Origin of the sequence: Pseudomonas sp. GW456-12-10-14-LB2, assembly GCF_002884345.1 — a bacterium.
Classification (GTDB): domain Bacteria; phylum Pseudomonadota; class Gammaproteobacteria; order Pseudomonadales; family Pseudomonadaceae; genus Aquipseudomonas; species Aquipseudomonas paraglycinae.
The window spans coordinates 57672-115342 of record NZ_POHV01000020.1 but is presented as its reverse complement, the minus strand read 5'-3'; the positions used below and the strand labels follow the sequence as shown (position 1 = coordinate 115342).

General features: G+C 58.4%; 45 protein-coding genes and 1 other RNA gene (2 of these 46 cut by a window edge). 30 read left to right on the top strand and 16 right to left on the bottom strand.

Going from position 1 to position 57671, the window contains the following annotated elements; translation table 11 throughout:
* Nucleotides 1-1540, bottom strand: partial view of a methyl-accepting chemotaxis protein gene (locus C1X29_RS15990; protein WP_102717873.1) — the 5' portion only. Its footprint begins 380 nt before the window's first position; 1540 of the gene's 1920 nt are visible here — the first part of the coding sequence; its start codon is at nt 1538-1540; its stop codon lies off the left edge, out of view.
* Nucleotides 1541-1784: 244 nt separating this feature from the next.
* Between C1X29_RS15990 and C1X29_RS15985 the strand changes: the two genes are divergently transcribed.
* Both C1X29_RS15985 and C1X29_RS15980 read left to right on the top strand, forming a co-directional pair.
* Entirely contained in the window at nt 1785-2456 is a 672-nt protein-coding gene (locus C1X29_RS15985) for a histidine phosphatase family protein (protein ID WP_102687330.1), read from the top strand.
* Nucleotides 2453-3274, top strand: coding sequence for a phosphatase PAP2 family protein (locus C1X29_RS15980; RefSeq protein ID WP_102717872.1), 822 nt, complete (start codon nt 2453-2455; stop codon nt 3272-3274). The genes C1X29_RS15985 and C1X29_RS15980 overlap by 4 nt, the downstream gene beginning before the upstream one ends.
* Nucleotides 3275-3339: 65 nt before the next feature.
* Here the strand turns inward: C1X29_RS15980 and C1X29_RS15975 are convergent, their stop codons facing one another.
* Nucleotides 3340-4773, bottom strand: a complete 1434-nt coding sequence (locus C1X29_RS15975) for a glycosyltransferase family 39 protein (RefSeq protein ID WP_102717871.1) — start codon at nt 4771-4773, stop codon at nt 3340-3342.
* A gap of 68 nt (nt 4774-4841) precedes the next feature.
* The gene (gene rimJ, locus C1X29_RS15970) at nt 4842-5429 is read right to left on the bottom strand and encodes a ribosomal protein S5-alanine N-acetyltransferase (protein WP_102687333.1); all 588 of its coding nucleotides are present in this window, start codon (nt 5427-5429) and stop codon (nt 4842-4844) included.
* Nucleotides 5430-5572: 143 nt separating this feature from the next.
* Here rimJ and C1X29_RS15965 point away from each other — a divergent pair, with 143 nt between their 5' ends.
* The gene (locus C1X29_RS15965; RefSeq protein WP_102687334.1) at nt 5573-6151 is read left to right on the top strand and encodes a GNAT family N-acetyltransferase; all 579 of its coding nucleotides are present in this window, start codon (nt 5573-5575) and stop codon (nt 6149-6151) included.
* Nucleotides 6152-6246: 95 nt separating this feature from the next.
* Here the strand turns inward: C1X29_RS15965 and C1X29_RS15960 are convergent, their stop codons facing one another.
* A complete protein-coding gene (locus C1X29_RS15960) occupies nt 6247-6615 on the bottom strand; it encodes a DUF6124 family protein (RefSeq protein WP_102687335.1) in 369 nt (122 codons plus the stop codon).
* Nucleotides 6616-7383: 768 nt separating this feature from the next.
* On the opposite strand from C1X29_RS15960, the gene C1X29_RS15955 reads away from it, so the two are divergent.
* The 12 genes from C1X29_RS15955 (at nt 7384) to C1X29_RS15900 (ending at nt 28592) form a co-directional block, all read left to right on the top strand.
* Nucleotides 7384-7599 carry a helix-turn-helix domain-containing protein gene (locus tag C1X29_RS15955; RefSeq protein WP_039570240.1) on the top strand — a complete coding sequence of 72 codons (216 nt, stop codon included), beginning with the start codon at nt 7384-7386 and terminating at the stop codon, nt 7597-7599.
* Complete coding sequence (locus C1X29_RS15950; RefSeq protein ID WP_218275675.1) at nt 7592-9634, top strand: N-6 DNA methylase; 2043 nt, start codon at nt 7592-7594, stop codon at nt 9632-9634. The genes C1X29_RS15955 and C1X29_RS15950 overlap by 8 nt, the downstream gene beginning before the upstream one ends.
* On the top strand, nt 9631-10968 hold the full coding sequence (locus C1X29_RS15945) for an AAA family ATPase (protein ID WP_102717870.1): 1338 nt from the start codon (nt 9631-9633) through the stop codon (nt 10966-10968). Before C1X29_RS15950 ends, C1X29_RS15945 begins: the two co-directional genes overlap by 4 nt.
* On the top strand, nt 10965-11621 hold the full coding sequence (locus C1X29_RS15940; RefSeq protein ID WP_102717869.1) for a hypothetical protein: 657 nt from the start codon (nt 10965-10967) through the stop codon (nt 11619-11621). The genes C1X29_RS15945 and C1X29_RS15940 overlap by 4 nt, the downstream gene beginning before the upstream one ends.
* A complete protein-coding gene (locus tag C1X29_RS15935; protein WP_102717868.1) occupies nt 11618-13018 on the top strand; it encodes a restriction endonuclease subunit S in 1401 nt (466 codons plus the stop codon). Before C1X29_RS15940 ends, C1X29_RS15935 begins: the two co-directional genes overlap by 4 nt.
* A 3-nt stretch (nt 13019-13021) precedes the next feature.
* On the top strand, nt 13022-17179 hold the full coding sequence (locus C1X29_RS15930) for a protein kinase (protein WP_102717867.1): 4158 nt from the start codon (nt 13022-13024) through the stop codon (nt 17177-17179).
* Nucleotides 17179-18852, top strand: coding sequence for a hypothetical protein (locus C1X29_RS15925; RefSeq protein WP_102717866.1), 1674 nt, complete (start codon nt 17179-17181; stop codon nt 18850-18852). Before C1X29_RS15930 ends, C1X29_RS15925 begins: the two co-directional genes overlap by 1 nt.
* Nucleotides 18849-24407: an ATP-binding protein gene (locus C1X29_RS29700; protein ID WP_102717865.1), complete on the top strand. Its 5559-nt coding sequence runs from the start codon at nt 18849-18851 to the stop codon at nt 24405-24407. Before C1X29_RS15925 ends, C1X29_RS29700 begins: the two co-directional genes overlap by 4 nt.
* A 1205-nt stretch (nt 24408-25612) precedes the next feature.
* Complete coding sequence (locus tag C1X29_RS15915) at nt 25613-27019, top strand: YfjI family protein (protein ID WP_102717864.1); 1407 nt, start codon at nt 25613-25615, stop codon at nt 27017-27019.
* Nucleotides 27006-27359: a hypothetical protein gene (locus C1X29_RS15910; RefSeq protein WP_065909783.1), complete on the top strand. Its 354-nt coding sequence runs from the start codon at nt 27006-27008 to the stop codon at nt 27357-27359. The genes C1X29_RS15915 and C1X29_RS15910 overlap by 14 nt, the downstream gene beginning before the upstream one ends.
* On the top strand, nt 27343-28326 hold the full coding sequence (locus tag C1X29_RS15905; RefSeq protein ID WP_102717863.1) for an integrase domain-containing protein: 984 nt from the start codon (nt 27343-27345) through the stop codon (nt 28324-28326). The genes C1X29_RS15910 and C1X29_RS15905 overlap by 17 nt, the downstream gene beginning before the upstream one ends.
* On the top strand, nt 28323-28592 hold the full coding sequence (locus C1X29_RS15900; RefSeq protein WP_102717862.1) for a hypothetical protein: 270 nt from the start codon (nt 28323-28325) through the stop codon (nt 28590-28592). Before C1X29_RS15905 ends, C1X29_RS15900 begins: the two co-directional genes overlap by 4 nt.
* Before the next feature lie 148 nt (nt 28593-28740).
* Here C1X29_RS15900 and C1X29_RS15895 read toward each other — a convergent pair whose 3' ends face one another.
* From C1X29_RS15895 to C1X29_RS15860, 8 genes are all read right to left on the bottom strand, one after another.
* Nucleotides 28741-29997 (bottom strand): integrase domain-containing protein, encoded by a 1257-nt coding sequence (locus C1X29_RS15895; RefSeq protein WP_102717861.1) that lies wholly within the window; start codon nt 29995-29997, stop codon nt 28741-28743.
* Between the two features lie 187 nt (nt 29998-30184).
* Nucleotides 30185-30574: a transfer-messenger RNA gene (gene ssrA, locus C1X29_RS15890) on the bottom strand.
* Nucleotides 30575-30669: 95 nt separating this feature from the next.
* On the bottom strand, nt 30670-30948 hold the full coding sequence (locus C1X29_RS15885; protein ID WP_007953788.1) for a hypothetical protein: 279 nt from the start codon (nt 30946-30948) through the stop codon (nt 30670-30672).
* 130 nt (nt 30949-31078) lie between these two features.
* On the bottom strand, nt 31079-33901 hold the full coding sequence (locus C1X29_RS15880; RefSeq protein WP_102717860.1) for an FAD-binding and (Fe-S)-binding domain-containing protein: 2823 nt from the start codon (nt 33899-33901) through the stop codon (nt 31079-31081).
* Nucleotides 33898-34569 carry a lactate utilization protein C gene (locus C1X29_RS15875; protein WP_102717859.1) on the bottom strand — a complete coding sequence of 224 codons (672 nt, stop codon included), beginning with the start codon at nt 34567-34569 and terminating at the stop codon, nt 33898-33900. Before C1X29_RS15875 ends, C1X29_RS15880 begins: the two co-directional genes overlap by 4 nt.
* Complete coding sequence (locus tag C1X29_RS15870; protein ID WP_085647650.1) at nt 34569-36023, bottom strand: LutB/LldF family L-lactate oxidation iron-sulfur protein; 1455 nt, start codon at nt 36021-36023, stop codon at nt 34569-34571. The genes C1X29_RS15875 and C1X29_RS15870 overlap by 1 nt, the downstream gene beginning before the upstream one ends.
* On the bottom strand, nt 36020-36844 hold the full coding sequence (locus C1X29_RS15865; RefSeq protein WP_064593332.1) for a (Fe-S)-binding protein: 825 nt from the start codon (nt 36842-36844) through the stop codon (nt 36020-36022). Before C1X29_RS15865 ends, C1X29_RS15870 begins: the two co-directional genes overlap by 4 nt.
* A gap of 150 nt (nt 36845-36994) precedes the next feature.
* Nucleotides 36995-38689 carry a lactate permease LctP family transporter gene (locus C1X29_RS15860; RefSeq protein ID WP_085746875.1) on the bottom strand — a complete coding sequence of 565 codons (1695 nt, stop codon included), beginning with the start codon at nt 38687-38689 and terminating at the stop codon, nt 36995-36997.
* Nucleotides 38690-38951: 262 nt separating this feature from the next.
* Between C1X29_RS15860 and C1X29_RS15855 the strand changes: the two genes are divergently transcribed.
* Nucleotides 38952-39719, top strand: coding sequence for an FCD domain-containing protein (locus C1X29_RS15855; RefSeq protein WP_102717858.1), 768 nt, complete (start codon nt 38952-38954; stop codon nt 39717-39719).
* A 50-nt stretch (nt 39720-39769) separates the two neighbouring features.
* On the opposite strand, the gene smpB is transcribed toward C1X29_RS15855, so the two are convergent.
* Nucleotides 39770-40252 (bottom strand): SsrA-binding protein SmpB, encoded by a 483-nt coding sequence (gene smpB / locus C1X29_RS15850; protein ID WP_007953781.1) that lies wholly within the window; start codon nt 40250-40252, stop codon nt 39770-39772.
* 119 nt (nt 40253-40371) lie between these two features.
* On the opposite strand from smpB, the gene C1X29_RS15845 reads away from it, so the two are divergent.
* Genes C1X29_RS15845 through C1X29_RS15835 form a run of 3 tightly spaced genes read left to right on the top strand, consistent with a single transcriptional unit; the run spans nt 40372 to nt 42524 of the window.
* Complete coding sequence (locus tag C1X29_RS15845; RefSeq protein WP_085746876.1) at nt 40372-41775, top strand: sodium-dependent transporter; 1404 nt, start codon at nt 40372-40374, stop codon at nt 41773-41775.
* Nucleotides 41776-41782: 7 nt separating this feature from the next.
* Nucleotides 41783-42217 (top strand): type II toxin-antitoxin system RatA family toxin, encoded by a 435-nt coding sequence (locus C1X29_RS15840; RefSeq protein ID WP_003221509.1) that lies wholly within the window; start codon nt 41783-41785, stop codon nt 42215-42217.
* On the top strand, nt 42210-42524 hold the full coding sequence (locus C1X29_RS15835) for an RnfH family protein (protein ID WP_102717857.1): 315 nt from the start codon (nt 42210-42212) through the stop codon (nt 42522-42524). Before C1X29_RS15840 ends, C1X29_RS15835 begins: the two co-directional genes overlap by 8 nt.
* 60 nt (nt 42525-42584) lie before the next feature.
* Here C1X29_RS15835 and C1X29_RS15830 read toward each other — a convergent pair whose 3' ends face one another.
* Nucleotides 42585-43112 carry an outer membrane protein assembly factor BamE gene (locus C1X29_RS15830; RefSeq protein ID WP_102717856.1) on the bottom strand — a complete coding sequence of 176 codons (528 nt, stop codon included), beginning with the start codon at nt 43110-43112 and terminating at the stop codon, nt 42585-42587.
* Between the two features lie 97 nt (nt 43113-43209).
* Here C1X29_RS15830 and fur point away from each other — a divergent pair, with 97 nt between their 5' ends.
* Nucleotides 43210-43614: a ferric iron uptake transcriptional regulator gene (fur, locus tag C1X29_RS15825; RefSeq protein WP_039769149.1), complete on the top strand. Its 405-nt coding sequence runs from the start codon at nt 43210-43212 to the stop codon at nt 43612-43614.
* A gap of 75 nt (nt 43615-43689) precedes the next feature.
* Here fur and recN read toward each other — a convergent pair whose 3' ends face one another.
* Nucleotides 43690-45363, bottom strand: a complete 1674-nt coding sequence (recN, locus tag C1X29_RS15820) for a DNA repair protein RecN (protein ID WP_085608031.1) — start codon at nt 45361-45363, stop codon at nt 43690-43692.
* A gap of 240 nt (nt 45364-45603) precedes the next feature.
* On the opposite strand from recN, the gene grpE reads away from it, so the two are divergent.
* The 8 genes from grpE to C1X29_RS15780 all read left to right on the top strand — a co-directional run bounded on the left by grpE (nt 45604) and on the right by C1X29_RS15780 (nt 56077).
* Complete coding sequence (grpE, locus tag C1X29_RS15815; protein ID WP_085746879.1) at nt 45604-46173, top strand: nucleotide exchange factor GrpE; 570 nt, start codon at nt 45604-45606, stop codon at nt 46171-46173.
* 102 nt (nt 46174-46275) lie between these two features.
* Nucleotides 46276-48192 carry a molecular chaperone DnaK gene (gene dnaK, locus C1X29_RS15810; protein WP_085746880.1) on the top strand — a complete coding sequence of 639 codons (1917 nt, stop codon included), beginning with the start codon at nt 46276-46278 and terminating at the stop codon, nt 48190-48192.
* A gap of 297 nt (nt 48193-48489) precedes the next feature.
* On the top strand, nt 48490-49614 hold the full coding sequence (gene dnaJ, locus C1X29_RS15805) for a molecular chaperone DnaJ (RefSeq protein WP_102687344.1): 1125 nt from the start codon (nt 48490-48492) through the stop codon (nt 49612-49614).
* 9 nt (nt 49615-49623) lie between these two features.
* The gene (dapB, locus tag C1X29_RS15800) at nt 49624-50430 is read left to right on the top strand and encodes a 4-hydroxy-tetrahydrodipicolinate reductase (protein WP_102717855.1); all 807 of its coding nucleotides are present in this window, start codon (nt 49624-49626) and stop codon (nt 50428-50430) included.
* Between the two features lie 256 nt (nt 50431-50686).
* Nucleotides 50687-51823, top strand: coding sequence for a glutamine-hydrolyzing carbamoyl-phosphate synthase small subunit (gene carA, locus C1X29_RS15795; RefSeq protein ID WP_007953761.1), 1137 nt, complete (start codon nt 50687-50689; stop codon nt 51821-51823).
* 126 nt (nt 51824-51949) lie between these two features.
* The gene (gene carB, locus C1X29_RS15790) at nt 51950-55171 is read left to right on the top strand and encodes a carbamoyl-phosphate synthase large subunit (RefSeq protein ID WP_007953758.1); all 3222 of its coding nucleotides are present in this window, start codon (nt 51950-51952) and stop codon (nt 55169-55171) included.
* Entirely contained in the window at nt 55168-55644 is a 477-nt protein-coding gene (greA, locus tag C1X29_RS15785; RefSeq protein ID WP_007953757.1) for a transcription elongation factor GreA, read from the top strand. Before carB ends, greA begins: the two co-directional genes overlap by 4 nt.
* Before the next feature lie 28 nt (nt 55645-55672).
* Nucleotides 55673-56077, top strand: a complete 405-nt coding sequence (locus tag C1X29_RS15780; protein ID WP_085746882.1) for an MFS transporter — start codon at nt 55673-55675, stop codon at nt 56075-56077.
* A 9-nt stretch (nt 56078-56086) separates the two neighbouring features.
* Here the strand turns inward: C1X29_RS15780 and C1X29_RS15775 are convergent, their stop codons facing one another.
* Complete coding sequence (locus C1X29_RS15775) at nt 56087-56395, bottom strand: YhbY family RNA-binding protein (RefSeq protein ID WP_007953753.1); 309 nt, start codon at nt 56393-56395, stop codon at nt 56087-56089.
* 101 nt (nt 56396-56496) lie between these two features.
* Between C1X29_RS15775 and rlmE the strand changes: the two genes are divergently transcribed.
* Both rlmE and ftsH read left to right on the top strand, forming a co-directional pair.
* Complete coding sequence (rlmE, locus tag C1X29_RS15770; protein WP_007953751.1) at nt 56497-57126, top strand: 23S rRNA (uridine(2552)-2'-O)-methyltransferase RlmE; 630 nt, start codon at nt 56497-56499, stop codon at nt 57124-57126.
* 202 nt (nt 57127-57328) lie between these two features.
* Nucleotides 57329-57671, top strand: partial view of an ATP-dependent zinc metalloprotease FtsH gene (gene ftsH, locus C1X29_RS15765; protein ID WP_011332403.1) — the beginning only. It continues 1565 nt past the right edge of the window; the window shows 343 of its 1908 coding nt (coding positions 1-343); the start codon lies at nt 57329-57331; its stop codon lies off the right edge, out of view.

The window sequence follows — 57671 nt, the reverse complement described above, 5'->3', positions numbered from 1 at the left end:
GGCCACGGACTTCGTCGGCAACCACGGCAAAACCGCGACCGGCTTCACCGGCACGGGCGGCTTCGATGGCAGCGTTGAGGGCCAGCAGGTTGGTCTGTTCGGCCACAGCCTTGATCACGTCCATGACGCTGCCGATCTTGTCGCTTTCCTGTTGCAGCACGCTCATGGCTTCGGTGGAGCGCACCACTTCGCTGGCCAGACGCTCGATCTGGGCGATGGCTTCGTTCACCACTTTGTCGCCTTCGCGGGCTTCGCCGTCAGCGGCAGCTGCGGCTTGCGAGGCTTCTTCGGCGTTGCGCGCGACTTCCTGCACGGTGGCAGTCATCTCGTGCATCGCGGTGGCGACCTGATCGGTCTCGACCTTCTGGCTGTTCACGCCGGCGCTGGTCTGTTCGGTCACGGCCGACAGTTCTTCGGCGGCGCTGGCGATCTGGGTCACCCCGTCGCGGATGCCGCTGATCAGGTCGCGCAGGGTCACGCCCATGCGCGCGATGCCTTGTTGCAGCACGCCGAGTTCGTCGCGGCGGGTGACGATCACGTTCTGGCTCAGGTCGCCGCTGGCGATGCGGTCGACCACAGCCATGGTTTCCTGCAGCGGACGGGTGATCTGACGGGTGATGATGAAGGCAGCGATGATGCCGACCAGCAACGCCAGCAGGGTGCTGATCAGTTGCAGGGTGCGGGCCTGGGCGCTTTCTGCATCACGGCGATCGAGCTGGATCTGATACAGCTGCTCGCTCAGGGTCACGATGGTCGCGCCCTGATCGGTCATTTCCTTGCGCGCCTGCACCGCATCGGTGTTGGCGTTCTTGAAGGCCTGCAAGGCGCTGCGGTAGTTGGTCAGTGCGGTTTCCAGCTGACGCAGGGCGTCCTGTTGGGTGCTGGCGAAATGCATGTTCAGTGGCTTGAGGCTGGCGATGGCCACGTCCAGTTGGCCGACGGCTTTCTGCTCGGTCTCGGCGTTGGCGGTGGCGGTATAGCCACGCACTTCGTAGCGCGCCAGGATGAACGCTTCCTTGGCGGCGGTGACGGCCTGGAACTGCTCGAAACGCTCATCGCTCAGCGGCATTTGCTGGACGCGGTTGCTCAGCGCTTCGATCAGGCCGTAGGCCGTCGCGGCACTGGTGGCCATCGAGTCGCGCGCCGTGTTGCCGGTGCGGTAGGCGTTACGCATCTTGTTGAGCGAAGTCTGGTACTCGGCGATGGTCGCCGCCTGCTCCTTGAGCAGTTTGACGTTTTCCGGGCTCTTGAAGCTGCTGATCAGCTTCTGCTGTTGGGCGGCGAAACCGTCGAGGGTGGTCTGCACGTTCTGCGCGGCGGTTTCGTCGCCGTTGGTCAGCATGTATTGCAGGCGCACCACGCGCAGTTTGGTCAGGCCAGCGTTGAGCTGGGTGATGTCGCTCATCCAGTTGCTGCGGTCAATCAGGCCGCCCAGGCTGGTCCAGCCGGTGAGCGCCAGGATGCAGGTCAGGGCCAGGACGAGGCCGAATCCGAGCCCCAGTTTCAGGTTCACGCTGATGTTGCCGAACCAGCTATTCATCAAAAATCCTCCAGAAAAACGTTGTGCGTCTTGATCGTCGGTCAGGCTGGAAGATTGTTGTTTTTTTGCGCCAGCAAGGGTGTAAGCAGGACTGTATCGGCCGCAAATCCGAGAGCTGAAAGGTTTTTGTCCTACGGAATTTGTAACAGGCACTCACAAGACTTTTTTCACATGGGTTTCACTGCCTGCCCACGCCGTGCTCTCTAACCTCGCCGCATCGAATGACACCTGATGGCGGCTTTTTGTGGAATTGCGACTGAGTCTGTTCGGCGTCAAGCGCTCGATTGATCTGAGCGGTCTGACCCGTTTTCGAAACACCTGGGTGGTCTTGGCGGCCTCGGTGCTGGTCATTCCGCTGACCCTGTGGCTGCTCGCCCCGGCGGCGGTGCCGGACCTTGCCCACGGCAATGTGGCCGGCGCGCAGGCGCTGAAGGACGGTTGGAGCAAAGGCGACATCATCGTGCTGGTGCGTCACGTCGAGCGCTGCGACCACTCGAAAGCCCCGTGCCTGAGCGGCCACGATGGCATCACCGATCGCTCGCGCAGTGTCGCGGTGAGCGTCGGCGCGCAGTTCGAGCAGTTGGGTCTGGACAAGGCCGACGTCTACAACAGCCCGATGGTGCGTACGGTGCAGACCGCCGGCTACATGTTCAACAAGGCCGCGACCGGCGAAGACTGGTTGATCAGTTGCAAGGGCCGGATGTTGCAGGATGCGCTCGCGCACAAGGTCCCGGGACGCAACCTGATTCTGGTGACCCACAGCGAATGCATGGCGCAGCTGGAAAAAGACCTCAAGGTGCCGGCCTCGACCCTCGGGTACGGCGCATCGCTGTTTGTTTCCGCCGCCAGCCCGGCGGCCCCACAAATGCTCGGCTTCATTGAAGCCTCCGACTGGCGCACGGTGACCACCCGATGAAATCACGCTTTTATGCTTACAATTTCGGCATCCCGCTGCTCTGCGCAGCCGTGGTTTTTCTGATGTTCGACATGACCAACATCGACATCGCTTTCAGCAATTTGCTGTTCGATCCACTGACCCACACATTTCCGCTCGACAAGATTCACTTCTTTGAAAAACTGACCCACAAGTGGGCGCGGATCATTCCGAACTGGACCGCTGAAATCGCCTTGATCGGCGCCGTGTTGTCGTTGGTCTGGCCGCTGGTGAAACCGCAAAGGCATCCGCGTCTGGGCGGGTTTCTCGAGCGCAGTAAAGTCGCGCCGGTGCTGCGCTTTGCCGCCGAGCACCGTAGGGATTTTCTGTTTGTGGTGGTGGCTTTCGCGGTCTGCACCGGGGTGATCCATTTCCTCAAGTCGCACACCAGCGTTTACTGCCCGATCGAAACCACGCTGTACGGCGGAAAGATGCCGCACATCGAGTGGTACAACAATTTCCAGCTGTTCCACGAAGCGGGTGAAGGGCGTTGCTGGCCGGGCGGTCATGCTTCCGGTGGCTTCACCATGCTGGCGCTGTATTTCGTGGCGCGTCGTTACCAGTGGCGTTTCTCCAGCGCGTTGTTGTGGGGCTCGCTGCTGCTCGGTTTTGTCTACGGCACCACGCGGGTCCTACAGGGCTGGCACTACATGTCCCACACGTTCTGGGCCGGCATTTTCGTGTGGCTGGCGTGTTTGCTGGCGGCGCTGGCGTTTTACGGGCAGGCTCGTCTGGAGTTGCCGGTGTTGAGCAAGCGTGAGCGGAAGGTGTTCGCTGCACAGCCTGAGGTTTCTCTCTGAGTCCTCGCCGCTGAAATGAAAAACCCGCCATCACCGGCGGGTTTTTCGTTTGTGCTGTCGTGGTTTCAATAGCCCACGAAGTAATACGCCTGGCGCCCGACCATCATGGTCTTGTGGACTTTCAGCGGGGCGGCGGGTTCGCTGTCTCCCGACATCACGGCGATGTGCGAGGGAGATGCACTGAGAAACTCCCGGAGCTGCGCATCGGTATCCAGGCCCTTCAGGACGCTTTGGGTGTAGAACACGCTGGCACCGCCGACCCGTTCGTTGGCTTGAAACAACGCGACTTGATTGCCGCTCGCCTGCAGGGCCTGAATGTGTTCGGTCAGCGGCAGGAACGACAGGTGTTTATCGGCGTTTGGCAGTGCCCATTGCGCGGCGCCTAGGTAGCTGGCGATGACCACCGTCAGTATCCCCGCCACCACTGTCTGACGATGACGGGCGATTCGTCCGACAAAACCGTTCTTGTGATCCTTCAACTTGTCGAACAGCACGCCCGCGTATTCCGCTGCGATCACCGCCGCTGCGGGTGTCATCGACATCAGGTACACCGTACGTTTGCTCGAGGCCAGGGTCAGCAGGATGAACTGCGCGATGATCCACAGGCTGAAAAATAGCAGGTAACGGTTGGCCTTCAGCTCCTTGCGAAAATGCCACAGGCCCAGGTAGACCAGAATGTTCCACGGTAGGAACGCCTGCGGCAGCTTGGCAAGGTAATAGTAGAACGGCTCGTAGTGCCCGGCTTCGACGAACGATCCGCTGAAACGTCCAACGCTGTTGGTCAGCAACACTTCGCTGACCGCCTGGACGCCGCCACGCTGATAGAGCACGGCGAGCCAGATCATCAGCGGGATCAGGCCGACCAGGGTCAGCAAACCCGGACGCAGCCAGTCCGTCAGCTTGAAGCGCTTGTCCATCAGGTTGTCGGCCAGCAGAAAAGCGAAAATCACCACGCCCGGCATCGCCAGCCCGAGCACGCCTTTGCTCAGCGTGGCAATCGCAATCCCGACCACAAACAGCAACGAACTGCCCGGGTTCGATGCTCGCTGCGCCTGAAAGAACGCCAACAGTGCCGTGGTCACGCCGAGGGCGAGCAACGCATCCTCGCCGACGCCGCGTACGTTGCTCCAGTAACTGGCCATGGTCGCCAGCAGAATTCCCGCCGTCCAGGCGATGGCCTTCGGGCGATCGAAGCGACGCAGCATTGCATACAGCAGCATCACGCTGAGCAACCCGGCCACCGCCGACGCCAGTCGCACCGCCCAGGGCGAGACGCCGAAAACGCGCAGGGCGCCGGCGTCCAGCCACAGGCTCAGGGGCGGTTTTTCCAGGAAGGGCTCACCGAACAGACGCGGTGTCACCCAGTCGTTGTCCAGGTGCATTTCCATCGCAATGCCCGCAACCCGGGCCTCGGTGGAACCTTGCAGTTGATGGCTGCCGAGGGCGAAAAAGAACAGCAGAGCGGCAAGCAGAAGCAGGGAAGAGGCGGCACGCGACATGGGTTCAGGCAACCGGAAGTGAGCGGAAACCCGAGCTTACGCGGCCAATCCTTAATAAATTGTGAACGTCACGACAGCGGCCGCGACCAGCGTTGCTCCGGCGCTTCAAAACGCGGATTGACCCGCGCCGTCAGCACATGATCCTGCCAGCGCCCGGCGATATTCAGATAGGCCTTGGCGTAGCCCTCACGCTCGAACCCGAGACGCTCAAGCAACCGGGCGCTGCGTTCATTGCCGGGAATGTAGTTGGCCATGATCCGGTGCAGGTTCTGGGTGTCGAACATGTAGGCGATGGCTGCTTCCAGCGCTTCCTGCATCAACCCCTTGCCCTGATGCGCCTCGTCGATGTGATAACCCAGATAGCACGCCTGAAACGCACCGCGAATGATCCCGCTGAAATTGCAGGCGCCGATCATCTGCTCACCATCCGGGGTCAGCAACGCCATATGCACCGCCAGCCCGGCTTCGAAGGCACTGGCCTGTATTTCAAGGCGCCGGCGGATCTGTTCCGTGGAGAAATAATCGGTGGTACGGATCGGCGACCACGGCGCGAGGTGACGTTGATTGCGCTGGTAGAACGCGCTTTCCAGCGCCGCTTGATCCGGGTCGAGTACCGCGAGCGTCAGGCGTTGACAGGGCAGGGTCAGCAGCGGCATCGGGTGCTCCGGAAGCAGGGAATGATTGACAGAATTGTCCGGCCGGACGGAAAACACAACTGGATCGCCGAACGCAGAGCACTATAAATTTCCCTGATTCACTTCACATCCGGTTATGAGATGCGTCGTTCAAGGAGGACATGATGGAATGGGCATTCAAGGCGGGGGAGCAGTCGCTGCGACTGATACCGGCGGATCCGGCGTTTTACTCGTTGTTTCAGCAGGCGCTGAACGCCAGTTACCTCGATCATTCGGAATTTCTGCCTTGGCCGCGTAAGTACACCAACGCGGAGCAGGCGCTCGAGTTTCTGCTGAAGGCCCAAAAAGAGTTCAACAGTGAAACCGGCGAGCGACGATGGCTGATCGTGACCGAGGACGGGCAAGCGCTGATCGGTTGCATCGGACTCAAGCCCCGCTCGCGCAACCGCTACGTCGTGGGTTATTGGGCCAACACCGAGCAATCGGGCAAGGGCTACATGCGCGCCGCCCTCACGCACCTGCTCAACAACCTTCCTGAATTCACCTTTTACCTGACGGCGTCCTCTGCCAATGCGCGAAGCCGGCGTCTGGCCGAGGCTGTCGGGTTTGTGTTGATCAGGATCCACCCAGGGGCCCGGCAATCGGAACGGCACGGCGAGCAAGACACCTGCGTCTATCGCCTGCCAGGCAAAACGCAGGCGAAAAAAAGCCCGCAGGAGCGCGGGCGAACCGTAGTTTCTTGAATGAGCGAGGCCAATGTACACGGCCATCACCGCCGCCGGGGTGAAGAAAAGTTCATGTCGATGAACGACTTGCGTCATCGACGAGCGGTCGTTTTTCAGTGCACGACAGGCGCCGTCGTACGGGGCACCAGATTCACCGGATCAAGGTTCTCCACGGCCCGATTGACCAGCATTTCAGTCATGATCGACAGCTGCCGGATCGCCAGCAACCGGCTGCGCTGAGAACTTGTGAAATCATCGGCGATGTTCGCCGTCATCATGTTGAGCGCCGCCAGGGTTTCGCAGGCATGGGTCAGCAGAGTGGCCGTATCCACGTCGGTGCGCACGGAGAAAATCTCGTTGAAAGGCAGGGTGCGACGCGGCTTTCTCACGTACTCCTGAGGCTGGGCAAGCACAGCCGGTTCTTTCGATTCGGTTTCGTGAGGCGGTGTTTGATCAGGCAGGCTTGGGGTGTCTTTTTTCATGACGAGGCTCCATGGTTTCAGGCTCCCGGCGAATCCCTTTGGTAAACCATCTGCCGGGTTGCAGCGGAGCGCGAAGACTAGCGTTTGGAAGCATCTTGAACCAGTTCATGAAAGTCGACGCGGGTTGCGGGAAATTTCCCAGGACGTTGGGTGGGGGTGTTGTCTGGATGTAGAACGGCAAATGCGACAAGGCCCGCGTTGGGAGTTGGTAAGCCGGGGGGATTTGAACCTTGGTTATAGATATTTGATTTAAATCAGCTTTATAGGTTTAAGTTTTTCTGTGGAATACCGATTGGAATACCTTTTCCCTAAGTCTTTCCGAACCTACGACCGGGCTCGGATGCACGGCCTGATCGCAGCGCGGTTAGTGAATTAAGCCGAAATATGAATCGTCCCACAGTCATGGCTTTCGTCGGCATCGATTTGGCTACCGTTATCCTGGTTCAAGCTCCTCGGTGCTATGTGCGACGGGTTAAAGCTTTGCCATGCCTAATGACTTCACTCTGGAGAAGGGGTTGTCGATGCAATAGGGCCGGTAGTTTGAGATCCACTTGAGGCAACTAACTTTCACCCGCGACAGCATCGCCGCCGCTGCGGTCGCAATCGTCGTGGATCAGGGTAAAACCTAGATCATCACTTCCGCTCTGGGGCGGGTGAAAGGCGGGCTTACTAGGTTTTACCCTACCTAACCCTGCCTAACCCATGCAGGCAGGTTTGACTACGTGTAAGCTCCCCCTCTAATACCTATACAGCAATTAGGGCTTTGCTATGGACGACCGCTGGCTATCCGTCGATGAAATCGCCGATTACCTAGGCGTAGCCAAAGACACCATCTATACCTGGGTGACCTCTAAAGGCATGCCTGGGCATAAGGTTGGGCGCTTCTGGAAATTCAAAAAGGAAGACGTGGACACCTGGGTGCGAGAAGGCGGTGCCGCTGCGAGTACTGATGACTTTGACAACAAGGAGCCGCGCAATGCCTAAGCAGCGCTCCACACAGGACAGCAATGACATGAGCGACCTTGATCAAGAATCCCAAGCGCCAGAGCGCGCGCTCGAAGAGGGCAAGGTCTTTGATTACATCACCGGCAACCCGGTGAAAGACAGCGACAAAGAAAAGGTTCGCCAGCGCATTGCGCGCGCCATCATCCATGAGTACGGAATCGCGGCCGAAGACATGGAGCCCGACTTCAAGGTCAAGGTGCTGGGCAAGAATCGCAAGCTCGACATCGCGATCTTTAAGCCGGGCCAGGCGCACACTTTAGACAACCTTTACCGTGCTGTGGTGATTGAGAAAGAGCCCAAGATCGGTACTAAGGGGGCCTATCGCATGCGTGATCCAGAAGAGGCGCGCAAAGAGTTCGAGGTGCTGGAGGCCGTGATGGCTGAGGTCGATAGCTGCGATTACGGGCTGTGGACCAATGGACTGGAGTTCTTCTTTTTCAAGAAGGAGGTCACCCGCTTCGATACCAAGTTCAAGCCCATCGGTGACTGGCCATTGGGAGATGATTCCTTCAGTGTTGAAGGTCGCTCCATGGGGCGGATGCGCCGTGCAGATCCAGTGATGCTGCGTACCGCTTTTCGTCGTTGCCATAACTACATTCATGGTAACGAGGGTATGCCCAAGGACGCCGCTTTCTGGCAGTTCCTGTACCTCATCTTTTGCAAGATGTATGACGAACAGCAGCCCAATGAGGCTCGAGGTTTCTACGTAGGCCCCTTCGAGCCTTTTGATACGGAAGGCCAGAAAGCTATTCGCCTACGGATCAAGCCGCTCTTTGAGCGAGTGAAGAAGAAGTATGACGGCCTGTTCAAGGGGAATGAAGAAATTACTCTGTCCGACCGGGCATTGGCTTTCATTGTCTCGGAGCTGGCTCGTTACGACTTCGGGCGTACTGATGTTGATGCCAAAGGTGCTGCCTATCAGGAGATCGTAGGAACTAACCTGCGTGGAGATCGCGGCCAGTATTTCACACCGCGAGGGGCCATCAGTCTCGTTGTTAAGATGCTCGCACCTAAAGAGCACGAGCGTGTGTTGGATTCGTCGTGCGGTACGGGGGGCTTCCTGGTTGAGACTCTGAACTACCTGAACAAGGTCTTCCACGAAGAAAAGCGCATCAAGGCAGGCGATGAGAACACTGAAGAGTTCCTATCCATCCGAGATCGGCTGGCCAACTACGCAGCCAAGAACCTGTTCGGTGCTGATTTCGACCCTTTCCTGGTAAGGGCTGCTCAGATGAACGTGATGATGGCAGGCAACTCGCTGGGCCACCTCTATCACATGAACTCGCTGGAGTTCCCAGTGGGACATCTCCCGGGCGTTCAGGCAGCGAGAGAGTCTATCCCGCTCGGTACGATTGATGTCTTGATGACCAACCCACCGTTCGGATCTGACATTCCCGTTACCGAAAAGACCATCCTTGAGCAGTATGAGCTAGCCCGCCGTTGGGAGCGACAAGGCGATGGTTTTGTGATGACCAACGCCATAAAGCCAGCAGTGTCACCGGAAGTCTTGTTCATCGAGCGCTGCGTGAAATGGCTCAGGCCGGGAGGCCGAGCGGGCATCGTTCTGCCTGATGGAATCTTGGGCAACCCTGGTGACGAGTACATCCGTTACTGGATTCTTCGCCATTGCTGGGTGCTAGCCAGCATCGACTTGCCAGTGGAATCGTTCATCGTCGAGGCAAACGTCAACATTCTCACCAGTCTACTGTTCATCAAGCGTAAGCCTGCGGAAGTCATTCAGGCAGAGGATTTGGGTCAGGAAAAGGACTATCCCGTGTTTATGGCAGTAGCTGATAAAGTCGGCTTCGATCGCCGTGGCAACACACTGTACAAGCGTCACCCTGATGGTGAAGAAATACTCGTAGATGTTAGTCACGAAGAGAAAGTCCGTATCGGTGGGGGCCTTCATGTACGTACGCTTCATCGCAAAGAGCGCATCCTAGACGATGACCTGCCCGAAATCGCTAAGGCCTATGCCGAGTTCCGTGCCAAACACCCGGAGCCCAGCAAATGATCACGCGACTTGAGGCTACACGCTATCGCTGCTTTGAACACCTGGGCGTTGATGTCGGTGACTTTCGGGTACTGGTCGGTGCCAACGGCTCGGGAAAAACCACGCTGCTAGATCTTCCGGTGCTGTTCGGCGACTTGCTACGTGCTACAAATGTCTCCGCTCCCTTCATGGAGCGCCGCCCTGAGCTGCCCCCTCGTGCGGGTAATCTGAATGAACTCGTCTTTGCTGGACGCGGCAGCGATTTTTCGCTGGCTGTTGAGGCGCGTCTTCCGGACGATGTGCAATCTAGGGTGCTTGAAGGCATGTTTGTTAGAAAGCGAACGGAGCGGTCGCGTCAGGTATTGCAGGAAGATCGCCGTCGCTGGCCAACCCACATTCGTTATGAGATTGGCTTGCGGATCGGTGCCGATCAGGCTCTGCAGGTGGCTTATGAGTACCTGTTCATGTTTCCTGAATCGGACGGGCCTGACCGCCGTCAAGCAGGTTTTCATGGAGTTTCTGCTGGCAGTAAGAAGCACTGGCACCTGACGCTTAAGCGCGAGATTGGCTACGATTCTGAGTTTACGCCCGAGACGCCGCAGGCTAGCGCTGCCAAAGTAGGTCTGCCTGAAACACTGCTTGCCATGCCTCGTGTGCTGTTCGAGTCCGAGGCGGGCTATCCTGCTGCCCGTTGGTTGCACGGTTTGCTGACCACTGATGCAGTGTTTCTGGAGCCCGACTGGTCGGCCATGCGCCAAGCCAGCCCGCCGGGGCAACCCAAGGTAATAACGGCCAATGGCCGCAATATTCCCTGGCTTGCACTGGAGCTAAAGCGAGAGGGCGCAACAGAGGGCGCCCCAGCGGTATTCCGCAGTGAACGCTATGCCGACTGGATTGCACATGTGCAAACCGCATTGCCGCAGGTGACCGACATTGATGTGCGTGAGCGCGAAGACGACCACCACGCATACTTCGTGGTCAGCTACAAGGGCGATTTCAAGGTGCCATCACTCGGTTTGTCTGATGGTACTTTACGCATCCTGACTCTGACGCTGTTGCCTTACCTTAGTAAACACCCTGCCATCCTTGTGACCGAGGAACCTGAGAACGGTATTCATCCGCGCGCCATTGAGGCCGTTCTGCAATCGCTTTCATCGATGTACGACAGTCAGGTATGGGTGTCATCGCACTCACCTGTGGTATTGGCTCGCGCCAAGCTGGAACAATTGTTGTGCGCCAGGCTCGCTAGCGAAGGAGGCGTGGAGATGCTTTCGGGTATCGATCACCCGCGCTTGCAAAAATGGCGTGGTGGTATTGATCTTGGTAGCCTTTTTGCGGCGGGGGTGCTGGGATGATGAACAAACGCCCCTGTGTCATCTTGGTCGCCGATAGCAACATGGCCGCTACCTTCCGAGGCTATTTCAATCGCGACGGATGGAATCTGAGTCTTGGCTGTGCGCCCTTTGAGATAAACACCGATGTCGGTGCTGACCTGCTTGTCGATGAGGGCGGGAACGATCCAGGCGTGTATACCAAGGGCCATGAGCTGCTACGTCCCTACCAAAACAGTCACCACTGTGCATTGGTGGTTCTGGATTGTGAGTGGGAAGGGTCACCGGGCAAGATCGCCATTGTTGAGCGCATCACGGCACGTTTAGTGGCAAGTGGCTGGTCTGAGAATGCGGTCAAGGTTATCGCGATTGATCCGGAGTTAGAGAACTGGCTGTGGCAAGACAAACCACAAGTAGCGGACGCGCTTCGCTACAAGGAAGACAAGCCCCTGCGCCAACATCTAGCCGATAGTGGCTGGTGGCCACTTGGCATTGCTAAGCCGCCTCGGCCAAAAGAGGCGGCAGAGTGGGTCATGAAGCAAACACGTCAACCCCGTTCTTCGGCGATTTATCAAAAGCTTGCGGAGCATATTTCGATCAAAGGATGCACAGACGCGGCATTTGTCGAGATGCACGAAGCGTTCCTGGCGTGGTTTCCATTGGAGGTCTCTCCATGACTTTCGCGAGTTTTAAGAACGCGCGCATCGTCCGATCCAGCTGGCTGGATGAAGGCGGGCGACGATTAGATTGCAACCCCTACATGTCCGGTGCGTTGGAGGCCCGGGATGCTTTAAGTCGATTATCGGTTCAGACAGAAAAGTTGGCAGATCTTACCGATGATATCTTCCATGCTGGGCGCGAAGGCAGGCTTTGGGTCGATGATCCCGAGTTTGGTGTTCCATTCTTAGGCAGTTCGGACATTCTCTGCGCAGATCTTTCGCATCTGCCATTAATTGCAAAGCGTCAGGTGGCTAAAAATCCGAAGTTCAAGCTTGGTGAGCAGTGGACGCTTATTACGCGCTCGGGAACGATCGGTCGAATGACCTATGTCAGCAAGGATACGTCTGGAATGGCGTGTTCAGAGCATGTGTTGCGCGTGGTTCCTAAACTAGATCGCATTTTTCCTGGCTACCTATACGCTTATTTGGCTAGCCGCTATGGCGTCCCGCTCGTGGTGTCAGGAACCTACGGTGCCATCATTCAGCACATTGAGCCCGAACATATAGCAGGGCTACCGGTTCCTCGTTTCGGGGATGATATTGAAGGATCCATTCACTCGCTTATTTCCGAGGCCGCAGTATTGCGTGATGAGGCAGGTAGATGTCTCAGCCAAGCGATGAGTGATTTTTTGGCCGCAGCAAATTTACCTGTAATTGAGTCTTGCGGCTCAGTGACCCCGTTTTCCACTTCATCTGTCCCAGCATCGTCTCTCCAGAGGCGCTGTGATGGTTTTTTCCACAGCCGATATCACTCTGATGTAGTTGACGCAATTCGCGATTGCGGTTTGGCTACAACGTCCATAGGGCAGATAGCGCGCGGTATTCAAGAGCCAAATCGTTTTAAGCGTATTGTCCTAGATGCGGATTCTGGAGGCGTCCCTCTTTTTGGTACATCAGCCATATTTTGGAATGATCCCGAACCGTCCTATTACCTACCTCGGCGATTGGCCGCGCCATATGTTGTTGGGCGGAGTACGTTGCTGATCCCTCGGTCTGGTCAGTTGCAGGGTGTCATTGGAAGGCCCGTTCTTCCCTATGGCGACATCATTGGTGGAGCTGTATCTGAGGATGCGATTCGGATCAACTGCCACAGCGAAATTCAAGCTGGTTTCTTATTCGTATTTCTGTCATCCGAATACGGGCTTAGGCAGTTGAAAGCGCGTACTTTTGGTACATCGATTCCACATCTGGACGTACGACAGATTAGTGCGTGTGTAATTCCGGAGCTTTCACCTACGTTGGCGGAAACAATTGGCAAGCTAGGGCTGCGTGTGTCAGAGCTGAGAAGCGACGCGCTAAATCTTGAGCGTGAAGCCAGGTTAGCGGTTGAGCGAGCGATTGAGGAGCATGCTTAGAAAATGGCAAAAGTGATCCCCATAGGTCAGCCGGTCAACGATGCGGAGCGCAGCGCTATTGCTTACCTGCGGGATCGCTTGCCTGACAGCTATACCCTGCTGCACAACTTCGAAATCGAGCGCCAGGGTGAGCGCTTCGAGATCGACATTGCTCTGCTGACGCCGCATGCGCTGTACTTGATCGATGTGAAGGGCACGCGCGGCACCATCGATGTGTACGGCAACAAGTGGTATCCCGAGGGGCGTGCGCCATACCCGTCGCCACTGGGTAAGCTGCGCGGGCATGCGCGCACAGTCAAGGGCCTGGTAACTCAGGCCCATCCAGGGCGGAATGAGCTGAACGACATCTACGTGGATGCGGCCATCTTGCTCACTGCGCCGGATGCGCACCTGATTGACCGCGAGCAGCTGGATTCAGACCGTGTAGTGAAATTGAAGGACGCCGAACGCTACTTCAAAGATGCCACACGCATTCCTGCGCGCTTTTCGAAGAACATCCTGCAGCAGCAAGGGCTGATACTGCATGCTTTGAAGGTGGTTAAACCCGCCTCTGCCGTGCAGCGCTTTGGCCACTGGGAGGTGAAGGAAAAGCTCGGCGCAGCGCAGGCCTACAGCGAGTTCCGTGCAGAGAACGCCTTTGCGGGAGGCACGGCCCGTCTGCGGGTGTATCAAGCGGACCCCTACCAGCCTGAAGATGTGCGTAAGGCCCAGGTTAATCGCATTGCCAATGCCTACCGGGCGCTATCCAAATTACCGCTACATCCCAACATTGTTGCCGCGCGGGACTTCTTCCCGTCCGACGATGACAGGTCCTTCATCCTGATCCTGGACGACGCGCCCGGCCAAGCACTGACAGTACACATGGCACGGCCGCAGTTGGCACTGACCCTAGACCAGAAATGGCGTGTTGCCAAAGACCTGCTGGCAGCCCTAGCACATGCTCATCAACATGGTGTGGTGCATCGCAACCTTACGCCTGGCGCGATCCTGATCGGCCAAGACGGTACCACCCGTATTACGGACTTCGATTTCGCGAAGCCAGTTGAGAACCGCAGTTTGAGCATTGCTGCAGACATCGTTGATTTGGTCGAGAAGGCTTATGTCTCGCCAGAGGCATTCCGCGAGCCGGGTGCAGCGTCTAGCGCGTCGGACATCTTCTCGGCTGGCGTCATCATTTATGAACTGTTCACTGGAGAGCGCCCGTTTGCGGGCGAGCCGACCACGGTGTGGGATCGTGTAGGTGAGTTCCTGAACAAGCCATCTACGCTGCGGCCGGAGTTGAATGACGCTTTCGATGTTTGGTTGCAAAGTCTGTGCGCGTTTGACGAGCATAAGCGGCCACCAGCCCCCAATGCGCTGGCGGCATTGAATGCCTTGCTGCAGCCTGCGGCATTACAAGTGGCGGTCCCCGTTGAGGTGCCTGACTTTGAGCCCAATCAGGTGTCTGATGACCAAGCCGACTACCTGAACCTGCCTGCAGGCTACAGGCTGACCCGCAAGTTCATCATCGAGAAGAAGCTGGGGCGTGGCAGTTTCGGCGTGGTCTACAAGGTTATCGACACGCTGGGCGATGTGGCGCGCACAGTAAAACTCATCGTCAGCGATCGCCACTCGACTCTGGATCGCCTGAAGCAGGAGTACCGTCACCTGGTGCACATCCCTGAGCATCCACACGTAGTACGCGTGCTGGACGCGGATGTGATCCCTGGTCGTGACATTCCCTTCTTGGTGTTCGAGTACGTTGAAGGCTCTGACGTTGGCGACATGATTCAGGAGCGCCTGCTGTCGCCCGAGGACGTCCTGGAGCTAGGCAAACAGGTGATAGAGGGCTTGGTGCATTTGCATGCCAATGGCTTCCATCATTGCGACATCAAACCGCGGAATCTGCTGTGGACGCAGAAGGGCGCGAAAATCATCGACTTCAATGTGTCGGTGCGGGCTGATGATAAGGAGTCGCGAGGAGGCGGCTCGCGTCGTTATCTGCCACCTGACTTCGACCCAGAGGTCATCCCGTATAACGGGGAGCGCGCAGACCGCGACCTCTATGCCATGGGGCTGACGCTGTATGAGGCGCTGACCTCGCGGTATCCCTGGGATACGACAGAGCCGCCCATCAACAAGCCTGCGCCAGACCCGCGTGAGTTGTCGGGGTTCTCTGACCTTGCTCCAGAGCTCGTGAGCGTGGTGCTGAAGGCGATCGCCCCACGTCGTGCGGAGCGCTTTGCCACAGCCACAGATTTCCGTGGTGCCCTGGCTGAGGTGCGCCACGCGCGGCGCATCCAAGCCGTGAGCTTGGCTACGATGGCAGCCGGCAGCAGCCAAGGGGTGTTGGCCAAGTCCGCGCCTAACAGCAATGCCTTCGTTTCGCACCTGCTTACACTCTACAGCCAAAGCCACCGCAGCAATGCCGGTACGCGGGGTATGGATGCATTGGGATTTTCAGCCTATGTGGATACCGCCTTGGATCGGGTGCTGTTGCCAGCGGTCCTGTCAGGCGAGTTCCGCTTAGTGCTGATCTCTGGCAACGCGGGCGATGGAAAAACGGCCTTCTTGCAGCGCTTGGAGAAGGAAGTTGAAGTCCTTGGAGGATCTGCCAATCGTGGGTTGCCCAATGGCAGCGAACTGGCATTGGGCGGCAAGCGTTACTTAATCAACTACGACGGCAGCCAGGACGAAGGCAACAAGGACAACAACCAGGTGTTGTTGGATTTCTTGTCACCCTTCAAGGGTAGCGATGCAAGAACCTGGACGCCGAAAGAAACTCGCCTTATTGCAATCAATGAAGGCCGCTTGGTGGACTTCCTTGCGACGCATGAGCAAGACTTTTCTGAGTTAACGGCGCTGGTTCGGCGGGCGTTCTCGTCGGGTGAAACTGAGTCTGGCGTCGCGGTGGTGAACCTGAACTTGCGCAGCGTGGTGGCAGACGCCGAAGGGGGCTCGATTCTGGAACGGACGATGCAGAGTATCGTACAGCCCAAGAACTGGTCAGCCTGCGAAAGCTGCGACCTGAAGAACAGCTGCTATGCCTTGCATAACGCACGCAGTTTCCAGGATGAGATTGCTGGCCCACGCTTGCTAGAACGGCTCAAGACCCTTTACACCATGGCTCACTTGCGTGGTCGTTTGCATATCACGATGCGTGACCTGCGTTCGGCGCTGTCGTTCATGCTGATCGGAAACCGTGATTGTGGTGAGATTCATGCGCTGTATATGGCCGGAAAGCATGACGAAGTGGCGCGCAGCTATTATTTCAACAGCTGGATGGGTGGTGGGCAGCCTACTTCGGATCGATTGCTCACCTTGCTGGGCGAACTCGATGTGGGCAAGCAGGAAGACCCACGCTTTGACAGAGGGCTGGACTTTGTGCAGCCGGATGATCGGGCACTGTTCCGTTTTGAGCGGCGGGGGCAATTCGATTTCGAGGTGCTGAAGCGTCTGTTCGGTGATCTGCCTCGTGGATGGGCCGACGTGTCCGTTCGGCAGCGCGCACGCAAGCACCGAGAGTATGTGACGATGGCCCGGCGCAAGCACTTTTTCGAGCGCCGCGACGCGAGCTGGGAAAAGATGCTGCCGTACCGCTCGGCCAAGCGCATGGTTGAAATCGTTCGTGGCGAAACCTCGATTGATGCACTGATAAGCGAAATTCTGCATGCCATCAACCGCGGCGAGGGGTTGCAACGACCTGAGCGCTTGGGGACGAGCTTGGCGTTGCAATTACGTCAGGTTGAGCACGGTACGGTTCGCAGCTATCGGCTTTTTCCCGCGGAGGGTTTTGGTCTGCAGGTGCAAGACTTTGCCGCTAACGCGCGTTTCGTCGAGCACCTGCCGACGGGCGTACTGCTGAAGTTTCAGGGCCAGGGTTTCGGTGCTATTTCCAGTGAGTTGATCATCAATCTCGATGTTTTCGAGATGCTGGTTCGACTGAATGAAGGCTACCGGCCCAGTGTCGAAGAGATGCAGGGCTTTTATCTGTGTCTGGGTGTGTTCAAGAACAGTCTCAATGCACAGCCCTATCGGGAGATTTTGCTGACCACTACGGGGCATGACTTCTACCGCTTGGCTCGCCATGACGACGGCCGGGTGGAGATGCGCTTGTTGCAAGGGGCAGCGACCAGTGAGCACAAAGCAGAGGCCTTAGCCCAAGGCTTCAGGGGGAACTGATGGCACTGCAAAAAAAGGACAGGGAGTTCCGCCTCCCGAAAGTCAGCTACCTCGATTTCAAGACCATCGAGATGGACCGCGTGCTCACGGGCTTGTTTGAACGCTTGGAACATGGCGGCTATCCGAGCGTGTTTCGCGACAAACGCGAACTGACAGTGGACAAGTTCGTGGACGACATTCTCGAAGCCGGCGACCGTTTCTTGGGGTTCGCTCAGCACCGAGACATGGTGCAGCGCTGGGTTGAAACCCACCTCATGGACATCGTTAATCGTGGCAAGAAAAATGCTGCGGTGGCTGGCCCACGTCCCCTGCATGGTTATACCTACCGCTTTCGTAACCCCAAACATTCACGTGACTATGGTGCTGCCCAGCACTTGTACCAAATGCTGCACCACGCCCGGCATCTTTCGGGGCACAAGGCCATCGAGCACCTGAAGGGCTTCTTCTTTGACGGCTTCGATAAACTCACGCGAGAGCTGAACGATAAGGCACTGACGGACATTGAGACGTCTACGCTTTTGCACTTCCTATCTCAGCGCAAAGACACGGCGGATACCCGTGCCGGTGGAGAGCGCTTCGCGCCGGTGTGTATTGGATCGGCTGACTTGATGGCTGAGGACATTCAGCGACTGCTTTTCTACAAGCAATACATGCCGCGCTCGGTGATGGTGGAGTACCTGAAGGTGCTGCTATCGTTTCACTTGGCGCTCTATCACCTGCGGTTGCTGAAGCTCTTGCCTGCCTGGCAAAAACTGGAGGGTGCGAATTCGTTGTGCGCTGAGTCAGCGTGTCCGATGAAACCCCGTGAGCAGCGCGAACCACAGGGTGACTGCCCTTACAAGCTGGGGATGTTTGTTGACCTCTCGGGCAACGCCAACTCAGCAACCGCTGCGCTCGCTGAGCGTAGTGCCGATGGTTTTTACCGGCGAATCCCGAGTTTTATTCGCGCGTACTTTGTTGCGAAGAAGCTAGACGAGTTCTCGGAACACCTTGTGCGGCGTGGCAAATTGATCCGTCCGTTGAATTCGGTGTTCTCTGTTGGTGAACTGTATGGCCTTCAAGCAGAGCCATTCGCTGAGGAGCGAGATAAGTTCTTCGGCGAGCGTTTGTCGGGGCTTTTGGAGTCTCTGTCAGAGGGCGAAGCCGGACTGGATGCCGAGGTTGAAGCCATCACGAAGATGGGGCTCTCGGATTTTGAGACCTACATCGAAATTCTTGTCGCTCTCCGCGGTGCTTTTCACAGGAAATACATCATCGAGTCGCTAGACGCTACGATGTTGAAGAACAAGTCGGGAGCAATGCTGGCTCAAACGCGTGCGCGAAATGCCCCTCGTCGATTTTCTCTTGAGAGCCGTTTGCTGGAGGTGCTGCTGCAAATTGCTGTGCTGCGTCCAGGGGGGGATAGGGGCTACTTCACCGGCGAGATGCGGATAGATGATCTGCTGTCTTTTCTGCGTGAGCGCTACGGTCTCTACATTGATCAGTTGCCGCCCGGTGAAGGGTTCGCAACGCCCACCATCGATGAGCGAAAAGCCCTACGAAGCAACGTTCAGGCATTTACTGGACGCCTGCGCGAGATTGGCTTCTACCGCGACTTGTCCGATGCCTATGTAACCCAGACGGTTGTACCGCGCTACACGATTGCAGAACGAACAGAAGGGGAGCGCACATGAGTCGGGGCCTGCGTGAACTTACCAGCCAAGAGCTGAGCGCGGCGCTTGAGTCCGTCTTGCTGCCGAGGCTCTGCAAGGTCTTGGCCGCCCGTGATCTTGGGCATTGCATGCGTGTCACGGACCTGGATCGTGAGCTGATGATCCGATTGGCTGGGGGGCTGCGTGCGGCCGTTCCTTCTGCCAATGTGGTTGTGCTAGCGGACGACGCCCTGCGCGCCCAAGCGCCGGAGTTGGCCGTGACGAGCACCAAGCTCGTTGAACTGCGCAACCCGCTGCCCAACGACGAGCTAAGGCCCCCGCTGCTGGTCTTTGTGCCGAATGATCTGCGTGCTTCTGCCGAGGATTCGTTCGGTGTTGCGACGTTTGAAGAAGTATCGATTGATGGTGCCTACGCTGAGCTGAATGCACAGCTGATCACGCAGATTCCGGCCAACCTTCGGGTTGCTGTCGAAGCCTGTTTGGGTGAGCTGCGCCGGAGCGATTCGCGCTGGCGATATGCCGACGATGCCGCAGTGGTTCGCTACCTGCTCACATGCCAAGTCAACGGCTTTGACCCAGATGCTATGGGGGCGGCGCTGTTCGAGCTGGCCCTCGTGCCGGATTTCGAGTTGTTCCAGCAGGCGGAACGTGCCCCTGCGCGGGTGGCTCGCAACCGCGAATGCGTCGAGCAAGTCACATGGTCAACTAAGACGGAGCGCGTGCGCGCCCTTGAGCTGGGCTTGCTCGATCCAGTTTTCTGCAAGCAGCTTGGTGAGTTCTTTTCGAGCGTTGGTGTTGCCAATCCGAAGGAGTGGACCCAATTAATCGTCCGCGACCGGGTCAATTGGCCCCTTGCGTTCAACAAGTGGCTGTTTGAGGACGGGGGCGTCAATCCGGATGCCATTTTCATCGGCGATGTCGAGCTGCCAGATTTGCCGGTGGTGAAGGACGACAATGAAGACCCCCGTCTGGCCGAGCTAATCGGCCACCGTGTGTTGCCTATCTCGAAGACGGGCCTCAAAAAGTTCAGTGTATCCTTCAGGGTCGATCCTGTTCCGTCCAGGGTGGAGGGCTTGTCTCGATTCGTGGCTGAGGTGGTGTCGCGCGACAACGGCCCAACAGGCTTGCGCCGCCGCAAGGCCGCGTGGACCAAGGGCACGGATTCTGGGGTGATCGCATTTTCGTCAATTGGCAAGATCGACTGGGAAGAGGGTTGGCACTTTGTTCGTGTATACGGGGAGACTGAAGACGGTGACCGTATTCCGCTTGCTGACGGCGAGGGCAATCCTATTCGCTTCAACAGCGATGCCTCCGAGACCCTTGCCCGAGCCAATGAGAGCGATCTCTTTTATGTGGTCACCGACGACGAGGTAGAGGTTGAGCCTCCACAGCGAGCTGTGCCGCGCGAGCCAAGCTTGATGCATGCGCTGCTGCGTGCGCGCTTTGCTGCTGTAACTCAGGATCGAGATCCCAGTTCTATCTCGATCACGGGATGCGCTTGGGTGGAGCGAAGCAGCAGAACTGCAGCTAGTGGCGAGACCCTGGAGGTCCGGCTGGGAAAAGAAGGGAAAGCGAATGTCTTGGTGTCTGCCGCCTTGGCCGGCCTGGAACGCGCCTTTCTTGGTGACCCGGATGGCCTCAATCGATTGAGGCTGTCGATCAACGCAACCGGCGCAGCCACGCGATCAACGATCTCTTTCAAATGGCCGACCTCGGATGAAGCAGCGAGGTTTCGGGAGTCTCGGGCAACCCTCTTTGGTGCAGTCTTGCAAGGCGATCAGCGCTTGATCATGCAGGCCAGTGACCTTCTGAGCCTGCAAGAGCCCGCTCAGAACTATGCGGCAGCCTACCTGGCTTGGATTGATGCTGTGTTGGTTCGATGTGACTCAACAGATGCCGTCATTGCACGCTTGGCTTTTGAAGAGTTGCGTTGCGCCCTCACCATTGATTCAGTTGCTTTGGTCCTGGAGGACTATCAGGGTAGACGGCGTGACGCCGTTCTTCTGGGCCCGACTCATCCTCTTCGTGCCAACTGGCATGTCGCCTGGAGCCAGCTGGGGCAGCGTTGGATGGAGCGCAGCCAGGCGAGTGGCCGCGAATATGTGGTGCCGACTCGAGACGCTGTTCTCAATCAGCTTTCGCCTGCAGCATTTCCACCTGTATTGCCTTTCGGTGAGGAGCTTGGACGCACGGCGCTGGCTGTGGATAACATCAACCCATTCTGGTCGCTGTACGCGGCGACCGACGAAGAAGACCCGCGTGGTTTGGTTGGCGAGGTGTGCGCCGCACTGGGGCTGCCCGAGCCAGCAATTGGCGGTGCGACCATCGATAGCACCTACTTGGCGGCTCGGGTGCAGCGTTATCTGATCCAGCACCCGTATGTTGAGACGCTGACGATCAACGCGTTCAATTCGGGACGGGCGACGGCTTTGGCTGAAGTGCTACTTGCACTGCAGCGTCATTCCGAGTTTGCCGATCTTCGGTACGACATTAGGCTGTTCGTGCCCGATCCGGCGGCTCCTTCAACGGGAGAGGCGCTGCTGGAACTGCTGGCCCCTGACTCGGGAACTAGCGCGAAGGAGGCGGACGCATTCTCCACGCCGACTGACAGCCACCTGCACCCCAAGTTGCGATTGGCGATCCGCGCCATCAAGGAGTTCCGCGACGAGCCTGATTTGCATGCCGCGCATTTGTCATTTTTGTTTGACTTGTTTCCGGCTGAGGAAATTCGTGCTGTAGACGTTCGGGACTCGGATGACTCTTCCTTCGTCCATGGACTTGTCCAGCCCTTCAAGGTGGACTACCTGGAAGATGAGCAATCCATCACTTGGCTTCGTCGCCCGCTGCATGGGGTGGCACGGCCGATTGAGGGGGCTGAGGCCTTGTCAGATCTGATGGGAGGCATCTCACGTGCATTTTCGGTTGCCGTGGCGACCATTGCGCGTAGCCAGTATTTACCACATGCACGGCCGGTGGTGGCGTTGAGCTTGTCTGCCGACGAGCGCGCGATGCTCCATCAGGTGCACGAGGTTAGCGATTGGGTTCTCACTATTGATCGGAACCTGGGCATCGAGTTTTTTGACCATCGACGGCACTCAACTCGCCCTGACTATCTGATTGATCACTCGCCTGACATGGCAAATGCGATGGGCCATCGGCTGGCAATCACCTCCCGCTCAGTGGCAGAGCTTGAGTCATTGTTGGTGCCAATCTTGGGCGAATACGGCCTCCCAAATTCAGGCAGTCATGCCCTGGTGATGCTAGATCAGCTTCGCTCGCTATCTGGCCGGTTGGCCCTGAAGCTGTTGTCGTCGTCTTCGCAAAGAGCGGAGGCGATGGGGCTCGCCCTTTCACGGTTGTTTCTTGAACATCAAGGTGTGTTTCAGAACCAGGTTGTTGTGCCCCTGGATGCTCACCTGGAGCTGTACAAGGCTATTCGTCAGAACGCCGAGGAAATGGGCGACGAGGTCAGTTTCCAGCGAACTGATCTTGCACTGTTCGACCTTGATCCAATGAGCCGTGTTGTGACCTGCAGGCTGGTCGAGGTGAAGTGCTACAGCCAGGTTGGGGATGTGGCCGCATATGCGCAGTTAAAGGCATCCATTGCTGACCAGATCGCGCAGACCGAGCACGTTCTCGCCTACCACTTCGACCCCAAGTTGGCAGAAGTGGATCGTCCGGATCGCCCTATCAAAAACCGTGACCTTGCAGCTTTGCTGGGATTTTATTTGGACCGCTCGGAACGTTATGGCGTTGTCTTGCCTGAAGCTGCAGAAGAGGCGCACTTCTTCTTGCGTCGCTTGGATGAGCGGTCTTACACACTGCAGTTCACGCGAAGCGCTGTGGTATTCGACTTCAGCAAACCGGGCACGGAACCGGCTGAGCATGAGAACGGCATCGAGTTCTACCGCATCGGCATTGACCTGATTCGCCAATTGGTCGAAGCAGCAGTGATCGACACCGAGACCATCGCGAGCTTGCTGAGTGTTCGATCCACCGATACGGCGCGCGAGGTGACCCAAGAATTGCTACGTCGCAGGACTTTGGCGCCAGCTGTTCCGACCTTTGAAACCGCTGCTTTCTTGAGTCCGCCTCGTGATAGAACTCTGGCATGGGACGACAGGCCACGAATTTCGTACAGCCCATCAAATTTCACGCCTGCAGCGCAGGTGCGCGAACCAGAGCCGGCCGTGATGTTGGCCTCAGAGGTGATTGAACCGCGTCAGCTGCCGATCACAATGCCAGAGACGAAGCAACCTGCCATCGCTGACTCCAAGCCCGCGCTTGTGCCAGACGAAGATAAGGTGGCGACGCCCATGGTCACCGAAGCCCCAGTTGCTTCGTCTGAAGTTGCTCAGCCAATCAATGGCCGGGTCGCCTACGACATCATGCTTGGCGCGACCGGATCAACGCCTCAATACGGGTTGCTCGGAGAAGTATCTGGGCGCAAGGTTGCACTAGACCTGAACCAGACCCACACCATCAGCCTATTCGGTGTTCAAGGGGGCGGGAAAAGTTATACCTTGGGCAGTGTTGCGGAGATGGCCTCGTTGCCAATCCCAGGCATAAACTGTCTACCAGAACCGCTGTCCACGGTGATCTTCCATTACAGCCCGACGATGGACTATAAGCCCGAGTTTACGTCGATGGTAGGTGCCAATAGCGTTGAGGATCAGGTCCGAGCGCTGAAGGAGGTGTACGGCGCAGAGCCGAAAGCTCTGACTGATGTTTTGCTGCTTGTACCCGCAGACAAAATCGAAGAGCGGCGTGCGGAGTATCCGGACATTGAGGTGTTGCCGCTGCAGTTCTCTGCATCGGAATTGAAGGCCTCGCACTGGAAGTTTCTGATGGGGGCCGTGGGCAATCAGGCCACCTACATTCGTCAGATCATGCGCATCATGAAGTCCATGCGCGATGACATAACTCTGGAAGGGTTGCGAGCCGGTGTCGAAGCGTCGTCGATCCCGGAGCATTTGAAGGAACTGGCCAGAATGCGTTTGGAGCTGGCTGCCGAGTTCATCAACGATTCGGCCTCGCTTACCGAAGTGGTCAAGCCTGGTCGCTTAATCATCGTGGACCTACGAGATGAGTACATAGAGAAGGACCAGGCTCTTGGACTCTTCGTCGTACTCTTGCAGCTGTTTGCAGAGGCGCGAATCGAGGGGCGTAGCTTCAACAAGCTGGTGGTGTTCGACGAAGCCCACAAGTATATCGAAAGCCCAGACCTTGTTGCGGGGCTTATCGAAGTTGTACGCGAAATGCGGCATAAGGGCGTGAGCATTATGGTGGCGAGTCAAGATCCACCATCTGTTCCTGTCAGCCTGATAGAGCTATCCACCCAGATCATAATGCACAAATTCAACTCACCCGCCTGGCTGAAGCACATTCAGAAAGCCAACGCCGCATTGGCCAATTTGACTCCCGAGCGCATGGCTCTGCTCAAGGCCGGCGAGGCTTACGTCTGGTCAAGCAAGGCCACTGACGAGTCGTTCTCAAAGGGGGCCGTAAAGCTTAGATGTCGGCCACGAGTGACTGAGCACGGCGGAGCAACTAGGGTCGCGGTTAAAAGCTCGTGATGTATGCATCACGAGCAGACTCAATTACAGCTAGAAGAGGAAAGAAAAAAGCGTTGTAAGCGCAATGCCCGCACCGCATAAGACTTGCACCACAAGGTACCTGAGGTCTGAGGTACACCTAATTTTTCTAGACACATATGACAGACTACATCTGGCCGACGGCTTTGCTTTTCCCGCCAAACCCTTCGTTCAAGCGATCTTTGATCGCGCTGATCGGAGGGTTCACTCGCTTTTTCTCGAAGCCACCACGTACCACCATTTCATATCTGATTAACGCCACGCCGACTTTTACTGCCGGTAATTACCCTCGATATCTATCGAGGTCAGTGCAGTTTGGACGTCAGAGCTGAGCTTGTCGTAAGGCTACGGTTGAAGAGATGGCGACAGCGGCGACACCGGCGACACTGCACGTAGAACGTAGCCTGGAGCATGGCGACAAAAGTGGCGACAGTCGCCACTTCTTGCGCGTTTTGGCCGTGATGCTTGACCGCCTTTTCGAGTCGGTATAAAAATTGGCGCACGGATCGCTGTCGTTGACAGCACCAGCCCAGGTAGCCAGAACCTTTAAGGCTACGCCACTTAATGTGGTGGTTCTTCCGAAGTGCGATTAGCGTCCGGCGGCTCGCACGGTCACTCCCCAAGAGTGATGGATGCCTACTCGACTGATCTGCCCACTGCGGCAGACGATGGACCTTCCTCGCTGCACTGCAGCAACCTCACCTCTCGGCACACTTCGCTGCGCCAATCCGCGCCCGTCTCTTTCTCCTTGAAAGAGACGGGCGCTCGTACCACTGCTGCAAGCCACGTCGTACAAGGCATTGCCGCAACTCTCCTCGTGACAATCGGCCTGACAAATCCGATTCGTCGCCATCCGCAATAACACAGGCACCGGTGCCGCAGCCTAAGGAAAGGCTGCACCTGACTGACAGTCAGGCATGCCCCAGGTGTCCAGGTCGTTGCCTTCTCCCACTCAGGATCTCCAGGTGCCGAACTCGTCAGTCGGCACAGCCTCCACCCGCCCGTGTCTTTGGATACGTCAAGGAGGTCAGGTTCATGGGGTCATGCCCTCGCTCCCGGCCGTAAGGAGCCGTGCGTTCCACGTCAGTGAACACCTCACAGGCCGCAGGGGCCTTGATCCCTGATAACACTCAACACGCGTGGCGGGACTACGTGAGGACAACCAGCAATTACCGAGGAGAGGGCCCATGCAGCAGTTAGATCCGAAGCTTGAACTACCACGACCGCCTCGACCGCTGATTGAGTCAAACCCCGTGGCCGAGCCTTATCCGGTCCAGGCACTGGGTGGAATTCTTGGGCCTGCGGTTGAGCGCATGGCCGAGGTCATTGGCGTGCCCCAGGCACTGGCCGCACAATCGGTCTTGGCTGCCTCGGCGCTGGCCACTCAAGGTCATGCGGGCTTGCAACTCGATGGACGAAATTACCCCCTGTCGCTGTTCCTGATTACAGTGGCCGCGTCAGGTGATCGCAAGACCGCGGCAGATCGTTTTGCATTGCTGCCAGCACGGCTATGGGAGCGTGAGCAGTGGCAGCGCTACCGTGAACAACTCGCCCGGTACCGTGTCGCGCAGCGACAGGCGCAGCGTATCAACCCTCGCGATCCCGACCCCACAAACGGCGTACCGCTTGAAGCGGAGCCCTCTGCACCTAGGCTGATCACCACGGATCCGACTATCGAGGCCCTGATCAAGGGACTCTGTCATGACTTGCCGAGCATGGGCCTGTTCTGTGACGAGGGGGGACAATTCCTCGGGAGCAGCACCATGAGTCGAGATAACCGTTTGAAAGCGGTTACGACCTTGTCGTCACTCTGGGACGGCAGTCCGATAGATCGCGCGCGGTCCATGGTGGGTGAAAGCTTGCGAGCTTACGATCGACGCTTAAGCCTGCACCTGATGCTGCAACCGTATCTAGCCATGCAGTTACTCAGTGACCCGTTGCTGCAGGGGCAAGGCATTCTCGGTCGCTGCCTCATGACCTGGCCCACCAGCCTGGCCGGACAACGCAGTTACCAGGCTGTCGACTTGTCCAAAGACCCCGCCCTAAAGCGATATCACCACCGTCTTTCGGCCCTGTTTCATCAGCCTTGGTCGCTTTCCGCTGACGGTGCCTTGCGGCTGTCACCGCTGAGCCTCAGTCCACTGGCTCGTCGTCGCTGGATTGATCTGCATGATGCCATCGAGGCCCAGTTGGGTGAGTTTGGCGAGTTGGCCAGCGTACGGCCTAGCGGATCGAAGGCCGCCGACAACCTGCTGCGCGTCGCCGGCAATCTGGCAGTCGTGGAGGAGAGCAGCGTCGTGGAGGTCGATCATATCCAACGGGCCTCGGCCTTAGTCGGCTATTACCTCACCGAGATCCAGCGCCTGACCGAGCAGGAACCGGTGTGCCGGGTTAAAGAGGAGGCAGACCGGCTGCTGCGCTGGCTGCAGGTCAAAGATTGGAAGCGCTTCAGTATTCGGGAGCTGAATCGCAATGGTCCCCGATTTGCCCGTAAGAGCAGTCGTCATGCCGCCAAGCTGTTGGTCGAGTTGATTGATCATCAGTGGCTGAGCACTGACGGTTGTACCTTCGAGGTGCGCCATGTTCAATCTTGATGAAGCGCTGCGCAACCACCTGGCTCAGCGCCAAAAGGAGCCGAAAGCGCGGTTTGTCGCCGTGACTGTCGCCACTTTGTCGCCACGCTCAAAGCCAGGCAGGACAAGGGTTGTCGCCGGTGTCGCCGGTGTCGCCACCCCCCATAAAGCTATCACCTCGCCGACAGCCATCATCCAATGGTTGAAAGAGGAGGGCGCGCATCTCTACGTCTCCGATAACAGGCTGTGTTTTCGTCCGACGGATTGGGCCCAGCTCGCCATCGTGAGTGCGCACTGGCAAGCCCTTTTGCATGATCTCGCTGCAGTCGATCAGGAACAGAAAAATGGCTCGGGTCGGTAAGCGAGCGGGACGTAATTTTGGCTTCGGTCGCCAGCTCAGCTATGCCGGACCGCAAGCGCTGAAAGATCTGTTTGGCGACGGCCATTTTGCTACCGTCAAAGCCCATAGCGATCGCTGGCAGGCATTCGTGCGTTGGTGTCGATCCGAGGAAGGGCCAAGGCTCAATGACGCGCGACAGATCGACCGCGAGATCCTTATGCGGTACGCCTTCCATTTGCGCGAGCAGGTTGATCAGGGCAACGTCGGCATCGCCACCGCGCAGAACCGCCTGTCCAGCGTGAACCGAACGATGGCCGCGCTGCGCGGTGATCAGTACGTCAAAATCCCCAGTCCGAGCAAGGCGCTTGGCTTGCAGCGCTCAGGTGTGCGTAGTGAGGCCCCGCAAGGCCAAGACCGTGTCCAGGTCGAGTTGATTGCACAGGCGTTGTCAGAGCGAGGCCAGCAATCGAGGGTGAGTGCCATTGTGCTCCTTGCTCGGGAGACCGGCATGCGCCTGCGTGAAGCGATCTTGGCGGACTTGCCCCGGCTGCAACGTGAGGCTCGGCAACTGGGCAAGATCAATATCCAGGACGGCACCAAAGGCGGTCGATCAGGCGCATCGGCACCGCGTTGGATTGCGGTCACGGATCAAGTTCGTGGCGCCCTCGACAGGGCCAGCGAGGCTTCACCCAAGGGCAGTCGGAATCTGTTAACACCTGATGAAAGCTACAAAGATTTCTTACAGACAATCGTGCGACCGGCACGGGACATCCTGCATGAGCATGGATTGAAAGGCTTTCATGAACTGCGGGCGGCTTACGCCTGTGAGCGCTATGAGCAACTGACCGGCTTCTCCGCGCCCATCAATGGCGGTCGTGGTCATCGAGAGGATCGAGCACTCGATCAGCGTGCACGCCAGCAGATCAGCCACGAGTTGGGGCATAACCGCATCGACGTGGTGAGTGCCTACATCGGAGGTCGTCGATGAAGTCCGAGTTCGATATGGCGTTGTTTCTGAGTCCCGTGCTCAAAGGTGCGCATGCCACGCGGCAGCGGCATATCAGGCAGGCAGAAAGGATGCACGAGGCGATTCGTGAGCGCTGGAGTTGTGCGACCCCCTGGTCCTGGAAGGAAAAGCACACCAGATGGTTTTTAGAGCACTATCTGCGTTGCTCAGCACCAGCGACCGTCTATTACTATGAGTTAACAGCAGGGCTGATCCGCCGCAGAAAGGCGCAACTCGTGGTTGTCTGATAGACGCTTTTAAGTGTGAGCCCCTGAGTATGGGAATGCGGAGCCTTCCCATACTCAGGGGCTTGGCCGAAGAAGCGCAGGCATGCGGCAGATTTAGCGACAGTCGCCACTTCAGTCGCCCTGCTGCACGACACGGATTGTCGGCGGCTCAGCGTATCGGCACGACGTTACGGTCCCTAGTTTGATTGATGGCGGATGCCGACAGGCTGCCGGTGGCTGCCTTCTGGATATGTTCACTCCACCAGGCCATCATCGGACGCCGGCGTTCGATGTAATCCGCCCGGTTGTAGGCGCTTCGAACTTCGTCTTTATCGACATGCGCCAGCGCGACTTCGATCAGCTCTGGATCCCATCCATGCTCGTTCAGGATTGTGCTGGCCATGGAGCGCATTCCGTGGCTGACCAAGCGGTCCTGAAAACCCATGCGTTTCAACGCCATGTTGGCTGTTTGGCTATTCGCGTGGGTGCGCGGGTTTCTATCTGACGGGAACACATATTCCCTGTGGGCGCTATGGGGCATGAGCGTCTCCAATAACGCGAGTGCATGTTCGGTCAGCGGGATGGTGTGCGGACGACGCTTTTTCATTCGCTCCGGAGGGATGGTCCAGAGGCGTTTGTCGAAGTCGATATCTGCCCATCGGGTGGTCGCCGCTTCGGAGGGGCGGGTCATGGTGTGCAGCTGCCATTCGATCAGGCAGCGGGTCGTCCGCTTGATGCTGGCGTTCGCGATTTCCATCATGAGCTCGGGAAGCTCATCAGCTGGTAGCGCGGCCATGTTCTCTTTTTTGGGTTTCTTGAAGACCGCTCGAATGCCGCTGAGAGGGTTGGCAAAGATCATTCCGGAATTGACCCCGTAGGTCATGATCTCGTTAAGGCGCTGGCTTATCCGCTTCACGGTCTCGAGGCTACCTTTGGCCTCAATCGGCCGAAGGAGCTTGATGACCATCGGGGCATTCACTTCTGATAGCGGCGTTGATTTCATGCTCGGAAATACATGCAGCGTGAGTGAGCGCCAGATGTCTTCGGCATACGCCGGGGTGACGGAATCCTTCTTCAATTCGAACCACGCGGTGGCTACGTTCTCGAACGTATGTTCCGTTTCCGCTCGTTTGGCTTCCTGCAATTCATTACGCTGAGCTTTGGGGTCGATGCCCTGTGCAAGCAGCTCTCTAGCCTCAACTGTTTTCTTCCTGGCTTGCGCAAGAGAAACCTCGGGATAAGAGCCGAGTGCCATGTTGATTCGATTCTTGGTGACGGGATGCCGGTAGTTGAAATTCCACTGCATCGAGCGATTGACTCTGACACGGAGCTGAAGCCCGTCGCCATCGGTGAGGACGTAATCCTTGTCTCTCGGTTTGATCGCCTTGAGCTGGCGGTCGGAGAGGCGGGTGGTTTGAGCGCACATGAGAAGTACTCCATGACACTTTTTGGTATTCCCAAGATTAGCCCTGGGTAGCCGGGAATACCATTGGGAATACCAAATCGCCTGGAACTCTAAAAACCTCGAAAGCCCCCAATAGCCCTGAAACCCCCGTATTTACTGGATTTTAGGCACAAAAAAAGACGTCCGTGGACGTCTTTAGATGATGAAGTGGTGGAGCCGGGGGGATTTGAACCCCCGTCCGCCAGTACTCCGCTGTCGGTACTACATGCGTAGCCGTGTCTATTAAGTTAACCCTCAGCGACCCGACGGGCAGGGTGCTTTGGGCGAGTTGTGTAAGTTTTAGCCGCTTCGTCCACAACGTACTGCACGGCGATTCTGTTCTATATGACAATCATTTTGGGTTTACAGACATCCCCTGATGATTGCTGGACCCGAAGGTACCAGGAGTGCATGTCAGCTGCAATTAAGCAGCGAGAGCAGCACCGTATTGGTCGTCATTGGCAACTATAAGTAGTTGCAACAGTGGATTTACGACTTCTGTTACCAAGTCGGCATGCACCTAGAGTTTCGCAACCGGCGTCGAATCCTAAACGGCCCCGAGCCTGGCGCTCTGTGTGGCTTATGAGCAACAAGCCTGCGCAGTGTACGCCAAACGGCTCACAAGGCCAACCCGAAGGTTGGCCTGAGCTTCGATCAGTTGTTGGTTCCGCTGGTTTTGCGGATTTCCAGAATGGTTTGCTGGGTTTCAGCCACGCATTCGTCGATCTTGCCCTGGGCCTTGAGTGCCTGGGCTTTTTGCACGCTGGCTTCTACCCGTTGATTCAGGTCGGGTGAGGCCATGGCCTGCGCCTTGGCGTTATTGATGGTTTGCAGATTGGCATCACACAGGTCAGCGGGCTTGTCGGCAGCGAACGAAGCCGACGCCATCATCGAGGCAGTAACGAACAGACCTAACAGTACAGAACGTTTCATATGAATCTCCTTGAACTGAGGGATCCAGACTTCGCTGGCCGTCAGGACGGGCAACCGAATGGAGGACAAGCCCCGACTGTTCGGGGCCTGTTCTGTGGACTGCGGTCGCTCGCAAGGGTTCTATTTTTCTTCAGAGGGCGGTTGCGGGGGCTTTGGCCCGGGTTACCCGATCCACCAGATACACCAGACCGTGGTAGTCGATTCCGCCATGCTGTGTCAGACCAATCTCACAAGTGCGGCTGGTGGAAATCCCCTCGCTGCATTGTTGCACCGCATCCTTGAGCGTTCGCAGTGAGTGGCTGTTGAGCTCCGGCGTGGTGAAACCCTTGTCGCCGGCGAAACCGCAGCAGTGAATGCCTTCCGGGATCACCACGTTCTTGCTGCATTTGCGCGCCAGGTCGATCAGCGCCTGGCTTTCCCCAAGGTGCTGAGTACTGCAGGTCACGTGAACGGCAATCGGTGCTTCCTGCGGCGTGAACTCCAGACGATCCATCAGGTGCGTACGGATGAATCGCACAGGGTCATACAGATCCAGGCGAACATTTCCCACATCCTGCACCAGCCGCAACGTGCAGGGGCTGGTGTCGCAATAGATCGGATCGAGCCCGCCGCGACTGGCCTGAAGCAATGCGCCGATCAGCTCCTGACGCTTGTGCTCGGCCTGTTCGGCATAGCCTTTGGACGCGAAGGGCTGGCCGCAGCAGAGGTTGTCCAGATTGTCCGGGAACACCACCTGATAACCGGCCTTCTCCAGCAGACCACGGGTTTTGTCGTAAAGCGACATCTGCTCCTTGTCGCCCGCCGCCGGCCCCATTACTCGCGACACACAGGCCGCCAGGTACACAACGCGCGGGCGTTCGTCCGACACGGCCGGGCTGAAACGAACGGCTTTTTCCGGCTGCGGCATCGCGTTGGTCCATAGCGGTACCTGACCTTTGGACAGCCTCGTCAGGGTGGCCGAAAGCTTCGCCAGGCGCGGTGCTCCCAACAACATCCGCGCACCGTTGGCCACGTGCAGGGTGAAACGCGCACCTTGAAGGGTGGTGGCGAAATTTCCTTCGATCAGGTTGGCGGTTTTCGTATGGGTTGCGTGACGGCTGCGCAGCTTTTTCACCAGCTCGCCGGTGTTGATGCCTACAGGGCAGCGTTGCGCACACAAACCGGTCGCGGCGCAGGTATCGATGCCTTGGTACTCGTAGGCTTTTTCCAGTTCGGTGGTGTCGATTCCGGCGCGTTTTCGCGCCTGGATATCGCGCCAGATCACGATGCGCTGGCGCGGGCTCAGGGTCAGGCCTTTCGAGGGGCAGACCGGCTCGCAGAAACCGCACTCGATGCATTTATCCACAATCTCGTCGGCCGCCGGCAGCGGTTTCAGGTGCTTGAGGTGAATCTGCGGGTCTTCGCTGAGCACCACGTCCGGATTGAGAATGCCGTTGGGGTCGAGCAGGCGTTTGAGTTGCCACATCAATTGATAGGCGTCACTGCCCCATTCCAGTTCGACGAAGGGCGCCATGTTGCGCCCGGTGCCGTGTTCGGCCTTCAGCGAACCGCCGAACTCCACGGCCACCAGTTGCGCCACGTCGTCCATGAACGCCTGATAGCGTGCGACTTCTTCCGGGCTGTTGAAGCCTTGGGTGAAGACGAAGTGCAGATTGCCTTCCAGCGCGTGTCCGAAAAGGATCGCTTCGTCGTAGGCGTGTTTATCGAACAGCTCGATCAGGCGGTTCACGCCGATCGCCAGTTGCTCCACCGGGAAGGTGACGTCTTCGATGATCACCGTGGTGCCGGTCTTGCGCACGGCGCCGACGGCAGGGAAGGTGTCTTTGCGGATCGCCCAGAGGCGGGCGTTTTCGACCGGGTCTTCGGTGAAGTCGACCTGCTTTTCCACCGGGAAGCCATTGAGCGACGCCATGATCTGCGCCAGTTGTTCCTGCAGCAAAGTGGAAGAGGCGGCGCGGGATTCGATCAACAACGCGCAGGCATTGTTCGACAGCTGCTGTACGAAATTCGGCATGCCGGGTTTGTCCTGCACCGAGCGCAGGCTGCGGCGGTCGAGCAGTTCCACGGCGGACACCGGCTGGCTTTTCAGCACGGTGACGGCGTTGCAGCAGGTTTCCACGTCTGGGAAAACGATCAGCGCCGAGGCCTTGTTCGGGTGGTCGATCACCGTGTCGTAGGTCACTGCGCTGATGAAGCCGAGGGTGCCTTCGGAGCCGACCAGCAAGTGGCTCAAGATATCCACAGGCTCATCGAAATCCACGAGGGCGTTGAGCGACAGGCCGGTGGTATTTTTCAGACGGTATTTGTGGCGGATTCGCGCGGCGAGTTCGGCATTGGCGCGGGTCTCGCGGCCCAGTGTTGCCAAGCGTTCCAGCAACTCACCGTGACTTGTGCGAAACGCCGCGACGCTGGCGGCATCTTCGGTATCGAGACGTGTGCCGTCGGCCAGTACCAGACGAATCCCGGCCAGCGTGTGATAAGTGTTTTGCGCGGTGCCGCAGCACATGCCGCTGGCGTTGTTGGCGACGATGCCGCCGATTTTGCAGGCGTTGATCGACGCCGGATCCGGGCCGATCTTGCGCCCGAAAGGCGCCAGCCATGCGTTGGCCTGGGCACCGATCACCCCCGGTTGCAGGCGGATTTGTGTGCCTTGTCCGCGGATCTCCCGCGCGTTCCAGTTATCCCCCAGCACGATCAGGACCGAATCGCTGATCGCCTGACCAGAGAGGCTGGTGCCGGCAGCGCGAAAGGTCACCGGAACCTGATCGCGCTGGGCCAGTTTCAGCAGCGCCACCACTTCGTCTTCCGATTCGACGCGGATCACCAGTTGCGGAATCAACCGGTAGAAGCTGGCGTCGGTGCCGAAGGCCAGGGTCGACAGCGGATCGTCGAAGCGCCGTTCGGCAGGAATCAGTTGCTGCGCATCGCGCAGGAAAGTCGCCGGTAAGGTCATTGGTCCTCCAGGATCAACACCACCAGGTCTTTCGGGCCGTGGGCGCCGTAAGCCAGGACTTGTTCGATGTCGGCGGTCTTCGACGGGCCGGACACCAGCAGCGCATTGGTCGGCATGCCTTGTGCCCACTCGAATTCCTGCTGCACCTGATAGAAGTTGTCGCGGATCTGGCTGGCCTTGAGCAGGGCGAAATGCACCGGCGGCACCAGGCTCATCAGCCGTGGTTCTTCGCGGGTCGGCCACAGGATCAGGCTGCCGGTGGCGGCAATCGCGCCGAGGGTGCCGGTCAGGCTGGCCGGGGTGTCGTTGAACAACTCGGCTTTCCACTCTTCCATCGGCCGGTCGTAGGACTTCAGCGCCGGCAGATCAGGATTGTTCGCCCAGTGTTGTGTGATGCGCTGCCCGTGAGGTTTAGTCGGTGCGATCAGCAGGCTCGGCAACTGGCGGTCATGCAGCAATTGCGCCAGCAGCGCCGGCCACCCATCAGCGGAAGTCAGGTGGATCTCGGTGTGCACCGCTTCCATCAGTTTGCGCAGCTGCGGGATCCGTTGTTCGGCGCTGTAGGTGTAAGGCTGAGTCACCAGATCGACGTCAAAGTTGTCGGCAATCGGTGTGGTGCCGGTCAGACTTTTGCGCAACTTGCCGAGGATATTTTGCTTGGCGCTCATCAACGGTCTCCTTGTTTGGCCAGGTGTTCGCGAGCCATGTCATGCAGTGAGCGGGCGGCGGGTTTCGGCGCGCTGTGATTTTGTGTCCACGGGCCGACATTGTTCGGCGCCAGCGCGCGCAGGCGTGTGGCGAAAAACGCAAACAGCCGATACAAGGTCGGCGAGCTGTTGAGCTTCGCCCAGGCGTTCCAGATGAAGCGTTCCTTGCGCGAGTATTTGCTGCCCTGACCGCGCATCACTTGATGAGGGCTGTCGGGAGCTTTGACGTTCTCTTCGCGTAGGCGGCGCAGCAGTGCGGGAATAGGAATTTTTACCGGACACACTTCACCGCAGGCGCCGCATAACGAAGAAGCGCTCGGGTGATCCGGGACTTTCGCCAGGCCGACCATGTGCGGGGTGATGATTTTGCCGATCGGGCCGGGGTAAACCTCGCCGTAGGTATGGCCGCCGACGCGGGTGTAGACCGGGCAATGATTCATGCAGGCGCCGCAGCGGATGCAGTTGAGTGTCTGGCGCAATTCGCTGTCGGCAAACGCCTGGCTGCGACCGTTGTCGAGCAGTACCAGATGCACTTCCTGCGGGCCGTCGAGTTCGTGTTCCTTGCGCGGTCCGGAGATCATGTTGACGTAGGTGGTGATCGGAATGCCCAGCGCCGAGCGGGTCAGCAATGACAGCAGCGGCACCACGTCGCGCAGGTTTTCCACGACTTTTTCGATACCGGTGACGGCGATGTGCACCGGTGGCACGGTGGTGGTCATGCGGCCGTTGCCTTCGTTTTCCACCAGCAGCAGGGTACCGGTTTCGGCCACGGCGAAGTTGACGCCGGAGACGCCGATGTCCGCTTCGAAGAATTTCTGCCGCAGGACCCTGCGACCGATCTGAATGAGTTGGTCAACGTCCTTGGTGTATTCCACGCCAAGTTTGTCGTGGAACAAGGACGCGACCTGACCGGCATTCTTGTGGATTGCCGGCATGATTATGTGTGAAGGCTTCTCGTGGTCGAGCTGGACGATGTACTCCCCCATGTCGGACTCCAGACATTCAATGTCCCGAGCCTCGAGGAAATGGTTCATCTCCATCTCTTCGCTGACCATCGATTTGCCCTTGATCACTTGCCGCGCCTCGTGAGCGCGGATGATCGAAAGAACGATGCCATTGGCCTCGTCCACCGTTTCCGCCCAGTGCACTGTCACACCGTTGCGGGTCAGGTTCTGTTCCAGTTGCTCGAGCAGGTCGGGCAACTTGGAGAGCGCACGCGCCCTGATCGAGTTGCCCAGGGCGCGCAAGTGTTCTCTTTCGTGGGCATCGCTGAAAGCCGCTGCCCGCTTGGTCATCAGTGAATCCATCGCGGTGCGGAAGTTGTTCCGTAACTGCGAGTCGCCCAGGGCGTTGTGCGCCCGGGTGCGGAAGTCTTCTTCTACGGCAACCGTAGGAATAATCGTGGAAGTGCTCATCGGGCACCTCCGGTTCGTTGCCAGAGGAAGCTCGCCAGGTGTTGCCCGCGCAGTGCTTCCTGCTGTTTTTCCAGCGAGCCGTTGATGTTCATCAGGCAGCCGCAGTCGGCACTGAGTACCTGATGCGCGCCGGATTCCTTCAACGCCCGGGTCTTGTCAGCCACCATCGCGCCGGAAATGTCTGGCATACGGACGCTGAATGTCCCACCGAAGCCACAGCATTCGCTTTCGTGATCGTGGTTGACCCGTTCCACGTTGCTCAACTGCGCCAACAACTCGCGGCCGTGCAGGTGGGTGTTCATTTCCCGTCGCGCCGAACACGAGGTGTGCAGCGCCACTTTCACCGGCTCGCCGCTGTCCTTGAGCTGCACCTTGCAGACGAACAGCAGAAACTCGGCCAATTCATAGGTGCGGGCTGCGAGGGCCTGAACCTGTTTCAACGTTTCCGGCTCGTCCTTGAACAAGTCGGCGTAATGCTCGCGGATCATCCCGGCGCACGAACCCGACGGCACCACCACCGGATAGTCCCCGGCAAATAGCGCCAGTTGCGAGCGCGCCACCGTCCGTGCCTGCTCGGTGTAACCCGAGGTGTAGGCCGGTTGTCCGCAGCAGCTCTGCCCTTGCGGGTAGTCGACCCGGATGCCTTCGCGTTCCAGCAAGTGGATCGCGTCCATCCCGGCTTCCGGGTAGAACAGGTCGACTACGCACGTGCCGAACAGGTAGACCCGCGACGGTTTCTCGCCGGGGTATTGCCGGGGTTCGGGCAGTGGCGGTGCGACGCGAGTGGCGTTGGGCACAGCGTTGTAAAAAAGCTCGCTCATCAGGCGTGTCTCCGGGTGGGCCCGGTTATCCGTCTGTTGAGGCTGCCGAATATAGAGCTCGTTGCTTTCAGCAGCCTTACAGACCGGGTTGTGAATTGCTGACGCCGGAATCACGAACTGGCGTCGGTTATTTCCATGTCGCTTGTAGTCTTAATGCACCAGCATGCCGGTGAACCAGTAGGCCTGAGCCAAAGTGATGAGGCCGACAATCGTTGCAAAGAATAGGCTGTGCTTGAGGGTGAAGCGGAACAGATCGGATTCCTTGCCCACCAGACCGGTCGCGGCGCAGGCCACGGCGATCGATTGTGGCGAAATCATTTTGCCGGTCACGCCGCCGCTGGTATTGGCCGCCACCAGCAGGGTGTCGTTGACCCCGATCTGGTGCGCGGTGGTCGCTTGCAGCGAACTGAACAGGGCGTTGGACGAAGTATCGGAACCGGTCAGGAACACGCCGAGCCAGCCGAGGAACGGCGAGAAGAACGGAAACGCTGCGCCAGTACCGGCCAGCACCAGAGCCATGGTCGAGGACATGCCGGAATAGTTGGTGACGAAGGCAAACGCCAGCACCATGCCGATCGACAGGATCGGCCAGCGCAGTTCGTAGAAGGTCTCTTTCAAAGTGGTCAGACCAGTTTTGAAATTGATCTTCAGCACCAGCATCGAGATCAGTGCGGAGAAGAAAATTGCCGTGCCGGTCGCGGAAATCGGATCGAGTTTGAATACGGCCGGGATCGCGGTCGGAGCAGCAACGATCGGAGCGGTCTTGATCACCAGTTGATCCAGGTGCGGAATCGCGAAGTTGAACACCCAGGCGTACATCGAACCGCCGGCGGCAAACATCGCCTTGAAAGGCTTGAGGGTCCAGATGGTCACCAGCACGGTGAGGATCAGGAACGGCGACCAGGCTTTGAAAATTTCCCCAAGGCTGTAAGGCGAAGCGACGGTGGTGCGCTTCTGGCCGAAACCGCCGACGCTGGCGGAGACCACCGAAGCGGATACGGCGCCGACGATGTGCTGGCCGGCGGCACGTTTCGGTTGCCAGACCTTCAGGAACAGGGTCAGCGAAATCAGACTGGCCAGGGCCGACGTGATGTCCGGCAGTTCCGGGCCGATGAAATTCGAAGTGAAGTATTGGGTGACAGCGAAGCTCAGGCCCGCAACCAGTGCGGCTGGCCAGGTTTCACGCACGCCGCGCAGGCCGTCCATCATGAACACCAGCCAGAACGGCACGAACAGCGACAGCAGTGGCAACTGGCGGCCGGTCATGGCGCCGATCTTGAACGCGTCGATGCCGGTGACTTGCCCGGCCACGATGATCGGAATCCCCAGTGCGCCGAACGCCACCGGTGCGGTGTTGGCAATCAGGCACAGGCCGGCGGCGTACAACGGGTTGAAACCCAGGCCTACCAGCAGTGCAGCGGTAATCGCCACTGGCGCGCCGAATCCGGCGGCACCTTCCAGGAATGCACCGAAGCAGAAACCGATCAGCAGCACCTGCAGACGCTGGTCGTCAGTGATCGACAGCACCGAGCTGCGGATGACCTCGAACTGGCCACTCTTGACCGTCAGTTTGTACAGGAACACCGCCGCCACAATGATCCAGGCAATCGGCCACAGACCATAGGCGAAACCATATCCGGCGGCGGCGAACGCCATGTCGACCGGCATCTGGAACGCGAAGATCGCCACAAGGATCGCCAGGGCGAGCGTGATGCTGCCGGCCACATGACCTTTGAGGCGGAACACCGCCAAAGCGAGAAAGAAGAAAACGATGGGGATGACGGCCGCGAGTGCGGACACGCCGAGACTGCCGAGCGGGCTGTAGAGCTGTTGCCAGGTTTGCATATGGGGTGGCCCCTAATTGTTGTTGGTCAGGCACTGTCAGCGTTCTTGGTTAATTGGTAATACCAATTTACAATCGCTGTTGGCTAGGGTAAAAGCCTTGATATCGGTGTGTCAATTTGCCGCCCTAAAACTTTTGTCGAACAACCGGACGGCGAGTCGGATTGCACCGGTTGTATTGACGTCATCTGGCAGGTGTCGGCGCAGCGTCGATAGGCCAGAATAGAGAGCCCGGCGAGCGGTCGGGATGGTGGAGAGTTGAGTGATGGGGTTTGATCAGATACGTCAGCGCCGTTTGTCTGACGACATTGTCGAGCGATTGGAAGGGATGATTCTCGAGGGCACGCTGAAGTCCGGCGAGCGTCTGCCGGCCGAGCGGACTCTGGCGGAACAGTTCGGCGTTTCCCGGCCCTCGTTGCGCGAGGCGATTCAGAAACTGGCGGCAAAGGGTTTGCTGGTCAGTAAGCAGGGCGGCGGCAACTATGTCGTGGATAGCCTCGGTTCGACGTTCAGCGATCCGCTGCTGCAATTGCTGGAAAGCAATCCCGAGGCGCAGCGCGATTTGCTGGAATTTCGCCACACGCTGGAGGCATCGTGCGCCTATTACGCGGCATTGCGCGCCACGGATGTGGATCGTGAACGGCTGACGGCTGCGTTTGAAGAATTACAGGACTGCTATTCGCGTCATGACGAAGTGAGCCGGGCGGAAGAGGGCGCGGCGGATGCGAAATTCCATCTGGCGATTGCCGAAGCCAGTCATAACGCGGTGTTGCTGCACACCATTCGCGGGCTGTTCGATCTGCTCAAGCGCAACGTCGTGACCAACATCGGTGGCATGTACAAGCAGCGCACGGAAACCCGCGACATGCTGATCACCCAGCATCGGGAGTTGTATCTGGCGATTATCGAGGGGCGCGCGGAACAGGCGCGTGAGGTGTCCAGCCGACACATTCTGTATGTTCAGGAAGTGCTGGAAGAAGTGCGACAGGAAGTACAGCGCATGGCTCGCGCCGAGCGACGCAAAGGGATGTAAAAAAGACCGCTCCCGTGCCAGGCGCGGGAACGGTCATTCAGGCAGAAGAATCAGTCTTCCTTGCCCTTGTTGCGCACCGCACGCTGCAACTCGCGACCGGCGTCGCGTTCGCGTTCGGTATCACGCTTGTCGTATTCCTTCTTGCCCTTGCCCAGTGCGATCTCGCACTTGACCATGTGCTTGCTCCAGTACCAGGACAGGCACACGCAGGCGTAACCCTTCTGCTGCACAGCGGCGGCGAGCTTGTCCAGCTCGCGGCGGTTGAGCAGCAGCTTGCGGGTGCGCACCGGGTCAGCGATGACGTGGGTGCTGGCGGTCATCAGAGGCGTGATGTGGCTGCCGAGCAACCAGGCTTCGCCATCCTTGAGCAACACGTAACTGTCGACCAGTTGCAGTTTGCTTGCCCGCAGACTTTTTACTTCCCAGCCGGCCAGGACCAGACCAGCCTCGAACTTGTGCTCGATGAAGTAATCGTGTCGCGCCTTTTTGTTTTGCGCGATGGTCCCTGTTGGGTGTTTCTTCTGTTTAGCCATAGGGGCGGCATTATATGGAGATAAACGGCTGTCGGCTACGGTGATGCTGCGTGCTTGAGCAGGTTGAGTGAATCCCGGACAATGCGGCCTCTTTTTCTAACGCTTGGGCGTGATAAACGATGTCGACAGACAAGGTTTCTGTCCACGGCAGTTGGGCTAGCCGCTGGGTTTTCATATTCGCCGCGACCGGTTCGGCCGTGGGATTGGGCAGCATCTGGAAATTCCCCTACATGGTCGGGGTCTACGGTGGCGGCGCCTTCGTGCTGATGTTTCTGGCCTGTATTGCGTTGATCGGCATCCCGGTGATGCTCGCCGAAACCCTGATCGGCCGGCGTGCCCGTCAGAGTCCGGCAAATGCCCTGAAGGTGCTGGCGCTGGAAGCGGGGCACTCGGGCAAGTGGTCGTGGGGCGCGTTCGCCGGGATGATCACGGCGTTGCTGATCCTGTCTTTTTACAGTGTGGTCGGCGGCTGGTCGCTGGATTACATCATTGATATGGGGCGCGGAGACTTCCAGGGCGCTACGGCCGATCAGGTCGGGGCCTATTTTGGCAATGTCATCTCCGATCCGTGGCGCCTGACACTTTGGCACACGGTTTTCATGCTGTTGTCTGCGGTAGTGATCGCCAAGGGCGTGGTCGCCGGGCTCGAGCGCAGCCTGCGGATCATGATGCCGCTGCTGTTCGTGATGGTGCTGGTTCTGCTGGGCTACAGCATGACTACCGGGCATTTCATGGAGGGCGTGCACTTCATGTTCGACTTCCACCCCGAGAAAGTCCTCGACGGCTTGCTGCCGGCCATGGGCCACGCGTTCTTCTCCCTGAGCGTGGGCGTGGGCTCGATCATGATATACGGCGCCTACATGACCAAGGAGGCTTCGCTGTCCGGCACGGTCGTGGGTGTGGCGCTGCTCGATACCTTTGTTTCGCTGGTGGCCGGTCTGGCCTTGTTTCCGATTGTGTTCGCCGGTGGTTTGAACCCGAGCGAAGGCCCGGGGCTGATGTTTGTCAGCCTGCCATTTGCTTTCGGTAACGTGCTGTTCGGCCAGTTGATGGGCGTGGTGTTCTTCGTTCTGGTGGCCATTGCCGCCTGGAGCTCAGCGATTTCCCTGCTAGAGCCGATGGTCGCCTATCTGGTTGAGCGGACTAAAATCAGTCGTGCCTGGGTGACATTCTGGTTGGCCTTCACTTGCTGGTTCGTCGGCCTGGGCACGGTGTTTTCCTTCAATATCTGGAAGGAAGCCAAATTTTTCGTGAACGATGGCGGGGTGTTCCATCTCTACCAATGGGGGGCGGCCGGTGGCCTGGACTTCTTTGGGGTGATCGACTTCTTCACCTCGCGGATCATGTTGCCGCTCGGCGGGCTGTGCTTCGTGCTGTTTGCCGGTTGGGTGATGGGGCGTGAGGCGGTGCGTGACGAGTTGTCGATTCGCAGCCCGGCGCTGTTCGCCCTGTCTCTGTTTTTGATGCGCTATGTGGCGCCCATCGGCATTCTTGTAGTGTTTGCCGCCCAGCTCTGGAAGTGACGCTTACATGACGACACATATTCAACGATCGGCGCTGCTGCCTTATCCGGCGCAATTTCTCTACGACCTCGTCAATGACGTGGCACGTTACCCGGAATTTCTGCCGTGGTGCTCGTCTGCTGAAGTCCTGGAAAGCTCGCCTGAGCACATGCGCGCCAGTGTCGGCGTGGCCAAGGGCGGTCTTAGTCAGCACTTCGTGACGCGCAACACGCTGGTGCCGGGGCAGTCGATCGAGATGAACCTGGAGGAGGGGCCGTTCAATCAGCTGCACGGCGTCTGGGTGTTCAAGGCGCTGAACGAGAAGGCCTGCAAGATCAGTCTGGATCTGTCTTTCGACTACGCCGGGCCGCTGGTCCGCGCGACGCTCGGGCCTTTGTTCAATCAGGCGGCCAATACGCTGGTGGACGCGTTCTGCCAGCGCGCCAAGCAGATGCATGGTTGAGCCGGTGATCGAAGTCGAAGTGGTGTATGCGGCGGTTGATCGTCAGGTTTTGCGTGTAATCAGTGTTGCTGAGGGTACGACGGTGCGTGCGGCGCTGATGGCGTCCGGGATTGATGCTGAATTTCCGGAGCTGGATCTGAAGAGCTGTCCTTTGGGGATCTTCGGCAAAGTGATTGCTGATCCGGATGCTCGACAGGTTCAGGAAGGTGATCGCATCGAGATCTATCGACCACTGTTGGCTGATCCGAAAGAGGTGCGCCGATTGCGTGCCGCCAAGGCTGCCGAGGCTAAAGCCAGAAATCAGTGATGCGCTGATCTGCAGGCAATAAAAAACCCGGAATTTCCGGGTTTTTTATTGCGTCGCAAATTATTGCGGCGAGGTGTCCAGCGGTTCTGGCGTTGGAACCGGAACGGTTTCCACACCATCGACGTCCTTCTGGATCTGATCCAGCAAGGAGCCTGGCTTGGCCGGTTTTTCCGGTGTCGGCTGCTCGGCGTTTTCAGCAGGAGTGGTCACGCTGGTGCCACTGTCCTTGCCGAGAATGGCTTCGTCACGGCTGACGCCCGGCATGAAGTCACCGGACAGGCTGACAAGACGGTCATTCGAGTCGAAAATGACACTCATGCGTTCCTGCTGACGTTCACCGCCACCAGGTTGCAGGCTGTACAGATAATCCCAGCGGTTGGCATGGAACGTGTCGGCAAGCAGAGGGTTACCCATGATAAACCGTACTTGCGGCCGGGTCATTCCCGGGCGTAACTGGTCTATCATGTCCTGCGTGACGACATTGCCCTGCTGGATGTCGATTTTGTAAACCCCGGGGAATGAACAACCGGCGAGTGCGAGCAGTCCCACAAAGGTGAAACTGGTTAGCAAGAGCTTGGTGTTTTGCATCGGTGGGCGACTTCCACTATCTTGGCTGGGACAACGTAAACGCCGATCATACCCGCATTAAGAGAAGCTGCGAAGCAGCATCGCGAGAAAGCTGACCATGGTTGAAAATAGCGAACTACGCAAAGCCGGCCTCAAAGTGACCCTGCCACGGGTCAAGATCCTGCAAATGCTCGACTCTACAGAGCAGCGTCACATGAGTGCCGAGGACGTCTACAAGGCGTTGATGGAAGCTGGCGAGGATGTCGGTCTGGCCACGGTTTACCGTGTTCTGACCCAGTTCGAAGCGGCTGGCCTCGTGGTCCGTCACAACTTCGACGGCGGCCACGCGGTATTCGAATTGGCCGACGGTGGCCACCACGATCATATGGTTAACGTGGAGTCGGGCGAAGTCATCGAATTCTTCGACGAAGAAATCGAAAAACTTCAGAAGGCGATCGTCGAGAAGCACGGTTACGAGATGGTTGATCACAATCTCGTACTGTACGTACGCAACAAAAAGTAAGCATGTCGCGCGAATTTCAGGTTCGCGAAACGAGCGAAGGCGACCCAAGGGTCGCCTTCGTGCTTTCTGGCGTGCTTAAACCTTTGCGGTAACGACCATCTTTTTCGCGTGCGCCAAAGACTCTTTGGTCAGATCGATGCCGCCAAGCATCCGCGCGACTTCTTCTATACGGTCATTCTTGCTCAGCTTCGAAACGGCTGTGTGAGTCGCCTGCTCGCCGCGCACTTTATGCACGAACAGGTGCTGATGTCCCTGGGCCGCGACTTGCGGCAAGTGTGTGACCGTCAGTACCTGTCCGCGATCCCCGAGGCGGCGCAGCAACTGGCCGACGATTTCGGCCGTCGGACCGCCAATGCCCACGTCCACTTCGTCGAATACCAATGTCGGTACGCGAGAGGTCTGGGCGGTAATCACCTGGATGGCCAGGCTGATCCGTGACAGCTCACCGCCGGACGCCACTTTGGCCAGGGCCTTCAGGGGTTGGCCAGGGTTGGCGCTGACCAGCAGTTCAACCTGCTCCAGGCCATTGGGTTGTAGTTCGCTGCTGTTGTTGGCGCGCAATTCGATGGTGAAGCGACCGCCGGGCATGCCCAGGCGCTGGATCTCCTGCTCCACCGCGCTGGCCAGGCTGCCGGCCGCCTGGTGACGCAGCTCACTGAGTTCCCGAGCCTTTTCCTGATAGTGGCGGGCATAGGATGCAAGCTCCTCGGCGAGACGTTCGATGGATTCATCGTTGGCGTCGAGGGCTTCGATTTCGTCGAGCAGCTTCTGCTGCATCTCTGCCACTTCCGTCGGCTGAATGCGGTGTTTGCGTGCCAGTGTGTAGATGGAGTCCAGACGTTCTTCCAGATATTGCAGGCGCGCCGGATCGGCGTCGAAGTTGTCGAGAAAACGATTGAGCTCGCCGACGGCTTCTTCGACCTGGATCTGCGCGCTGGTCAGCAGGCTGCTCGCCTCACCCAGCGCGCCGACCGAATTGTTCACGCTCGACAGGCGATTGAGGCTGGCCGTCAGGGCATTCAGCACGTTGCCGGAATCGCTTTCGCTGCATTGCTCGACCACTTGTCGGCAGATGCCGAGCAGGGTTTCGGCATTGGTCAGGTTCTTGTGTTCCTGCTCCAGTTCTTCCAGCTCGTTTTCGCCGAGGCCGAGGTTTTCCAGTTCTTCGAGCTGGTAGCTGAGCAGCTGATGGCGCGCGCGCTGTTCGTCGCCGGAGTTGGAAAGGCGCTCCAGCTCCTGACGGGTCTGGCGCCAGCGCTGGGCGGCCAGGTGAACCTGGCGCGCCAGATCGGTGGCCCCGGCGTACTCGTCGAGCAGGCGCCGGTGGGTGTCGGTCTTGAGCAGGGATTGGTGTTCGTGCTGGCTGTGGATATCGATCAGCAGCTCACCGAGAGCCTTAAGGTCGCCGAGCGGGCAGGGCGTGCCATTTATATAGCCGCGTGAGCGACCTTCGGACGTGATGACCCGGCGCAGGATGCACGGGCCGTCGATTTCCAGGTCGCGTTCCGCGAGCCAGGCGCTGGCCTCGGGAATGTCGGCCAGATCGAAGGTCGCCAGGATATCGGCCTTGTCGGCGCCCGGTCGAACCACGCCGCTGTCGGCGCGATCACCGAGCGTCAGGCCCAGGGCGTCGAGCATGATCGACTTGCCGGCGCCGGTTTCCCCGGTAATCACGCTCATGCCGCGATCGAGTTCGAGATCGAGATGTTCAACGATGGCGTAGTTGTGTACGGACAGGTGCACCAGCATAAAGGCCGCTCCCAGGCTTCAGGTCTGGTTATTTATACAGTGTTTTGTTTCGGGCTGACAATGCCCTCGCCGAGGTCGATGGGGATGATCCGATCAAATGCCTATCGCGCCAGGGAATGGCAATGCAGCACTTTTTTGTAGGGTTAATCGTTGTCAGCCCTTGAAGCCTGATTTTGCGGCCCCATATATCGGGGCAGAAGCGCGAATCGAACTCGCGGACGATATTGAAAGGAGAATTCTATGGCTGACGAACAGACAGTAGATACGCAAAACCCAGAAGCCAATCAGGCGCCCGAGACTTCGGGTGATGACCTGGCGACCCGTGTACAAGTGCTCGAAGAGCAATTGGCCGCCGCGCAGGATCAATCGCTGCGCGTAGCTGCCGATCTGCAGAACGTCCGCCGCCGTGCCGAGCAGGATGTCGAAAAGGCGCACAAGTTTGCGCTGGAAAAATTCGCCGGCGATCTGCTGCCGATCGTCGACAGCCTGGAGCGTGGTCTCGAGCTGTCGAGCCCTGATGACGAAAGCATCCGTCCGATGCGCGAAGGCATCGAGCTGACCCTGAAAATGTTTCACGACACCCTCACGCGCTATCAGCTTGTCGCTGTAAGCCCGCAGGAAGGCGAACCGTTCAATGCCGTGGAGCATCAGGCGATGGCCATGCAGGAAAGTGCTGATCTGGAGCCGAACAGCATTCTGAAGGTGTTCCAGAAGGGCTATCAGCTCAACGGTCGCCTGTTGCGTCCGGCGATGGTCGTGGTCAGCAAGGCGCCGGCGCCAGTTTCGCCTTCGATTGACGAGAAGGCTTGAAATTAGCCGCAAGGCCCCCATTTACAAGTCAAGCGTTTAAGTATTACCGCAGTCAGCCACCACTGCTGCGGCAAAAAAATCCAAAGTTTCGGGAGAGTGAACATGGGCAAAATTATCGGTATCGACCTGGGGACTACCAACTCCTGCGTCTCCGTGCTGGAAAACGGCGTGGCCAAAGTTATTGAGAACGCCGAAGGCGCGCGTACAACGCCGTCGATCATCGCTTACGCCAATGATGGTGAAATTCTGGTGGGTCAGTCCGCCAAGCGTCAGGCTGTGACCAACCCGCACAACACACTGTTCGCAGTGAAGCGCCTGATTGGCCGCCGCTTCGACGAAGAAGTTGTACAGAAAGACATCAAGCTGGTGCCTTACAAGATCGTCAAGGCCAACAACGGTGACGCCTGGGTCGAGGCTTCCGGCAAGCAGATGGCTCCGCCGCAAATCAGCGCCGAAGTCCTGAAAAAGATGAAGAAGACCGCCGAAGACTATCTCGGTGAGGCTGTGACCGAAGCGGTGATCACCGTTCCGGCGTACTTCAACGACAGTCAGCGTCAGGCAACTAAAGATGCTGGCCGCATCGCCGGTCTGGACGTAAAACGTATCATCAACGAACCGACCGCAGCTGCTCTGGCTTACGGTATGGACAAGGCCAAGGGCGATCACACCGTGATCGTTTACGACCTGGGTGGTGGTACCTTCGACGTTTCCGTGATCGAAATCGCCGAAGTTGACGGCGAGCACCAGTTTGAAGTTCTGGCCACCAACGGTGACACCTTCCTGGGCGGCGAAGACTTTGACATGCGCCTGATCGACTACCTCGTCGACGAGTTCAAGAAAGAGTCCGGCATGGACCTGAAGAACGATCCTCTGGCCCTGCAGCGTCTGAAAGAAGCCGCTGAGAAAGCCAAGATCGAGCTGTCTTCTTCGCAGTCGACCGACGTCAACCTGCCGTACATCACAGCAGATGCGACTGGTCCTAAGCACCTGAACGTGAAGATCTCTCGTGCCAAGCTCGAGTCGCTGGTCGAAGATCTGGTGAACCGTACCATCGAGCCGTGCCGTATTGCTCTGAAAGACGCCGGTATCGACGCCAGCAAAATTGACGACGTGATTCTGGTTGGTGGTCAGACTCGTATGCCACTGGTGCAGAAGGCAGTTACCGATTTCTTCGGTAAAGAAGCACGTAAAGACGTGAACCCGGACGAAGCCGTTGCCATGGGTGCTGCGATCCAGGGCGCCGTTCTGGCCGGTGACGTGAAAGACGTTCTGTTGCTCGACGTCAGCCCGCTGACCCTGGGTATCGAAACCATGGGTGGCGTGATGACCGCGCTGATCGAGAAAAACACCACGATTCCTACCAAGAAATCGCAAGTGTTCTCGACGGCCGACGACAACCAGGGCGCCGTGACCATTCACGTCCTGCAAGGCGAGCGCAAGCAAGCCGCACAGAACAAGTCCCTGGGCAAGTTCGACCTGGCCGACATTCCACCTGCTCCACGTGGTGTGCCGCAGATCGAAGTGACCTTCGACATCGACGCCAACGGCATCCTGCACGTAGGTGCGAAGGACAAGGCGACTGGCAAAGAGCAGAAGATCACCATCAAGGCCAACTCTGGTCTGTCGGATGAAGAAATCCAGAAGATGGTGCGCGACGCCGAGCTGAACGCCGAGGAAGACCGCAAGTTCGAAGAGCTGGCCGCTGCCCGTAACCAGGGTGATGCACTGGTTCACTCGACTCGCAAGATGATCGCTGACGCTGGCGACAAAGTGACTGCAGAAGAGAAGACTGCAATCGAAGCGGCCGTGGTTGCCCTGGAAGCCGCCGTCAAAGGCGACGACAAGGCTGCCATCGACGCCAAAGTTGAAGAGTTGTCGAAAGTCTCTGCGCCGGTTGCCCAGAAGATGTACGCCGAACAGGCTCAGCCTGCTGAAGGCGCGGCACCGCACGACGAGAAAGCTGAAAAGGCTGACGATGTTGTCGATGCCGAGTTCGAAGAAGTCAAAGACCACAAGTAAGTTGTTGGTCGCCCGGTTGACTGCCTTGCGGCGGTGACTGGTAGGATGTCGCCGCGCGGGAGCTTGCTCCCGCGTTGGCGTATCTGGAATACGCGAATTTTTACAGCATGCGACAAGGTTCGGGTGCTGGCGGTATGGCCGGGAATGCTCCTGCTTTTCGCGCCGCAAATACCGCATGAACCAAAGACCAGGATCGTTGAATTGACGTGAGTTGGGTCCGGGCCTGTATTGGGGCTCAACGAGTTTGGCGAAGCTCAGGAGGGGTTTGCCGAACGTCCTCAAGAGTATGAAGAACTTATGGCTAAGCGTGACTATTACGAAGTGTTGGGTGTTGAGCGCGGCTCAAGCGAAGCAGACCTGAAAAAGGCCTATCGCCGTCTGGCGATGAAGCATCACCCGGACCGTAATCCCGATGACAAAGCGTCGGAAGAACTGTTCAAAGAGGCCAACGAAGCCTACGAAGTGCTGTCCGATTCCAGCAAGCGTGCAGCGTACGACCAGTACGGTCATGCCGGCGTCGACCCGAGCATGGGTGGCGGCGGTGCAGGCTTCGGCGGTCAGAACTTCTCCGACATCTTCGGTGATGTCTTTAGTGACTTCTTCGGTGGCGGTCGCGGCGGTTCCCGTGGCGGCGCCCAGCGTGGCAGCGATTTGCGCTACACCCTGGAGCTGAACCTGGAAGAAGCGGTACGCGGTACCACCGTGAATATCCGCGTTCCGACACTGGTCAACTGCAAGCCTTGCGATGGTTCGGGCGCGAAGAAAGGCTCGTCGCCATCGACCTGCCCGACGTGCGGCGGCATCGGTCAGGTGCGCATGCAGCAAGGCTTCTTCTCGGTGCAGCAGACCTGCCCGCGCTGCCATGGCCAGGGCAAGATCATTTCCGATCCGTGCGACTCATGCCACGGCGACGGTCGCGTCGAAGAATACAAAACCCTTTCCGTCAAAGTGCCGGCCGGTGTCGACACCGGTGACCGCATTCGTCTGTCCGGTGAAGGCGAGGCGGGCACTCAGGGTGGCCCGACCGGCGACCTGTACGTGGTGATCAATGTCCGCGAACACGACATCTTCCAGCGTGACGGCAAGCATCTGTTCTGCGAAGTGCCGATCAGCTTCGTCGACGCGGCCCTGGGCGGCGAGCTGGAAATTCCGACCCTCGACGGTCGCGTCAAACTGAAGATTCCGGAAGGAACTCAGACCGGCAAGCAGTTCCGCGTACGCGGCAAGGGTGTTGCGCCAGTGCGTGGCGGTGGGGCGGGCGATCTGATGTGCCGTGTGGCCGTCGAAACGCCGGTCAACCTGACCCGTCGTCAACGTGAACTGCTGGAAGAGTTCCGCAGCTCCCTGGCGGACGACAACAGCCACTCCCCGAAAACCACCGGTTGGTTCGACGGTGTGAAACGCTTCTTCGGCGATCTGTAAGGAGTCGGCATGCGACGTATAGCTGTGATGGGCGCTGCCGGGCGCATGGGCAAGATTCTGGTCGAGGCGGTGCAGCAGCGCGCGCCGCTGACCGGTCTGACGGCCGCGATTGTCCGCCCTGGCAGTACGCTGATCGGTGTGGATGCCGGTGAGCTGGCTTCGCTCGGTCGAATCGGCGTGCCGCTGTCCGGGAATCTGGAATCAGTGGCGGAAGAGTTCGATGTGTTGATCGACTTCACCCTGCCGGAAGTGATGCTGAAAAACCTGGCCTTCTGCCGCAAGGCCGGCAAGGCGATGGTGATCGGCACGACCGGGCTGGATGCTGCGCAGAAGCAATTGCTGGCCGACGCGGGCAAGGATATCCCGATCGTCTTCGCCGCCAACTTCAGTGTCGGCGTCAATCTGTCGCTGAAGCTGCTCGACATGGCGGCACGGGTGTTGGCGGATGATGCGGACATCGAAATCATCGAAGCCCATCACCGGCACAAGATTGATGCGCCGTCGGGTACGGCCCTGCGCATGGGTGAAGTGATCGCCAATGCGCTGGATCGTGATCTGCAGAAAGTCGCGGTCTATGGTCGTGAAGGCCACACCGGTGCTCGTGAGCGCGAAACCATCGGTTTCGCCACTGTTCGCGGTGGTGATGTGGTGGGTGATCACTCGGTGTTGTTCGCCTGCGAGGGCGAGCGACTGGAGATCACGCACAAGGCTTCGAGTCGCATGACGTTCGCCAAGGGCGCGGTGCGTGCGGCGTTGTGGCTGGATGCTCGTGAGCCTGGTTTGTACGACATGCAGGACGTGCTCGACCTGCATTGAGATGTTCTGAAGCCGGCGCAAACGCCCTGTTTGCGCCGGTTTTACTCCGCCGAGCGACGCCCTGTCGCATTCTCCGGCCTTTCGGCCTCATTGGCGGTAGACCAAAAAACCCTTTTTCTGTAAGCTACAGCTTTAGTGTGTCCACTAAAAGCGCGCAGAATAATTCAGTGAAGAAGCGGGGTGACGTGTCCATACGTCACTCCGCTTTTTTACAACCTGCGATTGCCCTTTCATGCGTTATTTACGGGAGGTCTTCTTGACTAAGCCAGCCATACTCGCCCTTGCTGATGGCAGCATTTTTCGCGGCGAAGCCATTGGAGCCGACGGTCAGACCGTTGGTGAGGTGGTGTTCAACACCGCAATGACCGGCTATCAGGAAATCCTTACCGATCCTTCCTACGCCCAACAGATCGTTACCCTGACTTACCCGCACATCGGCAACACCGGCACCACGCCGGAAGATGCCGAGTCCGATCGCGTCTGGTCCGCTGGCCTGGTCATCCGTGACCTGCCGCTGGTAGCGAGCAACTGGCGTAACACGATGTCCCTGTCCGATTACCTGAAAGCCAACAACGTTGTGGCGATCGCCGGTATCGACACCCGCCGCCTGACCCGCATCCTGCGTGAAAAAGGCGCACAGAACGGCTGCATCATGGCCGGCGACAACATCTCCGAAGAAGCGGCCATCGCCGCGGCGCAAGGCTTCCCGGGCCTGAAGGGCATGGACCTGGCGAAAGTCGTCAGCACCAAGACCCAATACGAATGGCGCTCCACTGTCTGGGATCTGAAAACCGACAGCCACGCGACCATCGAAGCCTCCGAGCTGCCTTACCACGTGGTTGCCTATGACTACGGCGTCAAGGTCAACATCCTGCGCATGCTGGTCGAGCGCGGCTGCCGCGTCACTGTTGTTCCAGCGCAAACTCCGGCTGCCGACGTACTGGCTCTGAAACCGGACGGCGTGTTCCTGTCCAACGGCCCTGGTGATCCGGAGCCTTGCGACTACGCGATCAAGGCGATCAAGGAAGTACTGGAAACCGAAATTCCGGTCTTCGGCATCTGCCTCGGCCACCAGCTGCTGGCTCTGGCCTCCGGTGCCAAGACCCTGAAAATGGGCCACGGCCACCACGGTGCCAACCACCCGGTGCAGGATCTGGACACGGGCGTCGTGATGATCACCAGCCAGAACCACGGCTTCGCGGTTGACGAAGAAACCCTGCCAGCCAACGTCCGCGCGATCCACAAATCGCTGTTCGACGGCACCCTGCAAGGTATCGAGCGCACCGACAAGAGCGCGTTCAGCTTCCAGGGTCACCCTGAAGCGAGCCCGGGCCCGAACGATGTGGCCCCTCTGTTTGACCGCTTCATCAACGAGATGGCCAAGCGACGCTAAGCGCTCGCCTTGAGACTGTAGCGAGAAGCCCCTCGAGGGCGGCCCCGGAACCGGCGGCCCCCTCGGGACTTCAGAAATCGATCAAGACGGCTTGCCGACTGACCTGCGGATTTGAGTGACAAACCCATGCCAAAACGTACAGACATTAAAAGCATCCTGATTCTCGGCGCTGGCCCGATCGTTATCGGCCAGGCCTGCGAATTCGACTACTCCGGCGCCCAGGCCTGTAAAGCCCTGCGCGAAGAGGGTTACCGCGTCATCCTGGTGAACTCCAACCCGGCCACCATCATGACCGACCCGGACATGGCCGACGCCACCTATATCGAGCCGATCAAGTGGCAGACCGTTGCCAAGATCATCGAAAAAGAGCGTCCGGATGCCGTGCTGCCAACCATGGGCGGCCAGACTGCTCTGAACTGCGCCCTGGACCTGGAGCGCGAAGGCGTTCTGGAGAAGTTCGGCGTAGAGATGATCGGCGCCAACGCCGACACCATCGACAAGGCTGAAGACCGTTCGCGTTTCGACAAGGCGATGAAGGCCATTGGCCTGGAATGCCCGCGTTCCGGTATCGCCCACAGCATGGAAGAAGCCAACGCGGTGCTCGAGCGCCTGGGCTTCCCGTGCATCATTCGTCCGTCCTTCACCATGGGCGGCACCGGTGGCGGTATCGCTTACAACCGTGAAGAGTTCGAAGAAATCTGCGCCCGTGGTCTGGACCTGTCGCCAACCAAGGAACTGCTGATCGACGAATCGCTGATCGGCTGGAAAGAATATGAAATGGAAGTTGTCCGCGACAAAAAGGACAACTGCATCATCGTCTGCTCGATCGAAAACTTCGACCCGATGGGCGTGCACACCGGTGACTCGATCACCGTTGCCCCGGCTCAGACCCTGACTGACAAGGAATACCAGATCCTGCGTAACGCCTCGCTGGCGGTACTGCGCGAGATCGGCGTCGAGACCGGCGGTTCCAACGTTCAGTTCGGTATCTGCCCGGACACCGGCCGTATGGTCGTGATCGAGATGAACCCGCGTGTATCCCGCTCGTCGGCTCTGGCCTCGAAAGCCACCGGTTTCCCGATCGCCAAGATCGCGGCCAAGCTGGCCGTCGGTTACACCCTCGACGAACTGCAGAACGACATCACCGGCGGCCGTACCCCGGCGTCCTTCGAGCCGTCCATCGACTACGTCGTGACCAAGCTGCCGCGCTTCGCCTTCGAGAAGTTCGCCAACGCTGACGCGCGCCTGACCACCCAGATGAAGTCGGTCGGTGAAGTCATGGCCATCGGCCGTACCTTCCAGGAATCCCTGCAGAAAGCCCTGCGCGGTCTGGAAGTGGGCGTTTGCGGTCTGGACGAGAAAGTCGACCTGAGCAACCCGGAAAGCATGAGCGTGCTCAAGCGCGAACTGACCGTGCCGGGCGCCGAGCGTATCTGGTACGTGGCGGACGCCTTCCGCGCCGGCATGACCGTCGAAGAAATCTTCGGCATGAACATGATCGATCCGTGGTTCCTGGTGCAGATCGAAGACCTGATCAAGGACGAAGAGAAGGTCAAGACCCTCGGTCTGTCCGCTATCGACCGCGATCTGATGTACAAGCTCAAGCGCAAAGGTTTCTCCGACCAGCGTCTGGCCAAACTGCTGGGCGTCACCGAGAAGAACCTGCGTACTCACCGCCACAAGCTGGAAGTGTTCCCGGTCTACAAGCGCGTCGACACCTGCGCGGCCGAGTTCGCCACCGACACGGCCTACCTGTACTCGACCTACGAGGAAGAGTGCGAAGCCGCGCCGTCCGGTCGCGACAAGATCATCATCCTCGGCGGTGGCCCGAACCGTATCGGTCAGGGCATCGAGTTCGACTACTGCTGCGTTCACGCGGCACTGGCGCTGCGCGATGACGGTTACGAGACCATCATGGTCAACTGCAACCCGGAAACCGTTTCCACTGACTACGACACTTCCGACCGTCTGTACTTCGAGCCGGTGACCCTGGAAGACGTGCTGGAAATCTGCCGCGTCGAGAAGCCGAAAGGCGTGATCGTCCAGTACGGCGGCCAGACGCCTCTGAAGCTGGCTCGCGCCCTGGAAGCGGCCGGCGTGCCGATCATCGGCACCAGCCCAGACGCCATCGACCGTGCGGAAGACCGTGAGCGCTTCCAGCAAATGGTCGAGCGCCTGAACCTGCGTCAGCCACCAAACGCCACCGTGCGCAGCGAAGACGAAGCTGTTCGCGCTGCCGCGAAGATCGGTTACCCGCTGGTGGTGCGTCCGTCCTATGTACTGGGCGGCCGGGCGATGGAAATCGTTTACAAGGAAGAAGAACTCAAGCGTTACCTGCGTGACGCGGTGCAAGTGTCGAACGACAGCCCGGTGCTGCTCGACCACTTCCTCAACTGCGCCATCGAGATGGACGTGGATGCGGTCTGCGACGGCAAGGACGTAGTGATCGGCGCGATCATGCAGCACATCGAACAGGCGGGCGTTCACTCCGGTGACTCCGCGTGCTCGCTGCCGCCGTACTCGCTGCCGGCGCACATCCAGGACGAGATGCGCGAACAGGTCAAGAAAATGGCCCTGGAACTGGGCGTGGTCGGCCTGATGAACGTTCAGTTGGCGCTGCAAGGCGAAGACATCTACGTCATCGAAGTCAACCCGCGTGCTTCCCGTACCGTACCGTTCGTGTCGAAGTGCATCGGTGTTTCCCTGGCGATGATCGCGGCCCGCGTCATGGCCGGTAAAACCCTGAAGGAAATCGGCTTCACCAAGGAAATCATCCCGAACTTCTACAGCGTGAAAGAGGCGGTGTTCCCGTTCGCCAAGTTCCCAGGTGTTGACCCGATTCTCGGCCCAGAGATGAAGTCCACCGGTGAAGTGATGGGCGTCGGCGACACCTTCGGCGAAGCCTTTGCCAAAGCCCAGATGGGCGCCAGCGAAGTGCTGCCGACCGGCGGTACCGCATTCATCAGCGTGCGCGACGATGACAAGCCACTGGTTGCAGGCGTGGCCCGTGATCTGATCAACTTGGGCTTCGAAGTCGTCGCCACTGCCGGCACTGCCAAGCTGATCGAAGCCGCAGGTCTGAAAGTGCGTCGCGTGAACAAGGTGACCGAGGGTCGTCCGCACGTGGTCGACATGATCAAGAATGACGAAGTCACCCTGATCATCAACACCACCGAAGGTCGCCAGTCGATCGCCGATTCCTATTCCATTCGCCGTAACGCCTTGCAGCACAAGATTTACTGCACCACCACCATTGCTGCTGGCGAAGCTATCTGCGAAGCGCTGAAGTTCGGTCCCGAGAAGACCGTACGCCGCTTGCAGGATCTACACGCAGGATTGAAGGCATGAATAAATACCCAATGACCGTCCAGGGCTCCAAGGCCCTGGAAGAAGAGCATGCTCACCTGACCAAGGTCGTTCGTCCGAAGCTCAGCCAGGACATCGGTACGGCCCGCGAGTTGGGTGACTTGAAAGAAAACGCTGAATACCATGCCGCGCGCGAACAGCAAGGCATGGTCGAGGCGCGGATCCGTGACATCGAAGGTCGCCTGCAGAACGCGGTGATCATCGATGTGACGACCATTCCGCACACCGGCAAAGTGATTTTCGGCACCACCGTCGAAATCGCCAACGTCGAGACTGATGAAAGCGTCACTTACCAGATCGTGGGTGAGGATGAGGCGGACATCAAACTCGGCAAGATTTCGGTTGGCTCGCCGATCGCTCGCGCCTTGATTGCCAAGGAAGAGGGCGATACGGTCGTCGTGAAAACGCCAGGTGGCGATATCGAGTACGAGATTGTCGAAGTCCGTCACATCTGAGGGTGGGCGCCCGCTGCATGCGGGCGCGATGCTCTGGCAACTGGCCCAGATGTTGTGGGTCGGTGGCCTGTGGTTGGTACATCTCGGTCTGCGGCCGGTGCTGGGTCGGATTGGCCTGGCTCCGCTGCTGATCGACGAAGTTGCAAGTACGTTTGAAGTGGCGGTAGTGGGTTTTGCCGTCGCGTGTGTGATATTTCAGGCTTTGGTGCTGGTACAGGCCGAGGGCCTTGCCAGTCTATGGCGGGATTTTCGCGGGCAGGTGTTGCTGATGGCGTTGTATGCGTGTGCGATGTTTGTCGCAGTGCGTGTCGGCTGGCCGGATGCGCAGCGCTGGCAGGTGTTCAGCTTTCTTGTGTTGGGTTTTTCCGGGTTGGTGCTGGTATTGCAGCCGGTGCCGGGATGGAGTGGCAGGGTGCGCGAAGCACACCCTTGACCCTTGCCATCACTTGAAGCGATGGACGTTCGACAGCTGCTTGTTGACGCTGAAGTTCTTGCGGTAAATCAGTGCCATCTTGCCGATGACTTGCACCAGATCGGCCTTGCCGGTCTTGCACAGCTCTGCAACGGACGCCAGGCGCGCCTCGCGATCGAGGATGTTGAGCTTGATCTTGATCAGCTCGTGATCTGCCAATGCGCGTTCGAGTTCGGCTAGAACACCCTCAGTCAAACCGTTGTCAGCCACAGTCAGAACTGGTTTCAGGTGGTGGCCAATGGATTTGTACTGTTTCTTCTGCTCTGGAGTGAGCGGCATAATCTGACCCTTTCGTCTGGATTCTGTAAAATGGCGGCCATTTTACCCGAGGGCTCGTGGATCCGCCCAATTAATCACGACCCTAATCAACGAGGTGCCCAATGGCGCGTTCCAAGACAAGCCTTGGTTGGCTGAAAAGACATGTCAATGATCCCTATGTGAAGCAAGCGCAGAAGGATGGCTACCGCTCGCGTGCGAGTTACAAGCTTCTGGAGATCCAGGAGAAATACAAACTGATCCGTCCGGGCATGAACGTCGTCGACCTCGGCGCGGCGCCTGGCGGCTGGTCGCAGGTCACCAGCCGGCTGATCGGTGGTCAGGGGCGATTGATCGCCTCGGACATCCTGGAAATGGACAGCATTCCGGACGTGACTTTCATTCAGGGTGACTTCACCGAGGATGCAGTGCTCGCTCAGATCCTTGAGGCTGTGGGTAATTCGCAGGTGGACCTTGTGATTTCCGATATGGCCCCCAATATGAGTGGTACGCCTGAAGTGGATATGCCAAAAGCCATGTTCCTTTGCGAGCTGGCGCTTGATCTGGCGGAGCGGATTCTCAAGCCGGGTGGCAATTTCGTGATCAAGATTTTTCAGGGCGAAGGGTTCGATGTTTACCTGAAGGATGCTCGAAAGAAGTTCGACAAGATCCAGATGATCAAGCCGGACTCCTCTCGTGGCAGCTCTCGCGAGCAGTACATGCTGGCTTGGGGCTATCGCGGTCGTAGCGAGTAAAACGAGGTTTTTTGGCGGGGTGATAGGTTTTTCGTATTTCGCCCCGCGCGCATAAGCGAATATTGTGTAGAAAGTGTTTCACAAAGGGTTACAGACGGCGCCTGCCAGAGCTGTAGGTAATGTAGTAAGTTAGGCCGGTGAATATCATGCGAAGCGCGCGCCAGTAGCGGAGCTTGCTTCAGAGGGTAGTTAATTGAACGATATGGCAAAGAATCTGATCCTGTGGTTGATCATCGCGGCTGTCCTGGTGACGGTGATGAACAACTTCTCCAGCCCTAACGAGCCGCAGACCCTCAACTATTCCGACTTCATCCAGCAGGTCAAGGATGGCAAGGTCGAGCGCGTGGCCGTCGACGGCTACGTGATTACCGGCAAGCGCAACGATGGCGACAGCTTCAAGACCATTCGTCCGGCAATCCAGGACAATGGCCTGATCGGCGATCTGGTCGACAACCACGTTGTAGTCGAAGGCAAGCAGCCTGAGCAGCAAAGCATCTGGACCCAGCTTCTGGTGGCCAGCTTCCCGATCCTGGTGATCATCGCGG

Bases quoted from the DNA above. Each gene is read 5' to 3' on its own strand.
- C1X29_RS15980 (WP_102717872.1), top strand. From the start codon at position 2,453: ATGAAATCACGCTTTTATGCTTACAATTTCGGCATCCCGCTGCTCTGC.
- C1X29_RS15975 (WP_102717871.1), bottom strand. From the start codon at position 4,773: ATGTCGCGTGCCGCCTCTTCCCTGCTTCTGCTTGCCGCTCTGCTGTTC.
- rimJ (WP_102687333.1), bottom strand. From the start codon at position 5,429: ATGCCGCTGCTGACCCTGCCCTGTCAACGCCTGACGCTCGCGGTACTC.
- C1X29_RS15965 (WP_102687334.1), top strand. From the start codon at position 5,573: ATGGAATGGGCATTCAAGGCGGGGGAGCAGTCGCTGCGACTGATACCG.
- C1X29_RS15960 (WP_102687335.1), bottom strand. From the start codon at position 6,615: ATGAAAAAAGACACCCCAAGCCTGCCTGATCAAACACCGCCTCACGAA.
- C1X29_RS15955 (WP_039570240.1), top strand. From the start codon at position 7,384: ATGGACGACCGCTGGCTATCCGTCGATGAAATCGCCGATTACCTAGGC.
- C1X29_RS15950 (WP_218275675.1), top strand. From the start codon at position 7,592: ATGCCTAAGCAGCGCTCCACACAGGACAGCAATGACATGAGCGACCTT.
- C1X29_RS15945 (WP_102717870.1), top strand. From the start codon at position 9,631: ATGATCACGCGACTTGAGGCTACACGCTATCGCTGCTTTGAACACCTG.
- C1X29_RS15940 (WP_102717869.1), top strand. From the start codon at position 10,965: ATGATGAACAAACGCCCCTGTGTCATCTTGGTCGCCGATAGCAACATG.
- C1X29_RS15935 (WP_102717868.1), top strand. From the start codon at position 11,618: ATGACTTTCGCGAGTTTTAAGAACGCGCGCATCGTCCGATCCAGCTGG.
- C1X29_RS15930 (WP_102717867.1), top strand. From the start codon at position 13,022: ATGGCAAAAGTGATCCCCATAGGTCAGCCGGTCAACGATGCGGAGCGC.
- C1X29_RS15925 (WP_102717866.1), top strand. From the start codon at position 17,179: ATGGCACTGCAAAAAAAGGACAGGGAGTTCCGCCTCCCGAAAGTCAGC.
- C1X29_RS29700 (WP_102717865.1), top strand. From the start codon at position 18,849: ATGAGTCGGGGCCTGCGTGAACTTACCAGCCAAGAGCTGAGCGCGGCG.
- C1X29_RS15915 (WP_102717864.1), top strand. From the start codon at position 25,613: ATGCAGCAGTTAGATCCGAAGCTTGAACTACCACGACCGCCTCGACCG.
- C1X29_RS15910 (WP_065909783.1), top strand. From the start codon at position 27,006: ATGTTCAATCTTGATGAAGCGCTGCGCAACCACCTGGCTCAGCGCCAA.
- C1X29_RS15905 (WP_102717863.1), top strand. From the start codon at position 27,343: ATGGCTCGGGTCGGTAAGCGAGCGGGACGTAATTTTGGCTTCGGTCGC.
- C1X29_RS15900 (WP_102717862.1), top strand. From the start codon at position 28,323: ATGAAGTCCGAGTTCGATATGGCGTTGTTTCTGAGTCCCGTGCTCAAA.
- C1X29_RS15895 (WP_102717861.1), bottom strand. From the start codon at position 29,997: ATGTGCGCTCAAACCACCCGCCTCTCCGACCGCCAGCTCAAGGCGATC.
- C1X29_RS15885 (WP_007953788.1), bottom strand. From the start codon at position 30,948: ATGAAACGTTCTGTACTGTTAGGTCTGTTCGTTACTGCCTCGATGATG.
- C1X29_RS15880 (WP_102717860.1), bottom strand. From the start codon at position 33,901: ATGACCTTACCGGCGACTTTCCTGCGCGATGCGCAGCAACTGATTCCT.
- C1X29_RS15875 (WP_102717859.1), bottom strand. From the start codon at position 34,569: ATGAGCGCCAAGCAAAATATCCTCGGCAAGTTGCGCAAAAGTCTGACC.
- C1X29_RS15870 (WP_085647650.1), bottom strand. From the start codon at position 36,023: ATGAGCACTTCCACGATTATTCCTACGGTTGCCGTAGAAGAAGACTTC.
- C1X29_RS15865 (WP_064593332.1), bottom strand. From the start codon at position 36,844: ATGAGCGAGCTTTTTTACAACGCTGTGCCCAACGCCACTCGCGTCGCA.
- C1X29_RS15860 (WP_085746875.1), bottom strand. From the start codon at position 38,689: ATGCAAACCTGGCAACAGCTCTACAGCCCGCTCGGCAGTCTCGGCGTG.
- C1X29_RS15855 (WP_102717858.1), top strand. From the start codon at position 38,952: ATGGGGTTTGATCAGATACGTCAGCGCCGTTTGTCTGACGACATTGTC.
- smpB (WP_007953781.1), bottom strand. From the start codon at position 40,252: ATGGCTAAACAGAAGAAACACCCAACAGGGACCATCGCGCAAAACAAA.
- C1X29_RS15845 (WP_085746876.1), top strand. From the start codon at position 40,372: ATGTCGACAGACAAGGTTTCTGTCCACGGCAGTTGGGCTAGCCGCTGG.
- C1X29_RS15840 (WP_003221509.1), top strand. From the start codon at position 41,783: ATGACGACACATATTCAACGATCGGCGCTGCTGCCTTATCCGGCGCAA.
- C1X29_RS15835 (WP_102717857.1), top strand. From the start codon at position 42,210: ATGGTTGAGCCGGTGATCGAAGTCGAAGTGGTGTATGCGGCGGTTGAT.
- C1X29_RS15830 (WP_102717856.1), bottom strand. From the start codon at position 43,112: ATGCAAAACACCAAGCTCTTGCTAACCAGTTTCACCTTTGTGGGACTG.
- fur (WP_039769149.1), top strand. From the start codon at position 43,210: ATGGTTGAAAATAGCGAACTACGCAAAGCCGGCCTCAAAGTGACCCTG.
- recN (WP_085608031.1), bottom strand. From the start codon at position 45,363: ATGCTGGTGCACCTGTCCGTACACAACTACGCCATCGTTGAACATCTC.
- grpE (WP_085746879.1), top strand. From the start codon at position 45,604: ATGGCTGACGAACAGACAGTAGATACGCAAAACCCAGAAGCCAATCAG.
- dnaK (WP_085746880.1), top strand. From the start codon at position 46,276: ATGGGCAAAATTATCGGTATCGACCTGGGGACTACCAACTCCTGCGTC.
- dnaJ (WP_102687344.1), top strand. From the start codon at position 48,490: ATGGCTAAGCGTGACTATTACGAAGTGTTGGGTGTTGAGCGCGGCTCA.
- dapB (WP_102717855.1), top strand. From the start codon at position 49,624: ATGCGACGTATAGCTGTGATGGGCGCTGCCGGGCGCATGGGCAAGATT.
- carB (WP_007953758.1), top strand. From the start codon at position 51,950: ATGCCAAAACGTACAGACATTAAAAGCATCCTGATTCTCGGCGCTGGC.
- greA (WP_007953757.1), top strand. From the start codon at position 55,168: ATGAATAAATACCCAATGACCGTCCAGGGCTCCAAGGCCCTGGAAGAA.
- C1X29_RS15780 (WP_085746882.1), top strand. From the start codon at position 55,673: ATGCTCTGGCAACTGGCCCAGATGTTGTGGGTCGGTGGCCTGTGGTTG.
- C1X29_RS15775 (WP_007953753.1), bottom strand. From the start codon at position 56,395: ATGCCGCTCACTCCAGAGCAGAAGAAACAGTACAAATCCATTGGCCAC.
- rlmE (WP_007953751.1), top strand. From the start codon at position 56,497: ATGGCGCGTTCCAAGACAAGCCTTGGTTGGCTGAAAAGACATGTCAAT.